The following is a 57,671-nucleotide window of genomic DNA, read 5'->3' as shown; positions in this document are numbered from 1 at the left end:
CAGCGTTTAAGCGGATTTTTTCTATTTTGTCGATTTGACAAAAGTAACAACTCTTTGTTAGGGTTAAGTTGTTACTTGTTTATATTTGGGTATCATTATCCTCAAATAGTATTTAACTTCATTCAGTGTGTGTCCAAACACCTACTGAAATAGAGGGACTCAGCCTAAAGAACGCCACGTCCAGTGGCAATTATCTGTGCGTAAGTAAGCAACACCCCTTACGCCAAGGCGAAATTGATCTACGAAAGGAGTGGTTCTATTGGAAAAAATAAAAGTGGAACATGTTTCTAAAGTTTTCGGGAAACATATTCCCCAAGCATTAGAACTCGTCAAGCAACAAAAAAGCAAGACTGATATCTTAAAAGAAACAGGTGCAACAGTTGGTGTATACGATGCAAGTTTTACCGTAAATGAAGGTGAAATTTTCGTTATTATGGGATTATCAGGAAGTGGGAAGTCGACACTTATCCGACTTTTAAACCGTCTCATAGAGCCTACAAGTGGGAATATTTACATCGATGGAGAAAATATTTCTAAAATGGGCAAAGAGAGTTTACGTAATGTAAGAAGAAACAAAATGAGCATGGTCTTTCAAAACTTCGGTTTATTCCCCCATCGTACACTTCTTCAAAATACTGAATATGGTCTTGAAATCAGAGGCGTCTCAAAGGAAGAACGACAAGCAAAAGCAGAGCAGGCTCTCGAAAATGCAGGCTTACTTGCTTATAAGGACCAATATCCAAGTCAATTATCAGGTGGTATGCAACAGCGTGTTGGATTAGCAAGGGCACTTGCAAACGACCCTGAAATATTACTAATGGATGAGGCTTTTTCTGCACTCGATCCATTAATTCGAAAAGAAATGCAAGATGAGTTACTTGACTTACAAAGCACAATGAAAAAAACAATTTTATTTATCACCCACGATTTGAATGAAGCATTACGTATCGGTGATCGTATCGCTATTATGAAAGATGGCTCAATCATTCAAATTGGTACAGGAGAAGAAATTTTAACAAATCCTGCAAATGATTATGTTAAAACCTTCGTAGAAGACGTCGATCGCTCTAAAGTATTAACTGCTGAAAATGCCATGGTTCGACCTATATATGTCAATGTAGATGTAGATGGACCGACCGTAGCACTTAAAAGAATGCGTGAAGAAACAGTTAGTTTACTAATGGCTGTTGACAAAAACCGACATTTAAAAGGCTATATTACTGCTGACGACGCTCGGGCTGCAGCTAAAAGACAAGAACAAACGGTACATTCGATTGTTCAATCAGATATGTTAACCGTTCCACCAGATATGCTTTTACAGGATATTTTAGGCATGATTTATAATTCTCCTACTCCTATTGCAGTTGTAAAAGATGAGCGCTTACTTGGTGTTCTCATCCGGGGCGTTGTCATCGAAGCACTTTCAACTAGCGATGAGGAGGCTGTTTCACATGAATAAATTTTTAGACAATATCCCAGCTATACCATTGGGACCATGGGTAGAATCAGTTATGGACTGGTTGACGAGTAATTTTTCAGTGTTTTTTAACTTAATTCAAAAAAATGGAAAACTACTCATGAATCAGGTCACTGATTTGTTAGTGAGCATTCCTCCGATTATTCTTATTTTACTTGTTGTCATTTTTGCCTTTTTCGTTACCGGCAAAAAATTCGGGCTCGCAACGTTTTCATTAATTGGTTTGTTATTTATTTATAATCAAGGCCTATGGACACATCTTATGGAAACAACTACGCTCGTGCTCTTCTCAAGTATCATTTCAATCATTTTAGGTATTCCTCTTGGCATTCTAATGTCCAAGTCAACTGTAGCAGAAAATGTGATTAAGCCGATACTCGATTTCATGCAAACAATGCCTGGCTTCGTGTACTTGATTCCTGCCGTTGCCTTCTTTGGTATTGGGATCGTACCTGGCGTATTTGCATCCGTTATTTTTGCCTTACCACCAACTGTACGTATGACGAACCTTGGAATTCGCCAAGTACCAAAAGAATTAGTAGAAGCTGCGGATTCATATGGTAGTACTTCAAATCAAAAACTATTTAAAGTAGAAATCCCACTTGCAAAATCAACTATAATGGCGGGGATTAACCAGACTGTTATGCTATCACTGTCAATGGTTGTAACTGCCTCAATGATCGGTGCACCTGGTTTAGGACGCGAAGTATTAACTGCACTACAACGTACACAGGTTGGAAATGGCTTTGTTGCTGGTTTAGGTCTAGTAATTTTCGCCATTATAATAGACCGCTTAACTCAAAGCTTTAATAAGAAGAAAGCCGTATAAAAAAAGACATTTGAATAACGCAAATCTTAGTTCTTCGCTTTCACAACTGAGATTTACATTTTATAGTTTGATACAAAACTATTAATATATGATATGAAAGGAAGATTCGATGAAACTAAAAACATTAACTAAATTAGGAATGGCTTTAGGGCTTGGCTTTTTGCTAGCCGCATGTAATGGTGAGGATTCAAGTAAGAGCGATGGTAACTCAAAGGACGTCAATCTAGCCTACGTTGAATGGGATACAGAAATTGCTTCAACTAATGTAGTTGGTCAGGTGCTAGAGGATTTAGGCTACAATGTAACATTAACACCACTTGATAATGCAATTATGTGGGAGGCTGTTTCAAAAGGTGAAGCAGATGGTATGGTAGCTGCATGGTTACCAAATACTCATGCCCCACAGTACGAAAAATATAAGGACGACCTTGATGAGCTCGGTGAAAACCTTTCTGGTGCCAAAATAGGTCTAGTTGTACCAAGCTATATGGACGTTAATTCGATTGAGGATTTAAAAAATCAAGCAGATCACACAATTACAGGTATTGAACCTGGTGCAGGGATTACAGCTGCTACTGAAAAAGCTTTAGATGAATATGATAATTTAGCAGATTGGAATCTATTAACTTCTTCATCTGGTGCTATGACAACGTCTCTTGCTAAAGCAATTAAAAATAAAGAAGACATAGTCGTGACAGGCTGGTCTCCTCACTGGAAATTCGCTAAATATGATCTTAAATACTTGGAAGATCCAAAAGGCGTTTATGGTGGCGAAGAAACGATTAACACATTCGCTCGTAAAGGTTTAAAAGAAGATCAACCAGATGTATATTCTGTACTAGATAACTTCCACTGGACATCAGAAGACTTAGAGAGTGTTATCCTAGAAATTATGGATGGTAAAGACCCAAAAGAAGCTGCTAAAGATTGGGTAGAAGCCAATGCAGACAAAGTTGCTGAATGGACGAAGGATGTAAAGAAATAATTTTCAACAAACGACGGACAACTGACAATGGTTGTCTGTCTTTTTTTACGGTCAATAAAAAAGTCACCCCGCAACGATTAGACCGATGCCAGATGACTATTAACTAAGATAATAATTTCAAAAATATCGCTGCCCCTAAAACAAGAACAATGCAAACAATACGTCTCCAATCCTTAGATTCATTGAACAACAACATACCAAGTAATGCACCACCTGCCGCTCCAATTCCTGTCCAAATTGCATAGGCTGTACCCATCGGTAATGTTTCCATGGCATATGCAAGGCCAGCAAAGCTCAATGTAAACGCAAAAATCAATAACACTAAATTTTTTATACTTTTAGCATTATTATATTTACTAATCATATAAACACCCATCATCTCACATAGCCCCGCGACTACTAATGCAAACCATGCCATTATTCATTCACCTCTTTTTCTTTAGGCTCCCCTGTCACTAGCTTTAAACCGACGACGCCTGCAAGTAAAACGACGATACATAAAATTTTGCCTAATTTCCATGGCTCTCCGAACAATAAGCTATCAGCAAACACAGTACCCGCTGTTCCCAAGCCAACGAATACTGCATAAACAGTGCCTACCGGTAAGCTTTCTCCAGCCTTAATTAGTAAATAAAAGCTAACAAAAATTGCAATAACTGTACCAGTCCATTCGAGTGCATTCTCTGCATGCTTTAAGCCAATAACCCAGCCGACTTCAAAAAAAGCGGCAATTATGACACTTAACCATTGTTTGTTCATTGCGATTTCCTCCATTTTATTGTTAGACACGGATGAATGACTTTTATGAGCAGTTCTCTTTGAGCAAAGCGAGTCGTTCTCCGACATACCTGATCACTTCTTCGGCTTACCCGAGCAGTTTAATGACATACCTGATCACTTCTTAGGCTTACCCGAGCAGTTTAGTGACATACCTGATCACTTCTTAGGCTTACCCGAGCAGTTTAGTGACATACCTGATCACTTCTTAGGCTTACCCGAGCAGTTTAGTACATACCTGATCACTTCTTAGGCTTACCCGAGCAGTTTAGTACATACCTGATCACTTCTTAGGCTTACCCGAGCAGTTTTTGTGACCTACCCCTGATTAGTGTTCGGTAACCTAAACCTTGAATTGACCTTTTTCTTTAACTTCCTTCCCTCAGTTGCCCAAAAAAAAAGCCTACGGAGCACTGCTGTAAACAGTACCTCCCAGGCTTTTATCCTTCCGTGTCACAAAATCAATTTGTGGTTTTCTCTCGGACCAGACTAGCATTTGCTACGGAACCCTAGAAAACTATCATATTTGATTGTGATACTAGTATAGCAAACTATTCAGTCATTTTCTACCCGTACATAACCAACTTTTTCAACTAGTGCTTGCCCCTCATCTGATACAATCCAGTCGATAAACTTCTTTACATTAGGATTATCTGTTCCTGCTGTAACAGCATAAAATTCAGATACGAGTGGGTATGTACCATTACGAATATTTTCCTTTGTGGGCGCGATCCCATCAATGGACAATAATTTAATTTCTTTATTATTCACCATTTCTGTTGAGTAAAATCTAAACGTGTAGCCAATGGCATTTTTATAATTACGATATTGTGATACCTCATGAATAATACCACCCATACCAGTTGCAACATTTTCAGCAGGTGCTTCCATGATGGGTGTATCTCCCATAATACTTTCAAGTGCTGTTTGGCTTCCACTATCTGCCGGACGTTGAAAGGCACGAATCGCAGCATTTTCACCACCGACCTCATGCCAATTCGTAATTTTCCCAGCGTATATTTGTTTGAACTGCTCCAGTGATAAATTTTCTACGCTGTTCTTATGATTGACGAAAAAGACAAATGCCTCTCGTCCAATAGGGGTCATGTCAAATGTAAGACCTTTCATCTCTGCTTGCCTCTTTTGTGATTCAGATGGTGCTGCTACAAAAATCAGGTCAACTTCTCCTGAAATCAAATTTTGATAAGCTTCGAGTGTACGACTCACCATCACTCTACTTCTATCATATGGATAGTTACCCTTTGGATATGTCGCTTCTACAAAGGCAGCATACAGTGGATACATCGCCGTCGCCCCATCTAAGCGTGGTAGTGACTCAACTAATTGCAATGAAGCCTTTGAATCTGACTTTACTACTTTATTTTGCTCTGTAAATGGTTGATAGACTAACACATTAACTTCTGCATCAACAGTTGGAATACTCATTTTATAGTAATGTTGAATAGGCTTAATCGAGGCTATCAACAACGTAATGCCCATTACTCCAGCTAACCATATCTTCCGTTTTGTTGTTGTCAACCAATTAAAAATTAAACAAACAAATAGGACAAATAAACAGATCGGTACAGTTAAGAGTAATCCTCTAAAATGTAGCCCACCACTAATAATTACATACAGCGCAACTACTCCAGTGAAAAATAATAATCCTATTAGTACAAAAAGTGACTGTAGCACTTTCATAATCAGTGGCTCCACCTCCAAAAGTGTAATTTTATACCAACTTATTTTATAATAGGTTATTTTGGGGAGATAACACAACTGTATATTCTGAAAATTATGTTAAAATAAAACTTAGTATTGTAAGGAGGTATTACATATGGCAATTGAAAAAGTGCGTAAACATTTAGCGCAATGGAATGTGGAACACAAAATACAGGAGCTAAACGAAAGCTCAGCGACCGTTGAACTAGCGGCACAGGCACTCGGGTGCGAGCCTGAACGCATTGCGAAATCCTTATCGTTTCTCGTGAACGATGGAGCGATATTAATTGTTGCTGCAGGCGATGCCAAAGTCGACAATGCAAAATATAAAGCCGTCTTTGGTACAAAGGCAAAGATGCTTGGAAAAGATGCAGTGCTTGAAAAGATTGGACACGAGGTAGGAGGTGTTTGTCCTTTTGGTGTGAATGGGGGCGTGGCTATTTATTTAGATGAATCACTTAAACGCTTCACAACAGTATTTCCCGCATGCGGTAGTAGCAACTCCGCTATTGAGCTTACTATTTCTGAACTAGAAACCTATACTCCATATCAAGAATGGGTTGACGTCTGTAAAGGCTGGAACGAGTAAAATAATTATCGGCGAAACCTTTATAAAGTCTCGCCGATTTTTTTAGGTTTCTTCCCTATATCCAACGGCTAACCAGTGAGAATCCCATTCTGTAATTTGATTGCCTACTCTACAAGATAAGCCACATGCACGATTATCAGCGATAAATGAGCCGATTAACCATTTCTTTGTCTGTAATCCATCCTTTAGCTTTATTGTTATAGATGGCATTTCCACATACTGCTGATAAATAAACAAATTATCATCATAATGGGTATATGCAGAGGCATTCGTTTTCGTACCATCCCCTGCATAAATTTCTACAGTATTCCCTTCCCGCGAATAGACAGGTTTCTTGACAAACGGCAAGTTTCCCTGAACAAATGGCTCTGCCGAAAGATACGTTGGCAACATATATTTTTGAATAGCGGCTCGCTCTTCTGCATTAAAAAGAAGAGGATCATCTTTTCGCTCCCAAATCAGCCATAATAAAATTTTCGATTGCAGTACATATGCAGCGGGTGCGTTAATAATAGCAAGCTGCCCATCTTTTACAAGTTCCAGTAATTGTAGACCTATACGATCACCGTCGGAAGACACATCATCTATTAAAAACTCTACTGGGTGCGCGGGACGATACAAAATATCAATTTTCTCCATTGTAGGCGTATAAAGGCCTCGAGCTATATTAGCAGTGTTGCTAGAAAAAATGATTAACTCTTGTATAGGAACATATTCTACATCAAAAGGTATACATTTCTTTAAAAACTGTACCTGACAGTATTCCTCATAATCTTCTGCAGCCGTTTTCCCTGTAATGACGATTTTAGGTTTTTTCAAATCATTTAAAAAATGCATAGCGGCAAAAAGTGCACCGGACAAGGTTTTATGTAATGCTGAAACATCATTCGGACTATCAAATCCTAAATGCTGACAAAGCGCTTCATTCATTTCAAAGGTTTCTTGAACAAGAAATGGCGTTTCACCATTTAGTTCAAGACATTTTATTTGCCCGTCCTCTGTACAAATAAAATCGAAGCGAGCTAGTATCGATTGTTGCTGTAAATAATCTAATTGAATATATGGGAGCATTTCAGAACGAATGCCTAATGCTAAAAGTTGTTCATCCGATAAATGCTTAAATTGTTTCCCAACCTTCAAAAATATTTTCCAAAGTATAGTAGATGCATAGTTTATTTCATCAATCTTCTCTTTAGGTAAATCTAGAACATCGTATAAAGCATACTCTAGATCCTCAAAGTCAGGAAAGAAATTAGGAAATTGAGAATAAAATGCTTGGCGTTGTTGAAAATAATTATCCATATTGTTTTCTCCTTTTACGAAGATGAAGAGCCACCTCGTGAGGCACCACCTGAGCCAAAGCCTGATTTCCCTGTGCTGGATGATGAGTGATTTGAATAAGAACTAGAACTATTCGTCGATGAACCTGAACTATTTGAGTAAGAACGCTTGCCACTCGAATAAGACTTGGTACCGTCTGTATTTGAATTTGAGTTATTTGTATTTGAACTATTTGTTGTTGAGTTATTTGAGCTACTAGATGTTGTACCAGATGGATTTTGGGTGTCGTTCGTCGTGATTCCATTTGAATTTGTAGTATTGCTATGCGTCGTACGTGGCACTGCTGAACCACCGTTTTTATCGTCTCTATCTGTACCATTTCTTAGATTGCGGCTTTTATAAATAGCACTTCCTAGCATTGCTCCGGTAGTTGCATACATAAGTCCATTAAAGAAATGATGTGCATAATGAGGCGAATGCTCATCTAGACACTCGAAAGAACCATCATCATTTTCTTTCCATTCATCACATGCATTTGCCATGTCGCTATCGTAGACACTTTGTAAATCATCCCCTGCTGATGTAGTATTATTTTCTTGCGTTACATTATTTGTAGTAGCAGGAGACTCTTCAACAGTCCGCGTCTCTGTATTCCCACATGCAGCTAATTGCATAGCCATAAATGACGCTGTTGTAACTGCAATATAATTTTTCATTTGTTTTGCCATATCATATTACTCCTTTATGTCGATATCTATTTTACGGATGTCTCCTTCTTCAGGTTTCATTTTTTACAAATTCATACATATTATTATTGCACTAAAAACTCCCTAATGGAATTGAATCATTCACCATCAGGGAGTTTTGCACAAAATTGTTTATTTATTCGGCACTGCTTTTCTTCCATATGTCATGAAGCGCCATAACTTTTCAAATGGCCCCATTTTAAAGAATTTAAACCAGATGACACTAAAGATAATTTGAATGACAAAAGTTAGGATTGCAATGATTACTACGTCAGAAGGAGAAACAACTTCTAGCCCCATTAATGACATAATAGTTAGGCCTATAAAGCTTTGAGCTAAATAGTTTGTAAATGCCATCTGACCAACTCGTCCAATTGGTTTAAGAAGCTTCGCAATTTTCTTATTCTCTAATATAACAAATAGACAAGTTAAATAAAAATACGTTGTTGGAATTACCCCTAAACCAATAATGAATTGTAGATTTTGATCTTCCCCTTGAGCAGCAAACCAAATCCAAAGAGAGATACCTACAAAAAGTGGGAATGTCACAAATTGAATCCATTTTATTTGTTTTGAGTATTCACTTACATGACTAATCCAATCAGCTTTTGCTACTAAAAAACCAGTTAAAAACATGATAAAAATAGTAACTGCATCATTTCCTAAAAAACCAAAAACAGTTGAAAAGGCTCCTTGGTTTGGCATAAACATTTGCCCGAGAATGCTTAGGATATGAACAGTAATGATAGCAAATAGCCATTTACTAATTGTTGAAACCTTTGCATTATAGAATGGAATTGGTAAAAAGCCTATTACTGCATAGATAGCAAGGATTGAACCCCAAAAAATAAACAAATGAACAATACCAATTAATAATAAAGCTAGTAAACGTCTTGCAAAACGCCATCTTGGTTTATCGCCACGCGCTTCTGCACGTGAAGCAAAAATATAAAAACCTACACCAAAGAGGAATGAAAAAATCGAAAAGAATTTCTTCTCAATAAAAATATCAATAAGCTTATCAATAATACCATTAATTCCACTAAAGTCAGGCATCGGTCCTCCCTCTACTATTACCTGGTAGGCCGCTACATTTATAAACAAAATGCCAAATAACGCTAGCCCTCGAATAATATCTAATGAAACGATTCTTTCTTTTTGAGTAACAGACGGATTCATTCTTAAAAACTCCTTATCTTTCATACTTTACTACGCTATAGCTATCATAACCTCCCATCCTTACAGCAGTTTTTTTAAAAGCTTACAGAAACCTTACATTTATAGAAATGTCTCATCCGTTATTGCTTTTTTCACTTACATTAGTTTTTAATCCCCTTCTAAAAACAAAAATTTCATATTTTATAGTAACAATTATTTCTTTTAGAAAAGGAGAATAGATGATGTACAGACACCGCAAATTTGGTTTTTGTTACCCTGGTTATAAATACTGTGGACCAGGATGTTCAGGACCAGGTAGACCTATCAATGCCGTAGATTCATGCTGCAAATTACACGACGAATGTTATGCTCGATATGGTAGATGTAGATATTGCGATGAAATGTTCCAAAACTGCTTACGACCACAAATGAACGCTAATACTAAAATGGCTAGAGATGCTAGATTGTTTTACAAAATCTTCGACATGCGCAATGGGTTCTTTTAAACAATAAAGAAAGCTCACGATGTTGTTTTTACACCGTGAGCATTTTTTATGAGTCAAGATTTTGTATACATTGCATATTTTTGCGGATTAGCAAAGCCTAGCTTAGTGCCTAAATGATAAGATGCTTGGTTATGAATATCGCAATCCCAACAAGGCTGTATATCATTTAAAAGGCAATAATCTATGAATTTCTCTGCAATGAAACTTGCTAATCCTTGTCCTCTATAATTCGGATCAGTTACTATATCAATCTCTGCGAATTGATCAGATTTAAAAATAGAGACAGCTTCGCTAATAATCTTGTCTCCATCCTCCAGACAAAAACCAAAGCCATTTTCAAGGAAATTATTTGTAGAACCCCAATAGTCCTCATAATATTGATTGTTAAATTCTAAACAATGTTCAATTTGATGTTGCTTGATTTTAATGAATTCATAGTCAAGTGACTCTCGCCTTGCTCTTTCGTTATAAGCATTAATAGCAAAGCTAAAAGTGTATCTTTCTAGTTTTTTCACAAGACCATCTAATCTTTGTTCAATTTTTGTGTTCCAATCATCTGAGTAAGAAAACAATGTAAAACGTTTACTTTGTTCAATAGATTCTTGTAGTAAAGATCTAAGTTTATTTACTATTTGCTCGCTGGACGAATCGCCGTAAACATAGTATATTCCTGACTTGGTTTGAAATAGTAGTGAATGAAGGCTTTCATCGTCGGCGTAGACAGTGCCTTCTATCACCTGATCCAGTATGCTATAGACAAATGCTGGCGCCCTTTCTATTGTTTCTTTGATAATCGAATAATTCTCGGCAGTTACCATGATCATTATCATTTCCCCTATTCTATTAATACATCTTCATACATTATAACGTTGATAGTAATTATTGGGGTTATTGTTTAATATTTAAATATTGTATAATGAGTACATAAAATTTGAAGGGACTGAATTATGCGCAGATAACAATATTTTTCATCCAAACTTATTTAAAAACTTGGAGGTAAAGGTATTGATAGAACAAATTTACACAAAAAGATTATATTTAAGAAAAATGAAGATGGCTGATGCACATAGTTTATTTAATATTTGGTCAGACCCGGAAGTTACAAAATTTATGAACATCACAAATTTTACTCATGAAGAACAAGTAAAGGAAATGATTGAGCTTTTTGATGATTTAAACGTTGAGCGCAAAGCTATTCGTTTTACCATTATTGAGAAGGAATCAAATGAGATAATCGGCTCTTGTGGATTTAATTCATTTGACGTAGATAATGCCTCAGCAGAAATCGGCTATGATCTTGCTAAAGCTTATTGGGGAAAAGGCTATGCGCCAGAAAGTATTTCGGCTTTGATTGATTTTGCTTTCACCACTTTAAACATAAATCGAATTGAAGCAAAAATTGAGCCTGGTAATATAAATTCTATAAAGGTAGTAGAGAAATTGAATTTTACTTTTGAAGGAACATTTAAAGAATATGAAGAATCAAAAGAATCTTCTTATGATATTAATGTTTATTCTTTATTTAATAGTTAAAATTATAATAGCCAAGAATGTTATCGTTAACATTCTTGGCTGCTTTAGTTACTTAATCGGAATCCAAATTTCAGAATTAAGATCAAGACTAAATAGAGCTTCGTCTGAGTACGTATGTACAAATAAGTAGGATGTTAATATCCCTATGCTTTTTAATAAAAATAAGAGTATAGAGAACGTCAAACACTATAACCTATTTAAAATATATTCAATAAATCAATTGGCTTTTCGATGATATAGTCATACCCCTCTGGCTTACCAAAACCATATGAAGCAAAAACAAAGGGAATTCCTACAAACTTAGTGGCCAGCATATCTCCCTGTGTATCTCCCACATATACAGCATTTTTTATATGGTTTCTTTCCATAATTAATTGAATGTTTTCACCCTTTGACAAGCCTGTACGCCCCGGATTTTCAAAGTCGAGAAAATATCTCTCTAGTTTATGATAAGCATAAAATGTTTCAATGTAGCCCTTCTGACAATTGCTCACAATGAACAAACGGAATTTTTTTGAAAGAGCTAGTAAAGTTTCCTCTAACTGCGGATATAAAATACCGCCATTGCGTAATAAATCATCTTGCTCTTGCTGGCAGCATGCTAAAATAAGCTCCATTTGCTTTTCTTCATCAAGATAATCAAATAATACAGCACCTATTTCTTTAATTTGTAACCCCATCGTTCCAGATAAATCTTCTTCGGTTATCTTTCCTTTACCAAAAGGAGAGGCCTGAACTACGTGCGTCCATGATTGCGCTACTGTTTTTCTTGAATCCCAAAGTGTCCCATCCAAATCGAAAATAATGCTATCTATGTCCATATGCAACCTCCTTCACCTCATTATACAAAATATGGATGTTGAGAAACACAAAAATTTCTCTAAAGTAGAGTTTTAGTTTTAAGATACGATGTTTACTATGTTGGGTTACGCTAAATATCACTACAAAAATGGATTTGGCAAACTAATCGTTTACCAAATCCATTGTATCTTTATTTAATAGGAATCCAAATTTCAGAATAAAGGTCAGGACTAAATGGATCTTCGTCCGAGTACACTTCCAGCTCAGCTGTCCCCGTAGGCTCGTACGGATTGGATGGGAACCATTCAGAGTAAATTTGTTTCCAAGTATTTTGCATTGCTTCCGGCATAGGGCCATGTACTTCAAACACAACCCATTTTGATGCTGGAACTTCCATTGCTTTCAGTTCTTCTGGAACATCCCCAATATGATCCGTTGCAATCCAATAATCAATAAAACCATTTTTTTGTTCGCTGGCATTTGGTGCACAGACGCCAAGCACCCCTTTAATTTCTCCATTATTTAATGAAAATAATTGATGATCCATCCCCTTGCTGTTAATCTCATCCCAAAACTTAGGGATTTCTCTCGTATTCTCACCATTTTGAGAATTATATGTTCTTTTTACCCCTACCACTTGAAACTTTTCTTTTTCTACGATTTTATACTTCATTGGTTCTGCTCCCTTCAGGCTTACCTGGATGACCAGGCGATTGTATGATTGTAGTTGTCCTTGCTTCTTTCTTGCTTCACTAGGCGTTAGTTGATGCTGCTTCCGAAACGCTTTTGTGAAAGCTTCAGGAGAGTCGTAGCCATATTTGTAGGCGAGATCGATTACTTTCTGCTCTGTATTTATTAACTCCTGTGCAGCTAATGTTAGCCTTCTACGTCTTATATAATCTGCAATAGACATATCCGTTAAAATCGAGAAAGTCCGTTGAAAATGAAAGACCGAAGAATTAACCTCTCGTGCAATTTGCTCCATTGTGATGTCATCTAATAAATGCTCTTCGATATAATTAATTGCTTTTTGAATCGACTCGATCCAACTCAATTGCTCTCACTCCTTGTCTATAGTTTAAAACATCAAAATTAGTTATTCCTGTCTTTTTATGCTAACGTTGGACTGTTTAAAAAGAAAGCTTTATTTTCACCATAGCGTGGTGTTGATATCCGTTCCGACTGATCCGCTTTGTAGCTGTCGCTTTGCTTTCGCTACAGAAAACATTTGTTGCTGTCGCTTCGCTTTCGCTACAGAAAACATTTGTTGCTGTCGCTTCGCTTTCGCACAGAGCAAAGCTTCCTGGGGGCGTCCGATGAGCCGCTTCGCTTCTGAGGGATAACTTGTTGATATGAATGAATATAGTGATAATGGAGAGGTTATGTAGATAGCATTCAAAAAAAGATTTACTCTATTTTTTGTATATTGAAAGCTACAAGATAAAATGTAAGATAAAACATTCGCCTGAATTGGAGGATTTTTCAATTCAGGCGTTTTTTTCTTTGAATCGTTCCCGTATCCCTACATTTTTTTAAACTTTGTTGTTCTTCGTTTTGCCCAATTGATACATTTCTTTTCAATTAAATGATACGATAATATAGAACAAAGTATTGTCGTTGTAATACATAAGATAAGAAGAAAAAGGGTAGGTATCTTTGCATACAAAAGTTTAAATAGTACCATGGTGATTGGAAAATGACATAAATAGATACTATATGAAATTTCCCCTAAGTATACAAATACACCCTTATTTAAAATAGCTTTTACCTTTAGGTTATTCATTGCCATAATGATTATTATACTAACACCAATTACGACACCCCAATCTTTTAGTAAGAAAGTAGTATCATTTTGAGAAAACCCATAAATCAAAATGGAATATAAATATAGAAAGACCCCTAATGCGATAAGAAGTTTTCTATTTGAATTTTTCATATTTTTATATAATTGAGTGAGTTCTTCCTGATGTTTAAAAAGTAGCATTCCAACCATAAACATAGATGTGAAATGCAGCGTATCGGCGTAACCATTATAAAATCCCTCAGCTTTCCCAATGTGCAACATATTAAGGAAAATACTAATTAAAGAAAAGCTCATGGCAATCAGTATCGTTTTCTTCCAACTCTGTTTATAAAAAAGTAGGAATATCAAAGGAAACACGATAGATATACGCATTTCTTGAGCCAATGACCAGATCACTGGATTGTAATTGTCTGTAAAAAAATTATTTAGAAGTACAATATGATTTATAATATCTAATTTTGTTATAGGACCCTGCCACTTATCATAGAACCAATCACGTAATCCCGTCACCTCATACGGTGAAAATAAAACGAATACGGCGAAGGTAATGAAAATCCAGACATAATAAGGGATATAGATTCGTACAAATCGCTTAATTAAATATCCCCAATAATTTGTTTTTGAATGATAAAGTGCCATAGATAGTACATAACCACTAAGTACATAAAAAATGATTACAGCTTCCCCACCAGCCCATAAAAACCTAAGGGGGGAAAATTTAATAGAGCCGGGCAATGATGGTAGAATTAAACAAAAGTGCCCAAATACCACTGTAATAGCGGCTAAACCTCGTATAGAATCTAATTCTTTAATTCTTTTACTCATAAATTGTTCTCCTAATAAACCATAGATTTTGCTGTTAATAATGATGACTCTATTAAATGAAAATATCGTGTTTATTTTTCTTTAAACTCCCGATATAAACGCTACAGAAAACTGTATCTTTTAAAGATTTTTTTCATAATTATGCAATAAATTATAGAATAAATAGGGAAAGAAAAAAGAAATTTTACCTTAAGTTTTTCTTAAGATTCTATTCATATTCATGCGTTGGGTGCAGAATATGAATATCTAATTTATCAAAAATGAAAGGCTTTTATGTGCGTACAAAACATTGACCGTCAAGCATCTCAATAACCTGATTGAAACGATTCAGGGCATCCATAAACAGAGGCGAAGTCTTGAATCAGAATCCGTCTGTTCAGTGTACAAAGAATTTTAGTAATTTGTAGCGATTGCTAGAAACCTACCTAAATCTATAGACCTCTCTATTTTTTCAAACTTTGCAACAAAATCAAAACTCCCCTATCAGTAGGGGAGTTTGTTAATTAGGTATTATTAATATCGTTTACTACTAACTTCTTTTTGCTTAAGTAAACTGCTCGATCCGATTGTTTTGCAACTTCTTGTGAATGCGTAACAACAATTACACATTTATTCTCTTGATGGGCGAGCGCCCGAAACAATTCAATAATCTCTTTTGCTGTTTCTCCATCAAGGTTTCCGGTTGGTTCGTCAGCAATAAGTAAATCTACATTGCAAGATAGTGCTCGAGCAATTGCTACACGTTGTTGTTGCCCACCACTTAGTTGCAAGACGTTGCGTTTTGCTTCTACTTCTGTGAGTCCTACCTTCTCTAATAATTCTAATGCTCTTGCTTTTTTATTTTGTACCTTCACACCTGTAATTTCCATTGCTGTTAGTACATTCTGAAGAGCAGTCATATAGGTAATTAAATTATAAGCTTGGAAAATCACGGATACATACTGATTACGGTATCGAACCAAACCAATTTTTCGAATATCCTTGCCATTATAAAGTACATAACCCTGCTTAGGTAAATCCAGCCCACAACCTAAGCTAAGAGTTGTAGTTTTACCAGATCCAGATGGCCCTAAAATCGTGTAGAAAAGCCCTTTTTGAAAAGAAAAATTAACATTATCTAGTATCGTTACTTTTTTTCCATTACTTTCATAATAATAATCTAAGTTTTTAAATTGTAAAATCGTCTCCATATCGAGCCTCCTTATTCATCTTTTAAAAGGATTTGTTTTGGATTTAACCGTAGAATAGATAATGCCGGAAGAAGAGCAGCTAATATAGCAATGGCTAGTCCAATTCCCCCCATTTTTCCTAAATCCTCACCTGTTACACTTACATCAATATTATCAATTGGATCCTCTGTTTCGTTTTGTAGCGTACCACCAGGTCCAGATACCATTACTACACTACTATTTTGTGAATTTTCTTCTTCTTCGCCTGCTGTAGCAATTTCATTAGAAAGTAAACTATCCCCTATAAATTGAGAAACTTTAGCTCCAGTTGTTAGGGATACTCCAAATGCTAAAATAGCAATACATACTACTTCTACTACGAACTGCGCCATCAATTTCCATTTTTTCTCTCCGATAGACAATAATATCCCCATTTCCTTACGGCGTGCTTTTATCGATAGCATAATGATTAATCCTAAGATAATAGCACCTGCAATAGATACAATATAGATAATCATTTGAGAAGTAGACGAGATATTTTCGATAGGACCAATCATTTGTTTGTACAATGAATCATGTGCATCTAACTTAAAATACTTAAAATCAATATCCGATTGTTTTGCTTCTTTTTTAAATGCATCAATGTCTAGCGGATCGTTCAAGAAGTACACGACTTGAATGCTACTCATATTACCTTCATCTGCTTCTAATTTTTTTAGAGTAGAATAAGGCATATATAGCTTATTAGCTGGATCCATTATAGGTGGGGGATTTTGACCCAGTCCTTGCTCATCCGTTTCGTAAATACCAATAATTTCAACTTCAAGAGTTTTCTTCTTATCCCCTGATTGAATTTTAACCTTATCTCCTACTTTCAATTTATTTTGTTCCGCTAATCGTTTTTCCATTAAAGTTACATTCTGGTCTTCCATCTTTTCTGTAATTGGTTTCCCATCAATGATTTTACTCTTTCCATTTTTAAAACTTTCTTGTAATAAAGTCTTCCGAACTCCTTCTATCATAAAAGTAGAATTCATATCTATTTCCGTACCTGAACCTGATCCTCCTCGTACACCCGCCATTCCCGCTCTACCTGCTCCTGCTCCTTCTCCTTCTGAAGCTCCTACTAATTTAAGCCCATCCGAAATTCCGAAAGTACCGGTTATATAATTATAGTCTTTTACATACTGGGACTTCGCTAACTGCTCTGCTTCTTTTATGTTGAGATCTGGCACAATAGGCATTTCGCCAGTTTCCCTTGCTGCTTTCCTAATTTATCAAAATCAAGACCTAAAGTAACATCTGCACCCAGTTTTTTTCTTGCTGAATCAGCAGCTTTTTGTGATGCATTTTGGATTGCGAATCCTCCTAGCAACAAATTTGTAACAATCAGGAAGACGGCCATCAATATTAATGATGTTCCTATTCTTTTTTTCATGCTGAGAATTGCGCGTTTTATAAAATTCATTTTTCCTAACCTCCTTGATAGTTGTTATTCTATATACGCTATCTGGAGTTCGTATGGAGTTCGTATAGAGTTTTTCTGAAGTTTTTTATCTAGAGATATACTGGCCCACGGTAACGATTTTTTCTTTTTCGGGCCATTCAGATAAAATTGTGATTTAAAAAGATCTAAAATTGAGATTTTTACAGGAAACCTACTGAAATGTATTCAAAAAAACATTTGCTCCAAAAGGTGATAATCGTTGATATACCAAAAAATAATAAAAATCTCCATCTCATTTCTATAAGATGAAATGAGATGGAGACTCTTTTGTTGATTATTTGATGGAGGCAAGGAGCTGCAGGAATTTGCTTAAATGAAGACAATCAATTATTAATGGTTTTGCAAGGTACTAAAGAGGAAGTAAAAACATGGGCAGTACCATCAGGTGGAAGAGAAGCTACTGAGAATTTTGAGGCATGTTGTATCCGCGAAGTATATGAAGAAACAGGATTTGTAGTAGACATCGTCAGAGAAGTATTACATAAAAATAATGATGTAGTAGAAGTGCGTTATTTCGAAACAATCATTAAAGGTGGTCAAATGATGATACACGATCCCGATGAATTGATTTATGAAATTGCGTGGAAATCCAAAGATGGTTTACTAGATTTAACATTAACTTTCCCTGAAGATAGACAATTTCTATTATCATTATTTCAATAAACCTACCACAATAAATGATGAGAAGCTTAGTGCTTGGCATTACCTCAATCGCTGATATTTATGTTTCTTCCGCGGGTATTTCCCTTTCACCCGCGGTTAACCACTTATATTATGATTATTTCATTTTTACTTTTTCAACGGCCGCTTCGTATATCAATTCATTATCGATTTTAATATATTGATTTTTCGCTGCCTTACAATAGCCTTCTTGTTCTAAAAAATCCTTCAACTCAGATTTCTTCGCAAAAATTTTTTCAATGACATTCTGCTCCACTGCAGTTTCATCTGATTTTTTAGCAATTGATACCCAATATATTTTTGACAATATATTTCCCCCTTTGAATCAATTATTTATAAATAATTAAAGCTGAATGTATAACTGTATGTTCCCCTATATATAACGTATTGTATTTAATATCCACTATTAAACAATCGCTTAAATCTAATAGAGCGTTATTAATATCATGTTCAAATTGTACAATGTCATTATTTTGGATCGTTACTACTTGAGTCGCTTGCGTCATACATTTCCCCCCTCTTCTTCCAATCATAGTTTAAAAGGAATTATTTGTCACAAAAAATGTTATCTCAATAGGAGAAGCCAAAGAGTTAAAGTACCGTAGCCCAATTAAAATAGTACTTCATATCGTCCCCTAATAAATATGAAATCAAACAATCCAAAAGAAGCTGTTTTAATTTTAAATTCTCTACCTTATATCAATTGATAAAAATAGGTAAATAACCATTTATATGGTAATCTATTAAAAATACAAGATTTAATAGATAGACATTCCCTTTAAATCGAGTTTTTATAAATAAACCTTAGTCTAAATGGAGAGATTCATATTGAAAATAATAGAGAGAACGATAATACTATCTTGTGCTGCCATATTCCTATTCGTTGTTTTTAAAGCCGTATACAATGGTGTACAGTCAAATAGATCTTTGATTAAACCCCAAAGTTCAAATTATTATCAAATAATCGATAAGGATTTGAATAAAACAGTAGACGTACCTTTTACTAGTATTAACTCATATAGAGGGAATGCTGACTATATTTATATGAGCGTAGATCAAAAGAGCCCTTCTCTTGACAATAAGATTGTTCAATACAATCGCAAGACTCAAAAATGCACAACCATTTTTAACAGTAAATTCAAATTACCATCAGTTCAAGGGATAGAATTAAATGAAGATTGGTTATTGTGGGTAGATACCGATGAAAATGGAGGGTATCTGAATCCATATTTTATGAATTTAAAGACGCAAGAAATTCAACCATTAACAAAAGAAAATGAAGAAAATGTTATTAATGCTTTCCCCATACTAATTGGAGACTACGCAGCTTGGATTAAAAAGGACAGAAAAAGTGAAAATGCGGAAGTAATGCTTAAGAATCTCAAAACAGACGAAACTATAAGCATAATTAAATCAAATAGCTTTACATTCAGAAATATGTCTTTGTCTGCAAAGGATGGAAAAATATTATTTACTGATGAAAAAAATCATTTTGGATATATCTATTTGTATGATGTAAAAAGTAAAGAAATAAAAGAATTTAAGAGTTCATATGAATTTATTGGTTGGGCAAGGCTTCTAAATGATCAACAATGGGTTTATCTAACATTTGACGAACCATCTGAACCATCAACTGGTGATCGTAAGCTAATTTTTTATGACGCTTCAACCAATCATACGCAAGAAGTTGTTTCGGATATTGATAGTGTAAGTGAACTTAACATCGATTTTAATAATCAAGTATTTTTATATTTCAATGATAATGGATACTATAAAAAATTTAAGATAAAGGATCATCTATTAGTTGAGGATGGTTTGTTAGAATTACATTATAGATTTTCAGCTGAAAATGGTGTTTATATCTATGACCAAGAACTCCCAAATGAAAAATACAAATTAATTATCCAAAGTGAACTCCTTAACTAAAAAAGGCTATCCCTATCAATGAAAAATAGGGATAGCCTTCTTTTTGACACTCAATTCCTCGCATTTTGGTTAAAAAAGTGTCGGAGCACTACTGCCCCAACACTCCCATTCTAATACATTTTCAAATATTCTTCCCGCTCCCAGTTATGGACACGTGTGCGGTATTTATTCCATTCTATTTCTTTTGCAGCCGTGAATTTTTCAAAGATATGATCTCCAAGCGCTTCACGTACGATATGATCCAGTTCTAGTTCAAGGAGTGCGTATTCCAATGACGATGGGAGGCTGTCAATACTGTTCAATTCACGTTCAGCTCGTGACATTTTATAAATATTGCGATTTACAGCATCCGGTGGTGTGAGATCTTTGCGAATGCCATCGAGCCCAGATGCTAAAATAACAGCCATCGCTAAATAAGGGTTCGCTGCTGGATCGACTGAACGCAGCTCGATACGTGTTGATAGTCCTCGTGAAGCTGGAATTCGAATAAGTGGTGAACGGTTTTGTGCAGACCATGCCACATAGCAAGGAGCCTCATAGCCCGGCACTAATCGTTTATAGGAATTAACTAGCGGGTTTGTGACAGCTGTAAAACCGTGCACATGTTTTAGTATTCCCGCCATAAAGCTACGTGCTGTTTGGCTTAATTGCAATTCTGCACGTTCATCATAAAACGCATTTTTATCCCCTTCAAATAATGATAAATTAAAATGCATTCCAGAACCGTTAACACCAAACAGTGGCTTTGGCATAAAGGTTGCGTGAAGTCCATGCTGCGCAGCTATCGTTTTTACAACAAGCTTAAACGTTTGAATATTATCACATGCTTCGATTGCACTTGCATACTTAAAGTCGATTTCATGTTGACCAGGTGCAACCTCATGATGTGATGCCTCAATTTCGAAGCCCATTTCTTCTAACTCTAATACGATATCACGTCGACAGTTCTCCCCTAAGTCAGTTGGAGCTAAGTCGAAATACCCTCCACTATCATTTAACTCAAGTGTTGGATGCCCCTTTTCATCTAGCTTAAATAAGAAAAATTCTGGCTCTGGTCCTAAATTAAATGAGCTAAAACCTAATTCCTCCATCTCCTTTAAAACCCTCTTCAGATTGGAGCGTGGGTCGCCTTCAAATGGTGTACCATCTGGTCTAACAATATCACAGATCAAACGAGCCACTTTGCCTTTTTCAGCAGTCCAAGGGAAAATTACGAAAGTATCACGATCAGGACTCAAGTACATGTCTGATTCCTCAATACGTACAAAACCTTCAATTGATGAACCATCGAACATGATTTTATTGTCCAATGCTTTTTCTAATTGGCTAACTGGTACTTCAACGTTCTTTATTGTTCCCAAAATATCAGTAAATTGCAGGCGAATAAATTTCACATTTTCTTCCTTAACACGGCGTTTAATATCTTCTATCGTATAATGTTTCATTTTTCACCACTCCAATGTAAATTTAATTAACACGTTTTTTATAACTGTTTTTAAAATACATTAAAAGGATGAAAAACACAATATCTATGTAAGGTTTTATTACATGCATTTTTTCGAATATATTTATCTTTTTTTTAGATGGATAGAGTCACCCTCCATTCCATATCATTTAAGGTCTTTAGACTCATCATAATGTTTTAGATCAATTATACCTCGGCATAATTGCGCCCAGAATCGGCTTTGTGTATAGGTCTGCAGATGTTTTTCGCGCGAAAGCGTAGTGGCAGCAACGTGTTTTTGTCTGTTCAAAAGACATTCTCTAAAAAAATTTAAAGTAGGTTGCATTCCATTAAACGGAACACAACCTACTCTCTTTAATATTGTAAAAGCATATTTACAAACACAACGATAATCACAAAAGGTACTACTATTAACATTAAAAATCGATATGTTAAATAGAACCCCTGCCCCATTTGACTTCCTATTAATAATTCCTTCTTCACGAACTCTTTATCAACCACATAAGCAATAAAGATAGCAATCAATAAGTTGCCCAACGGAAGCATTAAATTAGAAACTAAAAAGTCAGTTGCATCAAAAATTGTTTTTCCAAAGATTGATACGTCCGCTAATGTACTTGATGAAAGTGCTGCAGGAATCGCTGCAATAATGACCACTACACCTAGTAGCATCGTCAATACAGAACGAGACATACGCCCCTTTTCAATAAATGCCGCTACGATAATCTCATATAAACTGAAGGAAGAAGTTAGCGTTGCGAATAAAAATAATAATAAAAACATCGCTAAGAAGATTTCACCAAATGGCATTTGACTAAATGCTGTTGGCAGAACCATAAATAGTAAGCCAGGTCCAGATGCTGGTTCTAGATCAAAAGCAAATACAACAGGGAAAATTGCTAATCCAGCTAAAAACGATACAAGCACAGTTAGAAGAACAACGGAGCCTGCAGAATTAGGTAAGCTCACATCTTTCTTTAAATAGGAGCTGTACGTCACAAGACAAGAAAATCCTACCGCTAAACCAAAGAAGGACTGCCCTAACGCTTCTAATAAAGCCCTTCCAGTTATATTGGAAAAGTCAGGCCACAAGAAGAATTTAACCCCCTCCATTGCCCCATCTAATGTTAAAGCCCGTACAACAAGCACAATAAACATAAGGAATAATAAAGGCATCATCCACTTACTGGCCTTCTCTATGCCATTTTGCACACCAAGCGAAATGACTAGTACATTTACCAGTGTAAACAATCCTAAACCTAGTAATGTAATCCAAGGTGTTCCTATAATCTTTCCAAATAGTTCACTAGGATCATTAGCAGGGTCAATAACAGCCCCAGTCACACCCAGGCCACTATATATAAAAATCCAACCTCCTACAACACTGTAAAAAGTTAACAATAAAAAACAACCAAGCACACCTAAACGACCAACCCAGGCCCATCCTGTTTTCGTCGGTGCAATTTTTTTATAGGCAGTCACAGCCTCAGACTGTGTACCACGACCTAAAATATATTCTGATAATAACATCGGTAAACCAATCAACAATGTAAATAGAACAAAAATAAGGAAAAACGCTCCCCCACCACTTTGTCCAGTAACATAAGGAAGCTTCCAAATTGCCCCTAGTCCTATTGCAGCTCCTGCCGATGCTAAAATAAAGCCTAGTTTACTAGACCACTGACTCTTTTTCTCACTCATCTCTTCAAACTCCAACTCCTCTAACAACCTAAACTCTTCCTTATTCTACATGAAAATACTATAGTTTACTAGATGTTACTTTTGCGCAATAATATCCAACATTTCGATCATTCCATCTATCCTACAATCAATTATGCCTTGGTATAATTACGTCCGGTATCGGTTTTGCACTTAGGCCTGCAAATGTTTTTTGCGCGAAAGCGTAGTGCTAACGCAGCGGCAGCATCGTGTTTTTGTCTGCGCGAAAGCGAAGCGACAGCAAAAGGGTTTTAACTGCGCGAAAGCGTAGCGGCAGCGGCAACACAGCATGATGTTGGTCACTCAGTCGTTGCCACAGGACGTGGCGTTCTTAAACTGAGTTCCTCTATTTCAGCGGATGTTTGGACACCCGCTGAAAAGCGACTTAAAACCTTATTAACCTCACCTCAAGAGGTGAGAGACTTCTGTAACTGCCGTTTCACTTTCGTTACACAAAACACTTGTAACTGCCGTTTCACTTTCGTTACACAAAACACTTGCTGATAGAAGTTAAAAAAACCTCGAGCGTTTAATAGCTCGAGGTTTCATGCTAATTATTTTGTTAAATACACAGAACGCTGATTAATAATCCATTTACGCATTGTTGTAAATAGTAATGCCATGATGATAGTAATTAAAATACCTTTCACAATGTTAAATGGCAAAATACCAGCTACGATCATTTTATATAGTGAATCACCTACAACAGGCTCCATACCTAAAAAGTAAGTGTACATAGGTAAAAATACCACATAGTTAAGAATGCTCATTCCAACTGCCATTATGATTGTTCCAACAGCTAAACCTCCGATAAGGCCTTTAACTGTTTTGGAGCGATTAAACACAAAGCTCACTGGTAGAATAAATAAAATACCTGTTACAAAGTTCGCGATATGTCCTACCGGTACTCCCGTTGGCGTGCCTGAGAAAACCCAGTCCAACACATTTTTAAAGAATTCTACTAAAATACCAGCTACAGGTCCCATTGTGATCGCCGCTAGTAATGCTGGCATATCACTAAAGTCTACTTCCAAAAACGCTGGAAATGGTGGAATTGGGAAATTAAAAAGCATTAATAAAAACGAAATACTGCTCAGCATGCCAATCGTAATATACGATTGAAGTTTAACATTTTTCTTCATAGAAAACTCTCTCCTCTTTGCTGATTCAATCTCGCAAGAAGAAAGGTTACGACCTAATCAATAATCATCATGAAAAAACCCTTATGCAAAAGAGCATAAGGGAGAATAGGCATGATTAAAAAACGCCATTAATTAACTATTTTAGAGCAGACGTTGTGTGAAGCCACATCGAAAAAACGCTCGTTCATAGCTAAATTCATAACAATGAATGACGATCGTACCTCCATCTTCTCCCATCCAGACTATAACTGTCGGCCTTGGAATTGCACCAAGTCAGCCATGCAAAAAAATATTTGCACAGGTCGCGGGCTGAAGAGTCTTTAGTAAATCATTCGAGCTAATGTGCCTTAAAGGAAACATTAGCGATTTACAACTCTATTACCGCCGGTCGGGATTTACACCCTGCCCCGAAGATGAATCAATATTTTTTTATTTCATAGCCTTACTATAATGAATTATTAGAGAAAAGTAAATAGCTTTGCTTAAAAAATCCCGATTAATCTTGTATGCTTTATAAATAACCGACTAATTACCTTGTAAAATTTAGAGATTTTCTGGATCCCCCAGATTATTAGTCCACCTAGCTTCTTTGCTATTGGAGTCATAAAATGACAAAAGCATTCACGCACATATAGCGCGAGAATGCTCCAAAAATTTATTTACGTTCTGTTCATCTATTTGTTGTTATGCTATTTATGGCATATATCGTTTATTGGCTCCTACAGGCTTTGGTAAGAAATTTTTCAAATCAAATCCCTCCCAGCTCTCCTGTACAACATTGTCTAGACGGATTTGTTGATCAAAGCTTGCAGCAGTTAACATCATAGCTTCAATTAATTGAGTTGCACGGACCGCGTCCATTGTCGTTAAATCAAGTGGCTCATCAAATGTTATAATAACGCCTTCTGCTACCTCTTTCACTGTGTATGTTACATTTTCCGGTACAACCGGAATGTATACATCATCATTTTTATTCCGCATATCAGTAAGAGCTTCAGTTACTGTGGAAAAAGTTTTGCGAGAATCAGGTGATAAATATTCAGTTCCATTTTCATCTTTATATAAATAGTAATTAAAATGATTTGAGCTTGTTAATGCCATAGGTTTACTTGGCTCTTCATCTTTGGAAAATTTATAGGCTGTACCATCAGGATTTTTGAACTCAACCTTTTTATACAGTGAATCTGAGAATGTATCCTGTAATGTCCCTAAGTATTCATTAATATCCGCTGAAGCAACATCATAATCATTTTCCTTCGGTAATACATGAACTAGTTTATCGTCCTTCTCCTTCAATTCCCCTTTATATGGATGATAGTTAGTAAAACCGTTTGCTTTCTCATCAATCTGTGGCGCATACTTTTCATACATTTGTAACGTTGTAGGCTTTTTCTTCGGAAAATCAGTAGCAACTCGTTCATTTGAAACGATATACGTCATCGGTACACTTTTCTTATCACGATTTGCCAAACCAATATGGAACACTACTGCATCTGTTAAATCTTCCTCATAAACAGATGATCGTAGAGACATGAACCGTGATTGTTCAGCTACTATGTTGGATTCCATAATCTTATCACGGTTGACAGAGCTTTTCGCTGCGCTACTATCCTGCAATGTTGAATATTGAGAGGTTTCAGGAGCATTAGCCTGATCCATTTTTGTATCATCATTATTATTTATTAACATGGAGCCCGTAAGTACTGTTAAGGCGAAAATAGCTGCAACACTCATAAAGATCGGCCATTTACGAACTTTCTTCTTTGTTGTCGCTGTCTCGATACTTTCTTGTTGCGTAGGAATACTGTGTTGTTGCTCTTGCAATGTTATTTCATCATCTATTGGTTGTTGTATAGCTTCATGAAGATGGACATTATCCTGTAAGCGAGCATCTGCCAACAATCGATTTAATATTTCTTCTTTCGAACGGCGGTCAGAAAGCTTAGGGGCATTATTCAATACATGTTCCAGTTGGTCATCATCGAATTGGTTATGTTTCATTGCCGTTTCGCCTCCTGTTCTCTAACCTGTTGTAACTGTTGCCTTAAAAATTTAATGGCTCGATGCTGAGTGGTTTTTACCTTCGCTTCTGTCCAATCTAGTATTTGCGCTGTTTCTGCAATCGATAAATCTTGAAAGTAGCGCATAATAATGACCATTTTTTGGTCACCTGTACAGTGTTCAAGTGCTGATTGTACCTGCATAAATTCATCACTGGCCAGCAGCACGTCTTCCGGTGATGGTGTGGCTGAATGCAGCTGTTCCGTTTCCCAATCAAAAAAATCAAGTGAATGCTTTTGGCGTACAGCTTGCTTTCTAAAATGATCAATAGCGACATTTTTAGCAATAGCAAATAGCCAAGTCTTCTCGGTACTATTTCCTGCGAACTGATCATATGAGCGCAATACGCGTACATAAACCTCATGCGCTAAATCCTCAGCAAGTGTACGGTTTTTTACTAAATAAATAAGAAACTGGAACACGTCTTGATGATATGCATCGTATAATCGATGGAACACGGAGTCATTCAAAGCACTCCACCCCCGTTCTATTTATATTTGTCGTCTAAATGTTTACAGAAGTTACATCCAATTAATACCACTCTATCAATTATGCCTTGGCATAATTGCGTCCGGAATCGGCTTTGTGCTTAGGCCTGCTGGATGCAGGTCAGTTAGCCGTTATCGCAAGGATACGATGGTTTTAGGCTAACATCCTTTAAGCATTCCTTTCCGATTTCCGTGACATCCGCCGGAGGCTTTAGGCCAACAGATGTTTTTTGCGCGAAAGCGTAGTGCTAACGTAGCGTCAGCAGCACGAAGTTGGTCACTCAGTCGTTACCACAGGACGTGGCGCTCTTAGACTGAGTTCCTCTATTTCAGTAGATGTTTGGACACCCGTCGAATAGTAACTGAAACCCGCATTCATCTCACCATCTACAGAGGTGGGAGACTTCCGTAACTGTCGTTTCACTTACGTTACAAAAGACACATTGCCGAAAGAAGTTAATAGTATTAATCAAAAGGTAAATAAAATGTGAAGGTAGTCCCCTCTTTCAGCACACTATCTACCATAATATTGCCTGAATGTGCCTTGACAATATTTCTAGCAATAGCTAAACCTAGGCCAGTTCCGCCTTTAGAACGCGTACGTGCTTTATCTGCTTTATAGAAACGTTCAAAGACAAATGGTAAGTCCTCTTGTGGGATACCATGCCCTGTATCCTGGACAGATATCTTGGCAAAGGTTGGCTCCTGCTCAACCTTCACTGTTACTGACCCTTCATCAGTATGACGGAGAGCATTATCAACTAAATTCGTTAATACTTGTTCAATTCGATCCTCATCTATACTAATCGTAGCTTCATCATTAAATTCACTGTCAAATATTAGACGAACATGTTTCTCTTTTGCAACCTGTGCAAATTTTTGAGTAATACGTTCAAATGTTGAATTAATTGGGAGCTCATCCTTGTAAAGCGTCATATGCCCCGACTCCATACGCGCAAGGTCTAATAAATCTGTTACGAGGCGTCCCATACGTTTCGATTCATCATAAATAATTTTTGTAATCTCATTACGTTCTTCTTGATCCTGAATAAAATCATCATCCATTAGAGCCTCTGAATAACCTTGGAGCATCGAAATCGGCGTCCGTAGCTCATGAGAAACATTGGCAATAAAGTCTGAACGCAGTTTTTCTAAACGATGCTGCTCAGTCATATCACGAATAACCGCAACCGCTCCACGTATCGACTCTTCACTATAAAGAGGGCTAATCGTAAACGTATAGTAACTTCCATCCATCTCAATTTCTTCTTCAAGCTTATCCTCAAACATCAGTACATGATCGAGCATATGATAAAGCTCTGGCGGAATTGGCTTCGCACTTTGTGATCCCTTGTTGACAAACCACTTTTGCATTAAACGGTCCGCTGGCGGATTACTTAATAATATTGTACGATCACGATTAAATGTAATAACTGCATCTGTCATCGAAGTTAATATATTTGAAAGCTGTTCATTTTCTTGATTGATCACTTCTAGATTGTGTTTCAATTGACGGCCCATTTGATTGAAGGCAACTGCAAGCTGGCCAATCTCATCATTTTGTGTAGTCGGCATCTTCGCTTCAAAATTCCCTTTAGAAATTTCAAACGCCAGCTCACGCATTTTACGTAATGGTGACGTAATTCGTGATGAAAGGAAAAACGCAAAAAATGTCGTCAGCACAAAGGCAATGAACGCAGATAAAAAGACAACTTTCGTCGTCTCTTTCGATGTTTTATGCAGCGCATCCGGGCTTTGATAAATAAAGACAGCCCCGTGTACAGCATTTTCCACATTTAGTGGGAAACCAAGCACAACATACGATTCCAACTTTTCTTTGTCTGTGGAAGACGGCATCATCATTTCCTTAATAATCGGTTTATCTGATTGAAAAACTTCTTGGAACGATTTATTGGCTAAAATCATATCCTGGATTTCTTTTTTATTTACACCTTCCTGCATAGCGAAAGAAACTCTGTCATGGTTAATAGCAATAAGTGCATTAGTACTTTCAGGTAAAATATCTTTTAATAATTCCGAAGTCGACTCTGCAGTTTCATTATCATCTACTATACTTGCAACTGTTGCTGCAGTTTGACGCAAGGAGCTTTCTGCTTGTTGCATATGGTAATTTTGAAGAAACTCAAGCATTAGAACCGTGAAAACAAACAATACAAATGAAACGAGAAGCAATATGGTTACCCATAGCTTCCCGACAACACTATTCCATATTCTATTCATTAACAACCTCAAATTTGTAACCAACGCCCCATACAGTAACAATCATTTTTGCAGCGTTTTCTGATACACGGTTGAGCTTTTCACGTAAACGTTTTACATGTGTGTCAACTGTACGTAAGTCGCCAAAGAAATCATAATGCCAAACTTCTTTTAGTAATTGTTCACGGTCAAATACTTTGTCTGGTGATTTAGCTAGGAAATAAAGTAATTCATACTCTTTAGGCGTTAAATTTACTTCAATACCCTCTGCTGTTACACGGTGCGCATCATGATCAATCATTAAATGTTGGAACACAACTAAATCTTTTGAAGAAGAAGCATTTGTCGAAGGTGAGAATGCTTGTGAACGACGTAATATAGCCTTCACACGTAACACAACCTCACGAGGACTAAACGGTTTTACAATATAATCATCTGCTCCTAGCTCAAAGCCTTGTACACGATTCGCTTCCTCGCCTTTTGCAGTTAATAAAATAATTGGTGTTGCTGCTCGTTCACGGATTTCCGCACAAACTTCAAGCCCGTCTTTTTCAGGCATCATAATATCTAATAAAATACAGTGATACTCTTTTTCTAAAGATTTTTCGATCGCTTGTTCACCATTTTCTGCCTCGTCAACAAGGTACCCTTCTCGCTCTAAATACATTTTTAATAAGCGTCGAATACGATCCTCGTCATCTACTACTAATACTGAAATATTTTCTGACACTTTCACGATCCCTCTCTTCTAATCTTTCTCTACCTTCTATTGTACATGGTACTGCACATATTGAAAAGAAAAGAAAGCCCCCTTGCCACAGCAAGAAGGCTCTTCTTTCTAATACTAGCGACGTAAAAATCTCATATATGCTCAAATTAATCTGTTTTTATTTTATCAAATTAGTTTAAGCTGAAGCGTATGAATGTAAACCTGCAAGAATCAAGTTAACAGCAATTAGGTTGAATAAGATAATCCCAAAACCAATTAATGCTAACCATGCAGATTTTTCACCTTCCCAGCCTTTTGATAAACGTAAGTGTAGGAATGCTGCATAGAATAACCACGTAATAAGTGCCCACACTTCCTTCGGATCCCATCCCCAGAAACGACTCCACGCAAGTTGTGCCCAAATCATTGCAAAGATTAAAGCCCCTAACGTAAATACTGGGAATCCAATTAACACTGAGCGATAACCGATTTCATCGACTAATTGTAAATTCACTCGTTTGACAAAAGGTTGGAAAATCGCACTAATTCGACGTCGTGCAATTAATCGAATTAATAAGTATAAAATTGATCCTACTAATAATGACCAAACAACTGTTGTTAATTTCTTCGCATTAATAAGCCCAGGCATTTCTACTAACGGAGACATGCCATGTTCTTCCACTGCCTTATATTCATTCATACCAAATAGTGGCGGCATTTTGTATTCAATTTGACGTTCATTACCCTCTTTATCAACATAAGTATATGTTGAATCGTAACCCATCATATTAAAGATTGATGTAGCAACTACGAAACCAACGACTACCACAAGGAAGAACATTACCGCTTCTAACCAGAAACGTTGTTTAGAAGGCTTCTTTAAATCAACTACTTTTAATAAATAAATTAGTCCTGCTACCGCACTAATTGCTAAAATTGATTGGCCTAAAGCAGCTGTAATAACATGAATCGTTAACCAGTAACTTTGTAAAGACGGCACTAAAGGACTTACCTCTTTCGGGAACATCGACGCATAGGCAATTATTAATATCGCCACAGGCAATGCTACTAAGCCTAGAGCTGGCACGCGATAAATAAAATAAATCAATATGAATGCTCCAACAATGAACATTCCGAACGCAGTCGTAAATTCAAACATATTACTAACAGGTGCATGCCCTGAATAAATCCAACGAGTGACAAAATAACCAAGCTGTGAAAGTAAACCTATAATTGTTACACCAATTGCCACCTTACCCCATTTTTCGGTATTTTTGCCTGTTGCATTCGATTGTTTTATCGAACCACCAAATAATAATGTTGCAACTAGGTAGGCTATGAATGCTACAAATAATAGGTTTCCACTTATGTCAATCAAACTCATAAGGTGTTGTCACCTTCCTTTTTCTTTGTGGATTTCTTGACATCCTCTGACTTATCTAACTGATCTTCATATGGTGGTAGACCAGCAAATGTTGTGACTGTATCTAAATCTTTTTTCATACTGAACATATTTTTATTCACATGGGCAGCCATCAACACTCGACCATCCGGTTCCGCCTGTAACCATAAACGTCGGTGGTTCCAATATGAGCCAATTACTACACCAATCATGAAAATAATACCGCCGACAAATAAAATCGGTATCGTACTATCCTTACGAATTGTAAAGTTTGATGAATTACGCATCTCTGCTCCTGCGAATTTCATTCTATATTTGTTTTCACCAAGTGGTTCAAGTGGTGGCTTCCTGATTTCTACAAAGCTTACTTCACCTTTTGGAGTTTCTGGTGTTATCATTCTAAATAAAAATGCTGGATTATTCGGTATTGATGTTTTTGTCTGTGGTTCACCATTTTCAAAACCAGAAAAATCCGGTGTATAAACAAGAATCTGTACTGAAGAACCATTTCCTAAATCATATTCTTTTTTAGGATTCGTTAAATCAATTTCAATTTGACCAAGTGAATCATCTTCTGTTGCTTTATTTACTAAGTCAAAATTCATCTGTCTCAATTCATTAAGACGATAATTCATTTGATAAAGCGCAAAACCGCTTTCTTTTAACGGGTGATTGACACGAATAGAGTAATCTCTCAATTTTTCAAGATTGTCTATATCCCCAGGAATAGCTCCTTCAGGTTGTTTGTATAGTGTGACGTCTGTTTGATAGTTTTTCGCCTTAGCATTTACACCTTGGTTTGTTTGCTCGTCCTGAGGCTGATCGCCATGGGTTTCCAAAATGAATTTATTATTTTTAATAAAATAGCCATCCATCCCCGGTATAGCTCGTGTCTCACCTTCGCGGATCCAAATCGTCTCATCCACATAAAAACCAGGTACTAAGCGCAACATAACACCTGCTAAAAAGATAATGAGACCGACATGGTTTATGTATGGGCCGTACCGAGCAAAACGACCGCGCTCTGCTAACAGCGCACTTCCATCACGACGAACGTGATATTTTAATTCAGTCATTTTTTGCTCAACTTTATCTAACGTTTCATCAGGGTTTGACACTTGTCCTTCCCCAATGATACGTTGACGCTTCATGAAACTTTCATGACGTTTAACGCGTTGATTTTTTAGAGACTTATGCAATGGTAACCCACGGTCTAAACTCGCAACAATAATGGATATCGCAAGCATACCCACTAAAATTTGGAACCACCAAGTGCTATACAAATTAGAAAGTCCTAAACTGTTATAGAGTTTGCCAAAGAAGCCATACACTTTCTCATAATACTCCGCTTTACTAGGTTCCGGGGCATTAACATACATCTCTTGCGGTAATATTGTTCCGATTGACGCTGAGACCAACGTGATAATAATTAGGGCAATACCCACTTTTACATTCGAGAAGAAATTCCAAATTTTATCGATGATTGTTTTATTATACGTTTTTGATCGAATCGCCGTACCATCGTAACGCATATCAACAACTTTTGTTTGTTTACCTTCCTCAGTTAAAGGACGACCACATTTCTCACAAAGCTTCGTGCCATATGGGTTACTATGACCACAAGCACAAATGATGTTTTCCATAGTCATTTACTCCTTATTTCGGTTTCACTAATTCCATGTACGAAGCAATTTTTTCCTCCGTCAATTCACCAGTAATAATTTTGGCTACTTTACCATCTGGGTCAATAAGGAGAGTTGCAGGTAAATTACCTACATTGTAAGCAGTCATTACGCTTTTCGTTTTGTCAATAACTACCGGGAACGTTAATTCGTGTCTATCGACAAAATTCTGTACTTCAAAATCTGTTTGTGCAATATTAACCGCCAACGTTTGTACTCCCTGATCTTTGTAAACTTTATACTGACGGTCCATTGCAGGCATTTCCTTTTCACACGGCTTACACCAAGTTCCCCAGAAGTTCAAAAACACTCCCTGCCCTTTATAATCAGATAACTTATGTTTCTCGCCGTTTAAATCTACTAACGTGAAGTCTGGTGCTTGAGAGCCTACTGCTAATAACTCTACCTTATCCTTTGTCGCTGTTCCGTATACCGTGTAACCAATTGCTAATACTAAGACTGCTAAAATAATGGTACGAATGACGAGACGTTTTTTCTTTTTCTCCAAGTTAATAAACCCCCTATCAATTACGGCTTAGAGTAACTCCCACTGACGCTAAGCTTTTCATACAAACATTCATATGTATAGATTTTACTGTTTCTTTTTTTACGACATTTACATGTTTGTCAAATTTTACATTTGTCATTCACTTGTGCGTCAAACACAACCTTACAAATCGTGGAAACGATTTCATCAGGATGCAACAAATTTAGGTAAGCTATTCTCACCTATTATAGCAAAATGAAACACAAACACTTAGCTAATAATTATGAATGATTTATGAACGATTTCACTAATAAGAAAGTGAAAACATTACTATTGCACATAGTAGTATTTCACTTTCTCTTAGTAATTACTCATTTATCCGATTTTTCCTGTCTCCGCTAACACTCGCAATTGCTTCACTTCATGTTTTGTTAATTCACGGTATTCCCCTGGAGCTAGTCCGAATAAATCTAAAAAGGCAAAGCGTTCACGTTTTAGTTTAACAACTGGAGTACCGATCGCCTCGAACATGCGACGCACTTGACGATTTCGACCTTCGTGGATCGTAATTTCACAGATTGCTTTACCTGCCTTCTCATCAAATGAAGTCATACTAACCATTGCAGGAGCTGTTTTGCCATCTTCTAACTTAATTCCTCGTTGAAGCTTTTTTAAACCTTCAATCGTTGGAATACCTTTAACACGAGCAATATATGTTTTGTCGATTTTAAACTTCGGATGCGTCAGCATATAAGAAAATTCGCCATCATTTGTCAATAGCAATAAGCCAGATGTATCATAGTCGAGACGGCCAACTGGGAAAATTCGTTGTGGAATATGCTTAAATAAATCTGTGACAGTTTTGCGTCCTTTGTCGTCTGTTACAGCCGAAATCGTTCCACGTGGTTTATATAGTAAATAATAAACCTTATCCTCTTTCTCAAGCTTCACGCCTTCTACTTCTATCGTATCTGAGTTGGAAACCTTTGTACCTAACTCACGAACTACGACTCCGTTCACTTTAACTTTACCTTCTAAAATCATTTGTTCTGCCTTACGCCTAGACGCCACTCCGGCATACGCAATGACCTTTTGTAATCTTTCCATTCTTTCACCTCTAGTTTTCATTCACGTTGGTTTTGACACCAAACTTTAAACCTCATTCACACATTAGGAATAAGGTTATTTTTCCCGCTAATCTGTGAAAATTATGTCATACTTTTATACATTATTAAAGAAAAACTAATTATGCATAAGTAATTAAATTATTTGAAATAATTTTCATCGACTAGTTTCTGGATAATTTACACTTGATTTTTAGAGGCTTTCACCGTAACGCGGGGTTGGTTTCCGCTCGGGCTGGGGGCTTTCCTGAGGGCGTCGGGTGAGTCGCTTGTGGCGGCAGATGTTTTTTGCACGAAAGCGAAGCGGCAGCAACGTGTTTTGAATGTGCGAAAGCATAGTGCAACGTAGCGGCAGCAACAACAGGATGTCTTCCAACTTTTGAATTTTATCGGATCACTTTTACGTTTTATCGACCAACTTTTGAGTTTTATCGACCAGCTTTCATATTTTATCGACCAACTTCTAAATTTTATCGACATCCACCTTTCATCGAGCAAAAAAAGATTCACACACAAAAACTGTGTGTGAATCTTTTTACTTTATTTTGTCGCCCAGCCTTCACTCTAAAATTAAATTGCATACTTTTTAACAAATGTCATCCCTAACTTTTGATGATGATCCAATTTTATTAAAATCCTCTCACTTAAGTGATAAACAAAAAAAATCAGAGAATCGCTTTTAACGATCCACTGATTCAACTTTTACTGGCACTGCATAAATACGCTCTTCACCGAGAAAGATGGACAGTACACCTTCCTTACGTTTTCTAGAAACATGCAACACTTGCCTTACACTTTCTTTTTCTTCTTTATTTAATTGCAAAAGAATTGGTTCCTCTAAACGAATGGAAAGGTTTTTATTGACTTTATATTTACCTTTTTTCACCACTGTTTCAAGGCTGTATTCTTGCCAAACCTTGTTGGCTAAACCCCGATGTACATTCCAGTCATCGGATTCATTCAAAGTGACGACAATACAGGTTTGCCCGTCCTTTTGGAAGGCGGTTGCAAGGGTCCGACCAGCTACCTTTGTAAAGCCTGTTTTTCCGGCAAATGCTGAACCTTTTGCCGATTTTAATGCATTAACAGGTTGTTGTGTCTCATCGCCTATTTCGATGGCAGTCCCTGACCCTTCTCGTAATAGACGGTGTTTATTTTCCCATAACATCCCGTTTTCAGTATTGGCACGATAAAGAACTGTGGATGCAATCTTCTTGAAAGTTTTATTTTGGAGAGCAATCCTTAACATTTCAGCAGTATCCCTTGCTGACGACAAGTGCTCATCATGGTGCAAGCCAGACGGGTTCATAAATACTGTATTTGTGAGACCAGCAACAACAGCCCGCTCATTCATTAACTTTACAAACCCTTCTACTGATCCGCCGGCGTGCTCTGCTAAAGCTGTTGCTGCGTCATTCCCTGAGCGAAGCATCAAACCATATAACAGTGTTTCTACCGTAACTTTTTCACCTGACTGCAAGTAAATTGACGAGCCCTCTGCCGTTGAAGCCCTCGGTGAAATAACTACTTCATCTTGAAGATTGCTATTTTCAATAGCAACGAGTGCTGTCCAAATTTTTGTTAAGCTAGCAATTGGTAACCGTGCATCACTATTTGATGCAAATAATACACGGCCCGTATCACCATCTAAAACAGCATATCCACTGCCACCCCGTGCAAAACTGGTTTGAGGAAGCATTAACATTACCACGACTGTCATGAACAATATTAAACGTACTAACCGAAGCAACGAGCCACTCCTTATTAAAAGTAATAGGAAAATATAGATTATATTTATGTTTCAAGCTAAGTAATATACCTTTAAATCTTGTTTATTTACTTTACTCCACTAAAGGTTTCTTGGAATTTGGTCATAAATAAATCTGTTTCTTGCTCTGCTTCTACTAACTCTTCTTCAGGTAAAGGCGGCATTTCTTCTATACTATTCAAACCAAAGTAGTTTAAGAATTCCTTTGTAGTACCATATAAAATTGCACGTCCTGTCCCTTCCGAGCGACCAACTTCCTTAATTAACCCTCTAGAAACAAGCGTTTGAATTGGTCTTTCACATTTCACACCACGTAAATCTTCAATTGCTACACGTGTAATTGGCTGTTTGTATGCCACAATAGCCAATACCTCAAGCGAGGCTTGCGATAATGATTGAGCAGTTGGATTTTCTACTAATCTTTGAATGGTTTCTGCTAGATCAGATTTTGTTATAAGCTGATAAACCCCAGCTATTTCTTTTATAGCAAGGCCTCTTGCTGAATCTTCTTCATATGTTTTTTTCAACATTTCCATTGTTTGTACGACTAACTCTTCTGGTTCGCCTAAAAGTTGTGACAATTGCTTAATGGTTAAGCCGTCGTCTCCAACAACAAATAATAAGGCTTCTATTCTACTCTGTAGCATAAATGTTTTCGTCATCATCCCATTCCTCCTTCTGTAAAGTAACTGTTAATTCTTCAAAGTTACCGTCTTGCTCTACGATGACGACCTGACGTTTCATCAGTTCAAGAAGAGATAAAAACGTCAGAATAAGCGTTGGCTTATCTTCATAGGGGAAAAGCTCGGAAAATGATGCACGTCCACCTGTAGTTCGTAATGAATCGACAACCGAACGCATTTGGTCTTTCACCGAGCGTTCTTGTCTCGCTACAGTTGTCTTTAGCGGTTTCTTTAATTTTTTTCGACGCATCAGTTTTTGAAAGGCTCCAAGCATGTCATAGATGTTGACGTTCAAATCAAATAACGCCATTTGCTCATCCGATGCTAACTCTGATAAATCTGCTGGAGGCCGTGTAAATACCTGTGCACGATCTGTTTCAAGTTCTTGCAGGCTACTCGCTGCTTCTTTATATTTCTTATACTCTATTAAACGTTGCACCAGTTCTTCACGAGGGTCTGGGCCGTCGACTTCTAATTCGGCATCTTCAAGCTCACCTTCATGAATCGGCAAGAGCATACGACTTTTAATAGCTAATAATGTTGCAGCCATCACTAAATATTCACTAGCCTCATTTAACTCCAGTACCTGCATTGCATGTATATGGTCGATATATTGTTGAGTAATTTCAGCCATTGGGATATCATAAATATCAATTTCCAATCTGTGAATTAAATGCAATAATAAATCAAGAGGCCCTGAAAAGGCTTCTAATTTTACTTCATAAGACATTGTTTTACCACCCTGAGATTCTATGTTCTTTTTAGTATAGTAGAAAGGAGTCCAAAATGCATCCACAGCATCACACTTTATTTATCGACTATTGTGCTTTTTTTAATGGTAATCAAGATTTTTTTGAATGCCATGAAGTTCTTGAGGAATACTGGAAGGAAATTGCTCCCGGTGATAAAGAGCACCCTCTCGTTGGTTACGTACAGCTCGCAACAGGTTTATATCATTGGCGACGTGACAATTTTACTGGCGCTGCGCGAATCTTAGAAAAAGCGCTCCATAATTTTCAACATAATATGGGCCACATCTTTTTTGACGAAATCGACTACGAAATACTACTAACACAACTAACAGATTCACTTTCTGCTATCCAAAAGGGCAAGTCCTTTCAAGCATTCCAACTTCCTCTTTCACCCATACTAGAGGAATTAACATTCGCTCGCATACAGATTTTACCACCAAGTGACTCTAACTATCTTCTTCATAAACATATGCTTCGAGATCGCTCACATATTCTTGCAGAGCGTCAAGAAAGCAAACAAAGAAAAAGCAGACGTCAATGATCGTCTGCTTCTTCATCGATACAATTTATACATTTTTGAACAATATTACGCGTTTCCTCTGTTGCACGCACACTTTCATACTGGCCCAGATCTGCTACTTCCTGTAGCATTTCCTTCGCAACACCCTCACCTCTATAAGAAGGGACAACGGATACATGTTGAATCGTAGCCATACTATTACTGTCTGTTACAAGTCCAACAATGCCTATATACTCATCGTTCTTTTTCCATAAATATAAAACCCAATTATCATCATTTTCATAGGAGTGGATTGTCTCTTTGAGCTTTTTTATGTCTTTTTCGTTAGGCATAAACGAGAGTAGCCCCATTGCTATTTTCTCGAAAGCTTTTTTATATCGAATTAACATATTTGTCTATTCCCTCTTTTTCTAGCTGTACATAATCTTTGATTATCCTACACGATTTGTACTTTTACCGCAAGTCAATTTCTGTCTTACGAACCAGGTCCGAGAATACCTTTAGACGCCAATACCCAATAGACAACGCCCCACAACAAAATAAAAGTTGAAATGGACGCTAGTAATACCCATTTGTTTTTTCTCATATTTACTCACCCTTTTTTAACGTTAGCGGGAGATCGTTTTGTACAATATCTTCATAACTTTCGCGTCGAATTGCTAATTGATGCTTGCCATTCTCTACAAATACAACTGCTGGTCGTGGCACACGATTATAGTTACTCGCCATCGAATATCCATACGCACCAGTACAGAAGATTGCTAGCACATCACCAGAAGCTGCTTCCTGAAGCTTAGCATCAATAATTAATTTATCGCCAGATTCACAAAGTTTACCAGCCACTGTATATGTTTCACTTTTTGATTCATTTACTTTACTTGCAATGACCGCCTCGTACTTCGCATCATATAATGCTGGACGGATATTATCACTCATACCACCATCCACAGCAATATATTTACGAACATTAGGTACTGTTTTTTGTGAACCAATTGTATAAAGAGATGTTCCTGCATCGCCTACAAGTGATCGCCCTGGTTCAATCCAAATTTCCGGCATAGTTAGACCTAGTACAGTCGCTTTGTTCTTGACAACTGTAATCATATCCTCTACATATACTTGTGGCTCAAGCGGTGCATCTTCCTCAGTATAACGAATTCCGAAGCCCCCTCCTAAGTTTAACACAGTACATGTAAAATCGTGAGTCTTCTTCCAATCAGAAATCTTATCAATTAGTTTTTCTCCCGCTAAGCCAAAGCCCGCTGTGTCAAAAATTTGTGAGCCAATATGGCAGTGTAATCCTAGAAGCTCTAAGTATTCATGGTTAAAAGTTTGTTGGAAAGCTTCATCTGCTTGACCATTATTTAAGTCGAAGCCAAATTTAGAATCCGCTTGACCTGTCGTAATGAAATCATGCGTATGTGCCTCAACGCCTGGTGTGACACGTAGTAGAATACGCATTTTTTGTTGACGGCGCTCTGAAATTTCTTGTAAAAGTTGAATTTCATAAAAATTATCCACGACAATACAACCGATTTTCGAGTCAAATGCTAATTCTAATTCTGAAATACTCTTATTATTACCATGGAAATGAATGCGCTCGGCAGGGAAACCAGCTTTTAAAGCTGTAAATAATTCTCCACCAGAGACCACATCTAAAGATAGACTTTCTTCTGCCGCTAATTGGTACACTGCTACACATGCAAATGCTTTTGAAGCATAAGCTACTTCTGCTTTTACACCTAGTTTTTTAAACGTATCAATAAAGCCACGTGCACGCTTACGAATAAGCGCTGTATCATACACAAATAAAGGTGTACCATACTCTTTTGCAAGCTCTAATGTATCTACCTGTCCAATCGTTAAATGACCATCTTCAGAAATCGCTTGTGTTCCATATAAATGCATGTGCATCTCTCCCTTTTCACATCGTTCCATCTTGTGATAAAAATTGCACCTAAATTTTAAAATGTAGTATTGCTACTATTCTTTTTAGAGGTAACGCTTCATTCAACAAGGGTTCGAACCGTACACGAGAGCAAATATCACATTTGTGCCAACACCTTCTCGTGGTAAACCCTTTTGATGAATAAAGACAATTTTCGCAAAAATCACAAAATACTATATGTGAACTTTATCACATGAAAAAAACGAGTGCAATGGCTCCTATGATCTTTTTCGATGTTCGGAATCGACTACATAAGGTCTTAATGCATCTGCTGTCATTGGGAAACGGACAAGTACGCGAAGCATCGCATTTGGAAAGAACGGAATAAGTGGCCATAAATAAGGCGCTTGCATCGGACGTAATGAACATAAATACGTAAATAATATAAAGAACCCAATAAATAACCCATTAACTCCCCAAATTCCAGTCACTATTAACAACAATATTCTAAAGAGTTTAACGGAGATACCCAGTTCATAAGACGGAATTATAAAGGTCAGAATAGCTGAAATGGCTGTATATAACACTACTTCTGGCGAGAATACCCCTACATCAATAGCAATCTGACCAATAGTTATACCCGCAACCAACCCCATCGCAGTGGATAATGGTGATGGGGTATGAATGGCGGCCATCCTCAAAAATTCTATCCCAATATCTCCAATAAGTACTTGTAGTAAAAGCGGGATATGTGATTTTTTCTTTGCCCCTAAAAAGGATAACTCATCGGGTAAATGTATCCCGTGCGTTGCAAATAAATACCACAAAGGCAATAATAATAAACCCGTAATTACTCCAAAATAGCGCATAAAACGGACGAAGGTTCCGATTGATGGTGCCTGCCTATACTCCTCAGCATGCTGCAGTAAATGAAAGGCCGTTGCTGGCACGATAATGACAGAAGGAGACGTATCGACAACAATGGCTATATGCCCCTCAAGTAAATGCGCCGCGGTAATATCTGGTCGTTCCGTATAACGTACAAAAGGAACTGGATGAAACTTCTGTTTAAACAGCCATTCCTCTAGTGATTTATCAGTCATAGTCAAACCATCATGATTAATTTGTCCCATACGCTGTCGCAATTTATCGAGCGTTTCATCACTCGCAATACCCTTTATAAACGCTAGCGCAACATCGGTTTGACCGATTTCGGATATTTTATGTAGCTCGAAACGTAAATTACTATTGCGAATTCGCCGACGAATCAAAGCAACATTTTGTGAAATACCTTCAACAAAACCGTCCCTAGATCCTCGAATTACCTTTTCATTGTCAGGCTCCTCTGGTGAACGTCCTGGATAACTTCGAATCTCTGCAACAAAGCCATAACCACTTTTAGTTACAAAGGCTACTTGTCCACTTAATATTGATAATAAAATGGCTTCACGTTTGGTTTCCTCAGAACGGCCTTGGTAATTGAAATAGGCTTCAAAATACTCCTTTTCATCCTCAATATCAATGTCCTCATCAGGCAACATGTTAGAGAGTAATTGTGTTAACACTATTCCATCCACAAGTCCGCTTATATATGCGCAAAGAACCGGCAAATCTTTGACAAATACATGCTTAATACTAACGTCAAATGATTCGCCGTCACCAAATTGTTCTTTAAGAAAATTTTCGGCTTCTTCTAAGTTGTTAAATAGTTTTTCTGTCATGCTGTCACCATTTTCTTAGATGTCTTTTTTTACTTCTTCCTCTTCAACTGTGGCACTTGTGGCCATCCAATTTTTTAATTGAGCAAGAATTTTTTTCTCTAATCGTGATACCTGAACTTGTGATATACCTAACCTGTTAGCAATTTCAGTTTGGGTACAATCTGAGAAATATCGTAAATAAATAATGGATTGCTCTCTGGGCTCAAGTCTTGTGAGCACCTCTTTTAGTGGTATATAGTCAAATGGCTGCTCAGATTTTTCGTCCTTCATCTGATCCATTAATGTAATAGAATCCCCTTCGCTCTCATACAATTGTTCATGCAAGGAAGCAGGATCTCTTAATGCATCAGAAGCTGTTACAATTTCCTCAGATGTGACACCAAGAATCTGTGCTAATTCATGAATGGTTGGTGGATGCTCATTTTTTTTAATGAATTCATCAGTTGCATGACGAATTTTAAAATTAAGCTCACGAATAGATCGACTAACCTTCACCATGCCATCATCCCGTAAAAAGCGCTGAATTTCTCCAATGATCATTGGTACAGCATATGTCGAAAATTTAACATCATACGTTAGATCGAATTTATCCACAGACTTCATGAGCCCTATGCAGCCAATTTGAAATAAATCCTCGAGCTCCACGCCCCTGCTTGTAAAGCGTTGGACGATAGACCACACAAGCCTCGTATTCCCTTCAATCATTCGTTTACGAGCCTCATGATCGCCCTGCTGTGCACGTGCAATTAAATCTCGCATTTCTCCCTGTGACAATAGCTTATCGGACGACTGTTCTAGCGGCTTCAAGTGGCAGCCTCACATTACCGGTGTGCGAACCGAGTAAAATTTCTTCGTAAACGTGACAGTTGTACCTTCTTGCCACTTGGACATTACGGTCAATTGATCTGAAAAACTATCCATAATGGTAAAGCCCATACCTGAACGTTCCATCGCACTTTTCGTCGTAAATAACGGCTCCATCGCTTGGCTTACATCCTCAATACCGATACCTTTATCCAAAACAGACACAGTTACAATATCATCCTCACGTTTTGCATGAACTGTAACAACGCCTTTACCATTCTCTTCATAACCGTGAATAATAGCATTAGAAACAGCCTCTGAGACAACCGTTTTAAATTCGGATAGCTCATCAATCGTTGGATCTAATTGTGCGATAAAACCTGTCACCGCTACACGCGCTAAGGCTTCATTTTCACTAAGTGCTAAAAAAGTTAATGTCATTTCGTTATCCATTTACAATCCCCCTAACTCGATCAATCGCTTCTTCTTCAGTTCCATCCATCATCCACGGCCCTAAACCTGAAAATTGAAATACTTTTCGCATTGTCGGCGATGGATTCAATAATATTGTTCGTCCGGCGACTGCCTCTAACTCACGCATCCGACCAAGCACTAAACCTACACCTGAACTATCCATAAAAGAAAGCCCCTCTAAGTTCCAAATAATGGTCGTTACAGCGCCTTGAAAAATTGCTGTAGAAATTTTAGCTCGAATTTGCTCTACTGCATGATGATCGAGCTCCCCATATAAACGTATAACTACTGTCTCTTTTGTTACCATTTCTAATTGAAAATGCATGAACATCGCCTCCTCCTCGTGCAATTCCACATTCAATATGGTGATTCCTTGCGGCTGACAGAACTAGTGCAAAGTCTTCCGAAATAGTGTCAAATCGACATATTTATAGCTTTTTAGGTTAAATGCAGTATGGGATAAATCAACATTTTTTAAACGTGCCAGGCATTTTTTACAAGAATTATTATGATGATCAATTATGCCGAGGCATAATTGCGTTCAGAGGCTTCGTGCTTGCACAAAGAACTCCTTTCTTATTACAAAGTCTATCCGTCTATTTGGTGATTCAATCCGACGCTTCGGCTTTTCTTTTCGTCGCTTTGTGTTCTATCCACGATTTTGGCTGCTCTATCCGTCACTTTGTCGGTTCTATCCACGATTTTGGCCGCTCTATCCGTCGCTTTGTGTTCTATCCCCGATTTTGGCTACTCTATCCGTCACGTTGTCGGTTCTATCCACGATTTTGGCCGCTCTATCCGTCGCTTTGTGTTCTATCCACGATTTTGGCTACTCTATCCGTCACTTTGTCGGTTCTATCCACGATTTTGGCCGCTCTATCCGTCACTTTGTCGGTTCTATCCACGATTTTGGCTGCTCTATCCGTCGCTTTGTCGGTTCTATCCACGGTTTTGGCTGCTCTATCCGTCGCTTTGACTCTTCCTTCCGTCGCTTTGACTCTTCCTTCCGTCGCTTTAGCTTTTCCTTCCGTCACTTTGCCTTCTTTCCGTCGCGTCAGCTCTTCCTTCCGTCACTTCGACTCTTCCTTCCGTCGCTTTGGCTTTTCTTTCCGTCACTCTGGCTCTTCCTTCCGTCGCTTTGGCTTTTCCTTCCGTCACTCTGGCTCTTCTTTCCGTCACTCTGGCTCTTCCTTCCGTCACTCTGGCTCTTCCTTCCGTTGCTATGGCTCATCTTTCCGTCGCTCTAACTTCCTTCCGTCGCTATGGCTCTTCTTTCCGTCACTCTGGCTCTTCTTCCCGTCGCTCTAGCTTTCCTTTCCGTCGCTATGGCTCTTCTTTCCGTCACTTGAGCTTTTCCTTCCGTCACTTTGGCTCTTCTTCCCGTCGCTCTAGCTCTACTTTCCGTTACTTCGACTCTCCTCTCCGCCACAAAAACCTCCTTTCCATCACTTCAACTTCCGCTTTTTAGAACAAAAAAAAGCGAGAACCCCCTTTGTTAAAGAGAGTTCTCGCTTCGTATTAATTATGCAATTGTATAAGCCTTTAGTACTTTTTCGATTGTTTCCTGATCGATTTGGCGATTTGAATATAAATATGCAATCGTCTCGTCAGCACGAACATGATCGCCTTTTTTGGCAATCAATTGAATACCAGCATCATAATCAAGCTCAGATTCTTTAGTTAATCGACCTGCACCAAGACCAACGCTAGCTTCTCCGATTAATAATGCATTAATCGTCCCTACAGTGCCTTCAGTAGGTGCTTTGATAGCTACTTTATTTGCTGTGTCATTTTGCACGATATCCGCTAAATCGCCACCTTGTGCTACGATGAATTCCTCAAATTTTGCAGCAGCTGAACCATCTTCTAATACTCGTTTAACAGCAGCTGTTGCTTCAGTCTCATTTACTCCTGCTGCAACTTGGTACATAAGCGATGAAATAATAATACATTCCTCAAGCAGATCCTCATGTGTTTCATCCATACGTCCACTTAATAAAGCAAATGCTTCTACTACTTCAAGCTTGTTGCCAATCATTTTACCTAATGGATTATCCATATCACTAATATGTGCAACTACTTTACGCCCTAGCTTTTCACCGATTGCAGTCATCGTATCAGCTAAAACCTGCGCTTCTTCTTCTGTTTTCATAAATGCACCTGAGCCACACTTGACATCGAGTACAATGCCGTCTGCACCACTTGCGATTTTCTTACTCATGATAGACGCGGCAATAAGTGGAATGGAATCGACAGTACCCGTCACATCTCGCAACGCATATAATTTTTTGTCAGCTGGTACAAGATTACCCGTTTGACCAGCCACTGCAATTTTATGTTTATTGACATTGTCGATAAATTCTTGTGATGAAAGCTCTGTTTTAACGCCACGAATCGATTCTAATTTATCGATTGTACCGCCTGTAATGCCTAGACCCTTACCACTAAATTTCGCCACTGGAATATCTAGTGCAGCAATTATTGGAGTAACAATTAGTGTGACTTTATCGCCTACACCGCCTGTCGAGTGTTTATCAATTTTAAAACCTTCGATAGATGATAAATCAATAACATCTCCAGATTCTATCATTGCTTTTGTTAAATAAAATGTTTCATCATATGTCATACCCAATAAACGGATTGCCATTAGTAGGGAGCTTGCTTGATAATCAGGAATTGTACCAGTAGTGTAACCCTCTACAAAGTACTGAATTTCAGCCTGTGTTAGCTCCTTGCCTTGCTTTTTCTTTTCAAATAATTGCGCCATATTCATATCGATAATCCCCCTTACTTCAGATCTTTTAAGAAGCTTTTACCAAACTCTGGTGCTTCTACTTTGAAGTTTTCAGCAACTGTTGCTGCAATATCTGCAAAAGTTTCACGTAGTGCTAGCTCGCTACCACCATTAAAGCGTGGTGAATAGACAATCAACGGTACATATTCACGTGTATGGTCTGTCCCAGGGAATGTTGGATCATTACCATGGTCCGCCGTAATGATTAGTAGATCATCTTCTGTCATTGCCTCAGTAATTTCTGGTAAACGTGCATCAAATTCTTGTAGTGCGTTACCATAACCTAGAGGGTCACGACGATGTCCAAAATTCGCATCAAAGTCCACTAAGTTTAAGAAGCTTATACCATGGAAATCACGACGCACTACTTCTGCAAACTTATCCATACCATCCGTATTATTTTTCGTACGTACTGCATCAGTTACGCCTTCACCGTTGAAAATATCAGAGATCTTTCCGATTGCTATAACATCTAAACCTGCATCCTTTAAGACATTCATCGTTGTGCGACCAAATGGCTTTAACGCATAGTCATGACGATTAGATGTACGTGAGAAGTTTCCTGGTGTACCGACAAATGGACGAGCAATAACACGGCCAACTAAATATTCTGGTTGTAATGTTAGCTCACGAGCAATTTCACAAATTTTATATAATTCTTCTAATGGAATAATTTCTTCATGTGCAGCAATTTGCAAAACAGGGTCAGCAGATGTATAGACAATAATCGCTCCTGTCTCCATATGCTCCTTGCCGAAGTCCTCGATTACTTGTGTTCCACTTGCAGGATCATTGCAAAGTACTTTGCGACCTGTACGTTTTTCCAGCTCTGCGATTAGCTCAGCAGGGAAACCTTCTGGATACACTTTAAACGGTTTATCAATATTTAACCCCATGATTTCCCAGTGCCCTGTCATAGTATCTTTACCAACAGATGCTTCTTGCATTTTACCGTAGTATGCTTTTGGTTTATCAGTAGCTTGCATACCTTGTAACTGTTCAATATTTGCTAAGCCGAAAGACTCCATATGCGGCATTGTAAGCCCATTCATTTTTTCAGCGATATGTCCAAGAGTATGTGAACCTACATCTCCAAAATTCGCTGCGTCTGGAGCTTCACCAATTCCAACTGAGTCCAATACTACTACATGGATTTTTTCAAATGGTTTATTCATAATTTTGCCTCCTAATCTCTTGACTCTATTTTACCAAAAAACAGCGAAAAATAAAGGTCAGACCTCCGACTAATAAATTTCTCTCTTAAGCACGTGGATGAAATTGCTTATAAACCTCTGATAGTCGGGATTTACTAATATGTGTATAAATTTGAGTTGTGGAAATATCGGCATGTCCAAGCATCTCTTGTACTGCTCGTAAATCCGCACCGTTTTCCACTAAATGTGTTGCAAAGGAATGACGTAATGTATGTGGCGTTAATTCATGTTGGATGCCCGCTTTTAAAGCGTGCTCCTTCATTAATTTCCAACAACCTTGCCTTGTTAAACGTTTTCCCCTTTGATTAATAAAAAAAGCTTCTGTTTTTGGAGATTTCCCTTGTAATTGACTACGTGCGCCATCTAAATAAGTACTTAATGCCGAAAGAGCGCTTTTTCCAAGGGGAATGATACGCTCCTTGCCTCCCTTGCCAAAAACGCGTACAAAGCCCATCGTTAAGTGAATATCAGCTAGATCTAATGCAATCAGCTCACTAATACGCATCCCAGACCCATATAATAGCTCTAGCATCGCCACATCCCGAATACCTTGTGGTTTGCTGCGATTTGGTGCCACTAATAAAGCTTCTATTTCTTCTATAGAGAGGACATTTGGTAGCTTTTGCTCAATGGCCGGCATTTCTAAATGGACTGTCGGATCTGTTTCTGCTCGCTTTTCTCGAAGTAAAAATTGATGGAAACTGCGAATGGAGGAGATATGGCGGGCAACAGTACGACTTGTCTTTCCTTGCATACGCAACTGCTCTAAATGACGTAAAATGGTCGTCCTTTCCACTTTACGAAAATCAGACATTCCCTCTACTTCCCGCAAAAAATTCACGTAATTTTCTAAGTCTCGGCGATAGGATGCTAATGTATTATCGGATAATTGTCGTTCTACTTGTATAAAATGGATATAATCCTCTATTGCATATTGAAATTCATTCATCACAGCGCCCCCTTACTGTCAATTATTCTCTATTTTAGCACGGGTATTGGAATTGTGCTAAAACGTCCCCTTATAATTCTAATTTTAAATAAAACAAAAAACTGCCCGATTCAATCTATAACTTAAGATTAAACAGACAGTTTCTCGTTATTTTTCTTCATTCGACTCGTCGTTTTTATCATGACAGCGCCAGCAAATGCCGTGGAAAGTTAGTCGGTGATCCTTTATGATAAAGTTCCAACGTTTTTCAACAACGGCTTCCACATCTTCAAGTAAATCTTCTTGAATTTCATCAACCGCACCACATTCGATACAAACAAGATGATGGTGGAAATGCGCAGCGCCCTCTTGGCGTAAATCATAGCGCGAAACGCCATCGCCAAAGTTGATTTTGTCGACAACTTTGAGCTCAGTTAGTAACTCTAACGTTCTATAGACAGTAGCAAGACCAATTTCTGGTGCCTTTTCTTTTACTAAAAGGTAAACATCTTCTGCACTTAGGTGGTCTTCCTCGTGCTCAAGCAGTACAGCAACTGTTGCTTCTCGCTGCGGCGTCAGCTTATAACTAGCACTATGCAACTGTTTTTTTATACGATCAATTCGGCTCTCCATGTGACGCCCCCCTAAACTCTTTCCATTATACCAAAGGAGTAAATCCTATTACAAGATAGTGAGTAGATTTCAAATATGCTTTTGTATGTTTTTACCTAATGTTAGATTTTCGTGAATTGTATCTATCAATTTAATACATAAGAAATAACAATAAACTCAGCCACTATTATGATGAAAAATGCGATAAAATTCAACAAAATTGTCCGACCATTTATCATTTTCCCGATTTTTCTCTTTGACCAAGCTGGTACAAGTAAATTGCATAGGGCTAGCAACAATATACAATAGATAAGCTGAAATGGAAACCACCAAATCGTATAAACCCAGAAAGCTTCAAGCTTTTGTAATAAAAAAACCGAGCTAAAGCCAAAAAAGGTTGCACGTATCGCCACTGTTACACGTACTAGAACCTTTAGGACACTATGTGTTGCAAGCAATAGTACAAGAGCTATTGAAACAGCAACAGGTAACACTAAACGAAATAGAGAATGCCTGTCCCCATTTGTTAAACGAGGCTCTATAAATGAAATAAAAGGCTCTGCATTCGGCCCACCAATAATATGAAATAAGATAACGCCACAAACGAAACTCACAGCAATGATGGATGCGTGATAAAAAATAGACACCGTACGAGACATAAACATGCTCCTTTTCTATCAAGGTTTGTACAGCTTATGCTCGTCCGCTTCTATTATGCTAAAGATTATTATCTTATTGTGCAGCAAACCAAAGTACTGCAAACGCTGTCTTGGCGTCGTATATACGCTCATCTGCAACCATTTGTTGTGCCTCTTCCAACGAAACTTCTAATAATTCGACAAATTCATCCTCATCTAGATCTGCCTTATTTTCAATTTTATATAAATCCTTTGCCACAAATAGATGAATGACCTCATCTGCGAAGCCTGGGGATGTTGCAAACGCTTGTAAATAAGTTAAGCATTGTGCACCGTAACCTGTTTCTTCCTCTAATTCACGGCGCGCGGTCACAATTGGTTCCTCACCTGGTTCAAGCTTACCAGCTGGAATTTCAATAATTGAACGTTCTAAAGCTTTGCGATATTGCTCCACTAATACTAATTTGCCTTCATCGGTAACAGCTATAACCGCAACTGCGCCTGGATGCTTAATAATCTCCCTTTTTGCAACATTACCATTCGGTAAAGTGACATCATCAACTTGTAGTTTCACAATTTTCCCGTCATAAATGGGTGTAGTCTTTGTCGTTTTTTCTTCAAACTTTTTCATTGACTATAACCTCGCTTGTTCTTCAGATATGTTCATTGTACCATTACATGTAGAGAAATCGAAGGAGGGCATTGGCATGAAAAAAAGACAGCTTGGCTCAAGTGAATTGTTAATTTCAGAAATTAGTTTAGGGGGCATGTCTCTTTCGACAGATAAGAAAAAGGCTGCTGAAATCGTTGATATGGCACTAGATGCTGGCATTAATTACATCGATACAGCCGATTTATATGATTTTGGATCAAATGAAGAAATTATTGGGGCTATTTTAGGGAAGCGTCGACAGGATGTTATAGTCGCTACGAAAGTTGGTAATCGATGGACAAAAGGTGTAGAAGGTTGGCATTGGGATGCATCTCCGCCTTATATAAAGGAAGCTCTACATGCTAGCTTAAAACGACTAGGAACAGACTATATTGATGTTTATCAGTTACACGGTGGGACTATTGAGGACGACTGGGATGGAATTATCGACACTTTTGAAGATTTGAAAAAGGATGGATTGATTCGAGAATATGGCATTTCCTCTATTCGACCAAATGTAATAAAGCGTTATTTACCAGCAAGCTCTGCAAAAAGTGTCATGATGCAATATAGTGCATTAGACCGTCGACCAGAAGAATGGCTCGACTTTATCGCTTGTGAAGGGACTTCCGTTGTAACACGTGGGACTGTTGCAAAAGGTTTACTAACAAATAGCTGGAAAGAACGTTTACAGCGTGTCAATGGCTTTAACACATATACAGCGGACGAATTAACAGCAGTATTATCCGGCTTATCATCACATTATGACGATTTACATGCACTTGCAATCGCCTATAATCTAAAGGAACCTACTATAGCTTCAACAGTGATTGGTGCAAGCTCACAGGAACAGCTGGCGCAAACTCTTACTGCCTATGAAAAAATTAATTCGATAACAGATTTTAAAGCAGCGAATGAGCTAACAAAAATCGAACAATATATGGATCACCGATGAAAAAATGGCTTATTTTAATAGCATTTTTAGTAGTACTTGCGATTTCCTCTAGCATGACCTATGAACAGCAGTCTATTATTCCTGAATTGGAGCAAGTATTAGCAAATAAACCGTTTGAAAAGCAATTATCCGTTTTAAAAATTCCTTATTGGGACACAGTTGTTTCTGTTGAAGAACGCGGTTACTTTAAGTTTGTAGAATTTTTAATTCGGAAATTAACGCATTTTGTTGGATTCGGCTGCATTGCACTTGGTATTTACTTTGCATGGGGAAAACGTCGGTTCGCCGCAGGTGCCGCTATTGGCGGGACAGCTCTTATAGCCACACTTGATGAAATTCGTCAAAGCTTTACACCAGGACGCACGATGAGCGGACAGGATATTATTTTGGATACAGCTGGAGCGATTGTTTTTGTTGGGATTGTAGTGTTGGTGAAGAAAATTTTCAAAAGACAAAGGGCGCTTTAAAAAATTATTAAAAAGAGTTAAAGTAATGCACTTAATAGATTAGTATCCTATACCGCAACATTATAATACGTTATTTTTAAGCTGAACTAATTTTGGTATTAGTTCAGCTTTTATTTGTGTAATCCTGATCTCTACTCGTTATTTTTCTGGCTTAATATAAGGTACAATTTGTGCAGTGGCGCCTACTGAGGCTCCACGGTTGCTATTCAGGAAGCACGTGTAAATTGCGTCGAGCTGTTCGCTCTATGCCACTAGCGATTACTTTGTACAGTTGGTGCGGCAGGTCGTGTCCCATGCCGTCAACCAACATTAGCTCGGCGTCCGGGATGGCAGAAGCTGTGTCTTTGCCACACGCCGGGACGAACAAGGGATCGTCCACCCCATGAATGACAAGTACTGGTACTTTTATAGTCGCCAGCCGCGGTCGACGGTCACCAGAGACAGCCATAGCAGCAATTTGTCGTCCGACACTGCCCGGATCGTAGGCTCGCTGGACTTCCTCCAGAATGAGCGCACGATAAGCACCCTCTTCAAACGGATAGCCGCTGCCGGCGATGCGTTTGGCAAAAGAGAGACTGTGCGCCAAAAATCCTGCTTCATCCTCAAATGGGTTCGGCGCCGGTTTAGTCATCATCGCCATAAGATCTGGGGAAGTCTGCGGAAGGGCGGGATTACCAGAACTGGACATAATGGAGGTGAGTGATAAAACCCGTTCAGGGTACTCACTGGCCGCAATCTGAGCGATCATTCCGCCCATCGACCTGCCAACGAAATGTGCTCGGTCAATTGATAGAGCATCGAGCAGTCCGATAGCGTCGTTGGACATGTCATCGAGAGTGTAAGGTATGTCAGGTCGCTGTCCCGACATGAGAGCAGTCGCCAGTGCGTCAAAATCCAGCGTCGGATAATGGCTAAAATGCGTCGAGCAACCTACGTCGCGATTGTCAAAGCGGATTACGCGAAAGCCCCCCGCTGCTAATATCTTACAAAACGAATCCGTCCATCGGATCATCTGGGTTCCAAGCCCGGCAATTAGGATAATAGCCTCGTCATTTTCGTTACCGAAACTGTCATAGGCCAAATCGACGTCGTTGACTTTTAGGATGTTCATAATCATGTTCTCCTCCTTTTATTTTGGTATCGGAAGTTCTTTCATAAGCAGAAGGCGCGAATCCTCGACCGCCGCAGTCTGACATCTGATATTAATACAAACATTATATTGTTTTGTTTATTGAAAATCAAACGTTTTTAATTTACGTTTGCTTATTTATTCAAAAAATGCGTTGATACATAAAAAAATAAGCAATTGAAACAAATTCAATCGCTTAGAGAAACGAAAAAATAAAATTTATAAATCTAGCTAAAATGTAAATGAATACATTAATGAATGAAAATAGTAAAATGGCGATTAAAACAATGAATGCGTTTCTTTCCTAGCGAGTGTCCTACAATCTATAGGACAAGTTTTTGGTATGATGATCGTTGGTCAACTTGGGATAGATGCACTAGCATCAATCTCTACTTTCTTTTTCCTTCATCAACGAAATTAACCTTGTTGTACATCTACTTCTGGAAATTCTTTCTCTAGTCTTTTCAGGTTTGACATGGTAATCATTTTGACCCCTATTTGTAAAATAACGAAACTTCTATCTTTAAACACAAATAAAAGCTGAACTACTTTCAAAATTAGTTCAGCTTAAAAATAACGTTTTATAATGTTGCACATTTAAGTGTTTTATTAAAGCGCCCTTTGTCTTTTATTTGATGTTATACGAATCTCCAAAAATATAGTTCTTCAGATTCTGAATATAATGTTGCCCCTGCTTTTCGTAACACTTTATGCGAGGCAATATTTTTTTTATCAGTATCGGCAATCACGTACTTAACTTTAGATTGACGTAGTAACCAATCTTTCATCATCCTAACAGTTTCCGTCATGTATCCCTTTCCCTGATATTGTGGGAATGTATAGTATCCGATTACGACTTCACCCTGTTCATTCGGTAGACCTTTTAACATAATGCCCCCAACGATACAGTTTTCTTCTTTCGATACGATTAACCAATTCGTGTACCAAATATAATTTTGTTCATTTTCTAATACTTTCGATAGTCTAAACTTCAAAGCTTGTCTTAGTTCTTCATCAAGAAAAGCTTCTTTACTACTTACTGATAACTCTTTTGCCAATGACTGTTCATCATTGATTAGTATGTCTAAATACTTTGCATTTAATGGGATTAGTCTTAATCTTTTAGTGCTTAATTCAATCATTTTTTCTCTCCTATCATAGATAGTAACTAAACTATTATTAAGAGATATATGTATTGGCAGCGTCTCCTGTTTTTAAAGATGATTAATTTTATCACTCAAGGAATATAATGTAAATCATCATTTCTTCACAACTAAATGTTCCGATAAAAACAAAAATCTTTCCGATAAATCTTAGAATCTTTCCGATAAAACATAAAATTGTTCCGATAAATCTCGAAATCTTTCCGATAAAACATAAAAACAGTGAATCCACATTTGGATTCACTGTTTCTCTTTAGAATTTTGAGCCTTTATCGCCGTATTCGTTTAGTAGTTCTTCAAACGATTTGTTTTTTTCACGTTGCTTGCGCTCAAAGGCTAGCTTTGCTTGGCGCTCTTCTTCTGCGGCCTGCTCTTTCACTGTTAAATCTTGCTTTGCCGCTTTTAATTTAGCAAGCACGTCACCGCCTAATTGATCGGCTAATGTAACTGCCTCCTGCCTTGGTAGACTAGCTGTTACGCTACTATCCACGCGTTGCTGCTGTTTTCGTTTCTTTCCCATTGCACTTCACCTTCTTATTCACTTCAAGGGCGCTTGACTACAGTAGCCACACCTTGTCCACCACCGATACATAGTGTTGCGAGACCTGTTTTTGCATCACGCTTTTCCATCTCATGTAAAAGCGTTACTAAAACACGCGCTCCACTTGCACCAATTGGGTGGCCAAGAGCAATTGCTCCCCCGTTCACATTTAGTTTATCATGATTAAAGCCTAATTCGCGATCTACAGCAATAGATTGAGCTGCAAAAGCTTCATTCGCTTCAATTAAATCTATATTATCTAATGTTACATCAGCCTTTGCTAATGCTTTTTTTACTGCTGTTACAGGGCCAGTTCCCATAATAGCTGGGTCTACACCCGCACTCGCATTTGCTGTAATTTGTGCGGTTGGACGAATGCCTAACTCTTCCGCTTTTTCTTTCGACATAACAACGACAGCCGCTGCACCATCGTTAATTCCAGATGCATTTGCTGCTGTTACAGAGCCATCCTTTTTAAAGGCTGGACGTAGTTTAGATAGAGACTCAGCTGTAACGCCTTGACGAGGGAATTCATCTTTATCAAATATAATTGGATCGCCCTTGCGCTGCGGAATTTCCACCGCTACAATTTCATCGTTAAACTTCCCTGCTGCAATCGCCGCTTCTGCACGCTGCTGTGAACGTGCTGCAAAGGCATCTTGCTCCTCTCGAGAAATCTCATAGACATCACATAAATTTTCCGCAGTAATGCCCATATGATAGTCATTGAAAGCACACCATAATCCGTCATGAATCATCGTATCGACTACTTTTTGATCCCCCATGCGGAAGCCTTCTCGTGCATTTTTTAATACATATGGTGCCTGGCTCATATTTTCAAAGCCACCTGCAACGACAATATCTGCATCACCAGCTAAAATAGCTTGTGTCGCTAAGTGAACTGCTTTTAGACCTGAGCCACAAACTTTATTAATCGTTAATGCAGATACTTCATGTGGTAAGCCTGCTGCAATCGCTGCTTGACGAGCTGGATTTTGCCCAAGTCCAGCCGATAAGACATTCCCCATAATGACCTCGTCAACTTGTTCACCTACTACACCAGCACGTGCTAATGCTTCTTTAATAACAATACTCCCTAATTTTGTCGCTGGTACGTCCTTTAATGTTCCTTGGAATGAACCAAGTGCTGTACGTACAGCACTTACTATTACTACCTCTTTCGTCATAAACATTCTCCCCTTTTCCCCGTTCAAAAATGAACACTGCATGCATATGCTACTAGCAGATATATCTATTTTAACAAATATTTTGACGATTTTCGATAACAGAAATAATCGCAGTTTTGCTAAAGATAATGTAAAATGTTGACGTGTTTTAAACAATCTCAGTTGGGAACATTACAATTAAGAAATGTGCATACATACGAATGATCGATTGTATGCCAAGACAACAAAAGAAACAGGACGTGGAGGTGTTAATAATGAAAAAGAAAATGCTTTTATTTTCAGGTATAACGACGACGATTGCCGCAGCAGCAACTGGTCTGTTCGGCTTCGCGCTTTCCAATAAATTAATGTACATTAAGCAAAAGGATCCTGAATTCGTTCGTGAACGTGAAACCACTGCTAAACGCTTTGATGAAGCTTGGTACAATGAAAATTTTAAATGTGAATTAAACATTGATTCTCCAAATGGCTATACGATTCGCGGCATTATGTTTCAGCCATTGGAAACAAATAATACCATCATTATTTGCCATGGCGTAACAGAAAATAAAATCAACTCCGTCAAATATGCTCGGCTTTTTGAACGACTTGGCTACAATTCCGTTATTTTTGACCATCGTAGACATGGGGAGACAGGTGGAAAAACGACTAGCTATGGCTATTATGAAAAAAATGACCTTGACGCAGTAGTCAAAACTATAAAGGTAATGATTGGTGAAGACGCCATTCTTGGAATTCACGGTGAATCGATGGGTGCCGCAACAATGCTACTATATGCAGGAACTGTAGAGGATGGTGCAGATTTCTATATTTCTGATTGTGCGTTTTCTGATTTTTCAATGCTGCTGAAACAAATCGCGAAAACAGAATTTAAATACGGCTCCATTATTCCAATTCGTTTTGCAGATTTTTTTGTCCGCTTACGAGACGGTTATTCCTTTAAAAGTGTAACACCTTCTGAGGCTGTAACAAAAATTGAAAAGCCTGTGCTCTTTATCCATAGTATACCTGACACCTTTATCCCAGCTTCCATGTCTCTGGATTTATACAATAAAAAAACTGGTCCAAAAAAGCTGAAGCTATTTGATAAAGGTGCTCATGCACAGTCCTTTAATGAAAATATGGCTGAATATGAGGATTTAATCCATGACTTTTTAGAAAATTTCATTTATCAAAAAATTAATCGTGATTCTTCTTCATCTAATGTCATTCCATTTCATTTTTAGAGCAAATGAAAAACCCTAATGTGTAAATAAGTGTCATATTTAAATAAAATATAGTTCTTCTGCAAACGAGGGGTTGATTTCCGTTCCGACTGGGCGCTTTCCTGGGGGCGTCCGATGAGCCGCTGATCCCCAAGGAGTCGCCCAGTCTCCACTCCAATCAATCAATTCACATAGCATGTACCTTCTGACATGTCAGCGGCATCATAAGTAAAAGAAGGAAAGCGATTAGCCTAGGATGGAATTCTCCCTCATTTCAAGCTCCATAACTTCAAAAAATTCGCTACTAAACCATTTTATTTTTCAATGAAATAAAGGTGTCATATTAAATAAAGTATGGCTCTTCCTCAAAATGATCTGTGGAAAAGCAAAGTGGCAGTGACTCTCATTGACACTATGAAAAACCTTGCAATACTGAACTGCACTCCATTGTTAGAAGGTGTCTAACAATTGGAGTGCAGTTCATTCATTCACGCAAGGTTTTTATATTTTTTATTCAGCAAAAACAATATGCCACTCATCGCGTTTTGCTAAAAATTCTTTAGCTAACGCTTGTGCACCTTCTAGACTATGGCTAGCTGCCCAGCCGCATTGCACTTCATTGCAGGCTGGGACTGCAGTGGCCTTTGTTACATCCGTAAATGTTTTTTCTAAAATATTTAATAAACCTTCATAATCATTGTGATTTATTAGCGATACATAGAAGCCTGTTTGGCATCCCATTGGACTAAAATCAACAATAT

The 57,671-nt window shown here is 37.8% G+C and carries 60 protein-coding genes, 1 pseudogene and 2 riboswitches (1 of these 63 cut by a window edge); of the genes and pseudogenes, 12 read left to right on the top strand and 49 right to left on the bottom strand.

Annotated features, from left to right (window positions below; translation table 11 throughout):
• Positions 1-259: 259 nt before the first annotated feature.
• The 3 genes from ACZ11_RS22010 to ACZ11_RS22000 all read left to right on the top strand — a co-directional run bounded on the left by ACZ11_RS22010 (position 260) and on the right by ACZ11_RS22000 (position 3,291).
• Positions 260-1,459 carry a quaternary amine ABC transporter ATP-binding protein gene (locus ACZ11_RS22010; RefSeq protein ID WP_049668661.1) on the top strand — a complete coding sequence of 400 codons (1,200 nt, stop codon included), beginning with the start codon at positions 260-262 and terminating at the stop codon, positions 1,457-1,459.
• Positions 1,452-2,306, top strand: coding sequence for an ABC transporter permease (locus tag ACZ11_RS22005; RefSeq protein WP_049668660.1), 855 nt, complete (start codon positions 1,452-1,454; stop codon positions 2,304-2,306). Before ACZ11_RS22010 ends, ACZ11_RS22005 begins: the two co-directional genes overlap by 8 nt.
• A 109-nt stretch (positions 2,307-2,415) precedes the next feature.
• Positions 2,416-3,291, top strand: coding sequence for a glycine betaine ABC transporter substrate-binding protein (locus ACZ11_RS22000; protein ID WP_049668659.1), 876 nt, complete (start codon positions 2,416-2,418; stop codon positions 3,289-3,291).
• A 103-nt stretch (positions 3,292-3,394) separates the two neighbouring features.
• Here ACZ11_RS22000 and ACZ11_RS21995 read toward each other — a convergent pair whose 3' ends face one another.
• From ACZ11_RS21995 to ACZ11_RS21985, 3 genes are all read right to left on the bottom strand, one after another.
• Complete coding sequence (locus ACZ11_RS21995) at positions 3,395-3,709, bottom strand: DMT family transporter (RefSeq protein WP_049668658.1); 315 nt, start codon at positions 3,707-3,709, stop codon at positions 3,395-3,397.
• The gene (locus ACZ11_RS21990; RefSeq protein ID WP_049668657.1) at positions 3,709-4,050 is read right to left on the bottom strand and encodes a DMT family transporter; all 342 of its coding nucleotides are present in this window, start codon (positions 4,048-4,050) and stop codon (positions 3,709-3,711) included. The genes ACZ11_RS21995 and ACZ11_RS21990 overlap by 1 nt, the downstream gene beginning before the upstream one ends.
• A 445-nt stretch (positions 4,051-4,495) precedes the next feature.
• Positions 4,496-4,592: riboswitch (guanidine-I (ykkC/yxkD leader) on the bottom strand.
• Between the two features lie 31 nt (positions 4,593-4,623).
• Positions 4,624-5,769 carry a PstS family phosphate ABC transporter substrate-binding protein gene (locus ACZ11_RS21985; RefSeq protein ID WP_236690922.1) on the bottom strand — a complete coding sequence of 382 codons (1,146 nt, stop codon included), beginning with the start codon at positions 5,767-5,769 and terminating at the stop codon, positions 4,624-4,626.
• Positions 5,770-5,905: 136 nt separating this feature from the next.
• On the opposite strand from ACZ11_RS21985, the gene ACZ11_RS21980 reads away from it, so the two are divergent.
• Positions 5,906-6,379 carry a YbaK/EbsC family protein gene (locus tag ACZ11_RS21980; RefSeq protein WP_049668655.1) on the top strand — a complete coding sequence of 158 codons (474 nt, stop codon included), beginning with the start codon at positions 5,906-5,908 and terminating at the stop codon, positions 6,377-6,379.
• Positions 6,380-6,421: 42 nt separating this feature from the next.
• Here ACZ11_RS21980 and ACZ11_RS21975 read toward each other — a convergent pair whose 3' ends face one another.
• The 3 genes from ACZ11_RS21975 to ACZ11_RS21965 form a co-directional block, all read right to left on the bottom strand.
• Positions 6,422-7,681 (bottom strand): glutathionylspermidine synthase family protein, encoded by a 1,260-nt coding sequence (locus tag ACZ11_RS21975; protein ID WP_049668654.1) that lies wholly within the window; start codon positions 7,679-7,681, stop codon positions 6,422-6,424.
• Positions 7,682-7,695: 14 nt separating this feature from the next.
• A complete protein-coding gene (locus ACZ11_RS21970) occupies positions 7,696-8,388 on the bottom strand; it encodes a hypothetical protein (protein ID WP_049668653.1) in 693 nt (230 codons plus the stop codon).
• Between the two features lie 150 nt (positions 8,389-8,538).
• Positions 8,539-9,585: a DUF418 domain-containing protein gene (locus tag ACZ11_RS21965; RefSeq protein WP_049668652.1), complete on the bottom strand. Its 1,047-nt coding sequence runs from the start codon at positions 9,583-9,585 to the stop codon at positions 8,539-8,541.
• A 218-nt stretch (positions 9,586-9,803) separates the two neighbouring features.
• Between ACZ11_RS21965 and ACZ11_RS25380 the strand changes: the two genes are divergently transcribed.
• Positions 9,804-10,070: a Parvovirus coat protein VP1-like protein gene (locus ACZ11_RS25380; protein ID WP_338048347.1), complete on the top strand. Its 267-nt coding sequence runs from the start codon at positions 9,804-9,806 to the stop codon at positions 10,068-10,070.
• A gap of 53 nt (positions 10,071-10,123) precedes the next feature.
• On the opposite strand, the gene ACZ11_RS21960 is transcribed toward ACZ11_RS25380, so the two are convergent.
• A complete protein-coding gene (locus tag ACZ11_RS21960; RefSeq protein WP_049668651.1) occupies positions 10,124-10,894 on the bottom strand; it encodes a GNAT family N-acetyltransferase in 771 nt (256 codons plus the stop codon).
• A 181-nt stretch (positions 10,895-11,075) separates the two neighbouring features.
• Here ACZ11_RS21960 and ACZ11_RS21955 point away from each other — a divergent pair, with 181 nt between their 5' ends.
• On the top strand, positions 11,076-11,603 hold the full coding sequence (locus ACZ11_RS21955; RefSeq protein WP_049668650.1) for a GNAT family N-acetyltransferase: 528 nt from the start codon (positions 11,076-11,078) through the stop codon (positions 11,601-11,603).
• Between the two features lie 197 nt (positions 11,604-11,800).
• Here the strand turns inward: ACZ11_RS21955 and ACZ11_RS21950 are convergent, their stop codons facing one another.
• From ACZ11_RS21950 to ACZ11_RS21930, 6 genes and pseudogenes are all read right to left on the bottom strand, one after another.
• Positions 11,801-12,424 (bottom strand): HAD family hydrolase, encoded by a 624-nt coding sequence (locus ACZ11_RS21950; protein WP_049668649.1) that lies wholly within the window; start codon positions 12,422-12,424, stop codon positions 11,801-11,803.
• Positions 12,425-12,594: 170 nt separating this feature from the next.
• On the bottom strand, positions 12,595-13,458 hold the full coding sequence (locus ACZ11_RS21945) for an AraC family transcriptional regulator (protein WP_049668648.1): 864 nt from the start codon (positions 13,456-13,458) through the stop codon (positions 12,595-12,597).
• Between the two features lie 96 nt (positions 13,459-13,554).
• The gene (locus ACZ11_RS26050) at positions 13,555-13,803 is read right to left on the bottom strand and encodes a hypothetical protein (protein ID WP_134008171.1); all 249 of its coding nucleotides are present in this window, start codon (positions 13,801-13,803) and stop codon (positions 13,555-13,557) included.
• Between the two features lie 123 nt (positions 13,804-13,926).
• Positions 13,927-15,033, bottom strand: a complete 1,107-nt coding sequence (locus ACZ11_RS21940) for an acyltransferase family protein (RefSeq protein WP_049668647.1) — start codon at positions 15,031-15,033, stop codon at positions 13,927-13,929.
• Between the two features lie 503 nt (positions 15,034-15,536).
• On the bottom strand, positions 15,537-16,223 hold the full coding sequence (locus ACZ11_RS21935; protein WP_049668646.1) for an ABC transporter ATP-binding protein: 687 nt from the start codon (positions 16,221-16,223) through the stop codon (positions 15,537-15,539).
• A gap of 11 nt (positions 16,224-16,234) precedes the next feature.
• A pseudogene (locus tag ACZ11_RS21930) lies at positions 16,235-17,670 on the bottom strand (ABC transporter permease).
• Between the two features lie 342 nt (positions 17,671-18,012).
• On the opposite strand from ACZ11_RS21930, the gene ACZ11_RS21925 reads away from it, so the two are divergent.
• Positions 18,013-18,372, top strand: coding sequence for an NUDIX hydrolase (locus ACZ11_RS21925; protein WP_269079338.1), 360 nt, complete (start codon positions 18,013-18,015; stop codon positions 18,370-18,372).
• A gap of 115 nt (positions 18,373-18,487) precedes the next feature.
• Here the strand turns inward: ACZ11_RS21925 and ACZ11_RS21920 are convergent, their stop codons facing one another.
• Positions 18,488-18,697: a hypothetical protein gene (locus ACZ11_RS21920; RefSeq protein ID WP_049668644.1), complete on the bottom strand. Its 210-nt coding sequence runs from the start codon at positions 18,695-18,697 to the stop codon at positions 18,488-18,490.
• A 22-nt stretch (positions 18,698-18,719) separates the two neighbouring features.
• Positions 18,720-18,896 (bottom strand): sporulation protein Cse60, encoded by a 177-nt coding sequence (locus tag ACZ11_RS26040; RefSeq protein ID WP_134008178.1) that lies wholly within the window; start codon positions 18,894-18,896, stop codon positions 18,720-18,722.
• 322 nt (positions 18,897-19,218) lie between these two features.
• On the opposite strand from ACZ11_RS26040, the gene ACZ11_RS21915 reads away from it, so the two are divergent.
• Complete coding sequence (locus ACZ11_RS21915) at positions 19,219-20,316, top strand: hypothetical protein (protein WP_049668643.1); 1,098 nt, start codon at positions 19,219-19,221, stop codon at positions 20,314-20,316.
• A gap of 110 nt (positions 20,317-20,426) precedes the next feature.
• Here the strand turns inward: ACZ11_RS21915 and glnA are convergent, their stop codons facing one another.
• The 14 genes from glnA to ACZ11_RS21845 form a co-directional block, all read right to left on the bottom strand.
• Positions 20,427-21,761 carry a type I glutamate--ammonia ligase gene (gene glnA, locus ACZ11_RS21910; RefSeq protein WP_049668642.1) on the bottom strand — a complete coding sequence of 445 codons (1,335 nt, stop codon included), beginning with the start codon at positions 21,759-21,761 and terminating at the stop codon, positions 20,427-20,429.
• A gap of 374 nt (positions 21,762-22,135) precedes the next feature.
• A complete protein-coding gene (locus tag ACZ11_RS21905) occupies positions 22,136-23,482 on the bottom strand; it encodes a sodium-dependent transporter (RefSeq protein WP_049668761.1) in 1,347 nt (448 codons plus the stop codon).
• A gap of 572 nt (positions 23,483-24,054) precedes the next feature.
• On the bottom strand, positions 24,055-24,642 hold the full coding sequence (locus ACZ11_RS21900; RefSeq protein WP_049668641.1) for an ECF transporter S component: 588 nt from the start codon (positions 24,640-24,642) through the stop codon (positions 24,055-24,057).
• 221 nt (positions 24,643-24,863) lie between these two features.
• Positions 24,864-25,061, bottom strand: a riboswitch (FMN riboswitch).
• A 274-nt stretch (positions 25,062-25,335) separates the two neighbouring features.
• The gene (locus ACZ11_RS21895) at positions 25,336-26,643 is read right to left on the bottom strand and encodes a hypothetical protein (protein WP_049668640.1); all 1,308 of its coding nucleotides are present in this window, start codon (positions 26,641-26,643) and stop codon (positions 25,336-25,338) included.
• On the bottom strand, positions 26,640-27,173 hold the full coding sequence (sigX, locus tag ACZ11_RS21890; protein ID WP_049668639.1) for an RNA polymerase sigma factor SigX: 534 nt from the start codon (positions 27,171-27,173) through the stop codon (positions 26,640-26,642). Before sigX ends, ACZ11_RS21895 begins: the two co-directional genes overlap by 4 nt.
• A 483-nt stretch (positions 27,174-27,656) precedes the next feature.
• Positions 27,657-29,432: an ATP-binding protein gene (locus ACZ11_RS21885; RefSeq protein ID WP_049668638.1), complete on the bottom strand. Its 1,776-nt coding sequence runs from the start codon at positions 29,430-29,432 to the stop codon at positions 27,657-27,659.
• On the bottom strand, positions 29,425-30,141 hold the full coding sequence (locus ACZ11_RS21880) for a response regulator transcription factor (protein ID WP_049668637.1): 717 nt from the start codon (positions 30,139-30,141) through the stop codon (positions 29,425-29,427). The genes ACZ11_RS21885 and ACZ11_RS21880 overlap by 8 nt, the downstream gene beginning before the upstream one ends.
• Before the next feature lie 175 nt (positions 30,142-30,316).
• Positions 30,317-31,504 carry a c-type cytochrome biogenesis protein CcsB gene (gene ccsB / locus ACZ11_RS21875; protein ID WP_049668636.1) on the bottom strand — a complete coding sequence of 396 codons (1,188 nt, stop codon included), beginning with the start codon at positions 31,502-31,504 and terminating at the stop codon, positions 30,317-30,319.
• The gene (gene resB, locus ACZ11_RS21870) at positions 31,501-33,165 is read right to left on the bottom strand and encodes a cytochrome c biogenesis protein ResB (protein ID WP_049668635.1); all 1,665 of its coding nucleotides are present in this window, start codon (positions 33,163-33,165) and stop codon (positions 31,501-31,503) included. The genes ccsB and resB overlap by 4 nt, the downstream gene beginning before the upstream one ends.
• Positions 33,166-33,178: 13 nt before the next feature.
• Complete coding sequence (gene resA, locus ACZ11_RS21865) at positions 33,179-33,712, bottom strand: thiol-disulfide oxidoreductase ResA (protein WP_049668634.1); 534 nt, start codon at positions 33,710-33,712, stop codon at positions 33,179-33,181.
• Between the two features lie 354 nt (positions 33,713-34,066).
• Complete coding sequence (locus ACZ11_RS21860) at positions 34,067-34,798, bottom strand: pseudouridine synthase (RefSeq protein ID WP_049668633.1); 732 nt, start codon at positions 34,796-34,798, stop codon at positions 34,067-34,069.
• Between the two features lie 696 nt (positions 34,799-35,494).
• Positions 35,495-36,565 (bottom strand): D-alanyl-D-alanine carboxypeptidase family protein, encoded by a 1,071-nt coding sequence (locus ACZ11_RS21855; protein WP_053093240.1) that lies wholly within the window; start codon positions 36,563-36,565, stop codon positions 35,495-35,497.
• 86 nt (positions 36,566-36,651) lie between these two features.
• Entirely contained in the window at positions 36,652-37,245 is a 594-nt protein-coding gene (scpB, locus tag ACZ11_RS21850; RefSeq protein WP_049668632.1) for an SMC-Scp complex subunit ScpB, read from the bottom strand.
• Entirely contained in the window at positions 37,217-37,996 is a 780-nt protein-coding gene (locus ACZ11_RS21845; RefSeq protein ID WP_049668631.1) for a segregation/condensation protein A, read from the bottom strand. The genes scpB and ACZ11_RS21845 overlap by 29 nt, the downstream gene beginning before the upstream one ends.
• Before the next feature lie 56 nt (positions 37,997-38,052).
• Here ACZ11_RS21845 and ACZ11_RS21840 point away from each other — a divergent pair, with 56 nt between their 5' ends.
• Complete coding sequence (locus ACZ11_RS21840) at positions 38,053-38,559, top strand: DUF309 domain-containing protein (protein WP_049668630.1); 507 nt, start codon at positions 38,053-38,055, stop codon at positions 38,557-38,559.
• On the opposite strand, the gene ACZ11_RS21835 is transcribed toward ACZ11_RS21840, so the two are convergent.
• The 15 genes from ACZ11_RS21835 to ACZ11_RS21765 all read right to left on the bottom strand — a co-directional run bounded on the left by ACZ11_RS21835 (position 38,553) and on the right by ACZ11_RS21765 (position 50,242).
• Entirely contained in the window at positions 38,553-38,927 is a 375-nt protein-coding gene (locus ACZ11_RS21835) for a GNAT family N-acetyltransferase (protein ID WP_049668629.1), read from the bottom strand. The genes ACZ11_RS21840 and ACZ11_RS21835 overlap by 7 nt on opposite strands.
• Before the next feature lie 199 nt (positions 38,928-39,126).
• On the bottom strand, positions 39,127-40,446 hold the full coding sequence (gene lysA / locus ACZ11_RS21830) for a diaminopimelate decarboxylase (protein ID WP_049668628.1): 1,320 nt from the start codon (positions 40,444-40,446) through the stop codon (positions 39,127-39,129).
• Between the two features lie 258 nt (positions 40,447-40,704).
• Positions 40,705-42,147, bottom strand: coding sequence for a spore germination protein (locus tag ACZ11_RS21825; protein ID WP_049668627.1), 1,443 nt, complete (start codon positions 42,145-42,147; stop codon positions 40,705-40,707).
• A 15-nt stretch (positions 42,148-42,162) separates the two neighbouring features.
• Positions 42,163-42,954, bottom strand: coding sequence for an RNA polymerase sporulation sigma factor SigF (gene sigF / locus ACZ11_RS21820; RefSeq protein WP_049668626.1), 792 nt, complete (start codon positions 42,952-42,954; stop codon positions 42,163-42,165).
• A 9-nt stretch (positions 42,955-42,963) separates the two neighbouring features.
• Entirely contained in the window at positions 42,964-43,404 is a 441-nt protein-coding gene (spoIIAB, locus tag ACZ11_RS21815) for an anti-sigma F factor (RefSeq protein ID WP_049668625.1), read from the bottom strand.
• On the bottom strand, positions 43,397-43,750 hold the full coding sequence (gene spoIIAA, locus ACZ11_RS21810) for an anti-sigma F factor antagonist (RefSeq protein WP_049668624.1): 354 nt from the start codon (positions 43,748-43,750) through the stop codon (positions 43,397-43,399). The genes spoIIAB and spoIIAA overlap by 8 nt, the downstream gene beginning before the upstream one ends.
• A 469-nt stretch (positions 43,751-44,219) precedes the next feature.
• Positions 44,220-44,459 carry a hypothetical protein gene (locus ACZ11_RS26730; RefSeq protein ID WP_049668623.1) on the bottom strand — a complete coding sequence of 80 codons (240 nt, stop codon included), beginning with the start codon at positions 44,457-44,459 and terminating at the stop codon, positions 44,220-44,222.
• Positions 44,440-44,625 carry a hypothetical protein gene (locus tag ACZ11_RS21800; protein ID WP_049668622.1) on the bottom strand — a complete coding sequence of 62 codons (186 nt, stop codon included), beginning with the start codon at positions 44,623-44,625 and terminating at the stop codon, positions 44,440-44,442. The genes ACZ11_RS26730 and ACZ11_RS21800 overlap by 20 nt, the downstream gene beginning before the upstream one ends.
• A 43-nt stretch (positions 44,626-44,668) precedes the next feature.
• A complete protein-coding gene (locus ACZ11_RS21795) occupies positions 44,669-44,854 on the bottom strand; it encodes a hypothetical protein (RefSeq protein WP_049668621.1) in 186 nt (61 codons plus the stop codon).
• 93 nt (positions 44,855-44,947) lie between these two features.
• Positions 44,948-46,198 (bottom strand): thymidine phosphorylase, encoded by a 1,251-nt coding sequence (locus ACZ11_RS21790; RefSeq protein ID WP_049668620.1) that lies wholly within the window; start codon positions 46,196-46,198, stop codon positions 44,948-44,950.
• 14 nt (positions 46,199-46,212) lie between these two features.
• On the bottom strand, positions 46,213-47,394 hold the full coding sequence (deoB, locus tag ACZ11_RS21785) for a phosphopentomutase (RefSeq protein ID WP_049668619.1): 1,182 nt from the start codon (positions 47,392-47,394) through the stop codon (positions 46,213-46,215).
• Between the two features lie 85 nt (positions 47,395-47,479).
• On the bottom strand, positions 47,480-48,382 hold the full coding sequence (xerD, locus tag ACZ11_RS21780) for a site-specific tyrosine recombinase XerD (RefSeq protein WP_049668618.1): 903 nt from the start codon (positions 48,380-48,382) through the stop codon (positions 47,480-47,482).
• 147 nt (positions 48,383-48,529) lie between these two features.
• Complete coding sequence (gene fur, locus ACZ11_RS21775) at positions 48,530-48,994, bottom strand: ferric iron uptake transcriptional regulator (RefSeq protein WP_049668617.1); 465 nt, start codon at positions 48,992-48,994, stop codon at positions 48,530-48,532.
• Between the two features lie 125 nt (positions 48,995-49,119).
• Positions 49,120-49,632 (bottom strand): hypothetical protein, encoded by a 513-nt coding sequence (locus ACZ11_RS21770; protein ID WP_049668616.1) that lies wholly within the window; start codon positions 49,630-49,632, stop codon positions 49,120-49,122.
• Positions 49,633-49,705: 73 nt separating this feature from the next.
• The gene (locus ACZ11_RS21765; protein WP_049668615.1) at positions 49,706-50,242 is read right to left on the bottom strand and encodes an NUDIX domain-containing protein; all 537 of its coding nucleotides are present in this window, start codon (positions 50,240-50,242) and stop codon (positions 49,706-49,708) included.
• A gap of 76 nt (positions 50,243-50,318) precedes the next feature.
• Between ACZ11_RS21765 and ACZ11_RS21760 the strand changes: the two genes are divergently transcribed.
• Together ACZ11_RS21760 and ACZ11_RS21755 are read left to right on the top strand one after the other, a co-directional pair.
• Complete coding sequence (locus ACZ11_RS21760) at positions 50,319-51,218, top strand: aldo/keto reductase (RefSeq protein ID WP_049668614.1); 900 nt, start codon at positions 50,319-50,321, stop codon at positions 51,216-51,218.
• Complete coding sequence (locus ACZ11_RS21755; protein WP_049668613.1) at positions 51,215-51,685, top strand: VanZ family protein; 471 nt, start codon at positions 51,215-51,217, stop codon at positions 51,683-51,685. The genes ACZ11_RS21760 and ACZ11_RS21755 overlap by 4 nt, the downstream gene beginning before the upstream one ends.
• 202 nt (positions 51,686-51,887) lie before the next feature.
• On the opposite strand, the gene ACZ11_RS21750 is transcribed toward ACZ11_RS21755, so the two are convergent.
• The 4 genes from ACZ11_RS21750 to ACZ11_RS21735 all read right to left on the bottom strand — a co-directional run bounded on the left by ACZ11_RS21750 (position 51,888) and on the right by ACZ11_RS21735 (position 55,705).
• The gene (locus tag ACZ11_RS21750; protein ID WP_049668759.1) at positions 51,888-52,796 is read right to left on the bottom strand and encodes an alpha/beta fold hydrolase; all 909 of its coding nucleotides are present in this window, start codon (positions 52,794-52,796) and stop codon (positions 51,888-51,890) included.
• 656 nt (positions 52,797-53,452) lie between these two features.
• Positions 53,453-53,956: a GNAT family N-acetyltransferase gene (locus ACZ11_RS21745; protein ID WP_049668612.1), complete on the bottom strand. Its 504-nt coding sequence runs from the start codon at positions 53,954-53,956 to the stop codon at positions 53,453-53,455.
• 274 nt (positions 53,957-54,230) lie between these two features.
• On the bottom strand, positions 54,231-54,497 hold the full coding sequence (locus ACZ11_RS21740) for a YqkE family protein (RefSeq protein ID WP_049668611.1): 267 nt from the start codon (positions 54,495-54,497) through the stop codon (positions 54,231-54,233).
• 23 nt (positions 54,498-54,520) lie between these two features.
• Positions 54,521-55,705, bottom strand: coding sequence for an acetyl-CoA C-acetyltransferase (locus tag ACZ11_RS21735; protein ID WP_049668610.1), 1,185 nt, complete (start codon positions 55,703-55,705; stop codon positions 54,521-54,523).
• 254 nt (positions 55,706-55,959) lie between these two features.
• Between ACZ11_RS21735 and ACZ11_RS21730 the strand changes: the two genes are divergently transcribed.
• A complete protein-coding gene (locus tag ACZ11_RS21730) occupies positions 55,960-56,931 on the top strand; it encodes an alpha/beta hydrolase (protein ID WP_049668609.1) in 972 nt (323 codons plus the stop codon).
• 489 nt (positions 56,932-57,420) lie between these two features.
• Here the strand turns inward: ACZ11_RS21730 and ACZ11_RS21725 are convergent, their stop codons facing one another.
• Positions 57,421-57,671: the 3' portion of an S-ribosylhomocysteine lyase gene (locus tag ACZ11_RS21725; RefSeq protein ID WP_049668608.1), read on the bottom strand. The gene runs 220 nt beyond the window's last position; 251 of the gene's 471 nt are visible here — the last part of the coding sequence; its start codon lies off the right edge, out of view; its stop codon occupies positions 57,421-57,423.

Source organism: Lysinibacillus xylanilyticus (assembly GCF_001183605.1).
GTDB classification, from domain to species: Bacteria; Bacillota; Bacilli; order Bacillales_A; family Planococcaceae; genus Lysinibacillus; species Lysinibacillus xylanilyticus.
This window is presented reverse-complemented; position numbering and strand designations above follow the sequence as displayed.

Excerpts from the sequence above, each read along its gene's own strand:
- ACZ11_RS22005 (WP_049668660.1), top strand. The coding sequence starts at position 1,452 with ATGAATAAATTTTTAGACAATATCCCAGCTATACCATTGGGACCATGG.
- ACZ11_RS22000 (WP_049668659.1), top strand. The coding sequence starts at position 2,416 with ATGAAACTAAAAACATTAACTAAATTAGGAATGGCTTTAGGGCTTGGC.
- ACZ11_RS21995 (WP_049668658.1), bottom strand. The coding sequence starts at position 3,709 with ATGGCATGGTTTGCATTAGTAGTCGCGGGGCTATGTGAGATGATGGGT.
- ACZ11_RS21990 (WP_049668657.1), bottom strand. The coding sequence starts at position 4,050 with ATGAACAAACAATGGTTAAGTGTCATAATTGCCGCTTTTTTTGAAGTC.
- ACZ11_RS21985 (WP_236690922.1), bottom strand. The coding sequence starts at position 5,769 with ATGAAAGTGCTACAGTCACTTTTTGTACTAATAGGATTATTATTTTTC.
- ACZ11_RS21980 (WP_049668655.1), top strand. The coding sequence starts at position 5,906 with ATGGCAATTGAAAAAGTGCGTAAACATTTAGCGCAATGGAATGTGGAA.
- ACZ11_RS21975 (WP_049668654.1), bottom strand. The coding sequence starts at position 7,681 with ATGGATAATTATTTTCAACAACGCCAAGCATTTTATTCTCAATTTCCT.
- ACZ11_RS21970 (WP_049668653.1), bottom strand. The coding sequence starts at position 8,388 with ATGGCAAAACAAATGAAAAATTATATTGCAGTTACAACAGCGTCATTT.
- ACZ11_RS21965 (WP_049668652.1), bottom strand. The coding sequence starts at position 9,585 with ATGAATCCGTCTGTTACTCAAAAAGAAAGAATCGTTTCATTAGATATT.
- ACZ11_RS25380 (WP_338048347.1), top strand. The coding sequence starts at position 9,804 with ATGATGTACAGACACCGCAAATTTGGTTTTTGTTACCCTGGTTATAAA.
- ACZ11_RS21960 (WP_049668651.1), bottom strand. The coding sequence starts at position 10,894 with ATGATCATGGTAACTGCCGAGAATTATTCGATTATCAAAGAAACAATA.
- ACZ11_RS21950 (WP_049668649.1), bottom strand. The coding sequence starts at position 12,424 with ATGGACATAGATAGCATTATTTTCGATTTGGATGGGACACTTTGGGAT.
- ACZ11_RS21940 (WP_049668647.1), bottom strand. The coding sequence starts at position 15,033 with ATGAGTAAAAGAATTAAAGAATTAGATTCTATACGAGGTTTAGCCGCT.
- ACZ11_RS21935 (WP_049668646.1), bottom strand. The coding sequence starts at position 16,223 with ATGGAGACGATTTTACAATTTAAAAACTTAGATTATTATTATGAAAGT.
- ACZ11_RS26040 (WP_134008178.1), bottom strand. The coding sequence starts at position 18,896 with ATGACGCAAGCGACTCAAGTAGTAACGATCCAAAATAATGACATTGTA.
- glnA (WP_049668642.1), bottom strand. The coding sequence starts at position 21,761 with ATGAAACATTATACGATAGAAGATATTAAACGCCGTGTTAAGGAAGAA.
- ACZ11_RS21905 (WP_049668761.1), bottom strand. The coding sequence starts at position 23,482 with ATGAGTGAGAAAAAGAGTCAGTGGTCTAGTAAACTAGGCTTTATTTTA.
- ACZ11_RS21900 (WP_049668641.1), bottom strand. The coding sequence starts at position 24,642 with ATGAAGAAAAATGTTAAACTTCAATCGTATATTACGATTGGCATGCTG.
- ACZ11_RS21895 (WP_049668640.1), bottom strand. The coding sequence starts at position 26,643 with ATGAAACATAACCAATTCGATGATGACCAACTGGAACATGTATTGAAT.
- ACZ11_RS21885 (WP_049668638.1), bottom strand. The coding sequence starts at position 29,432 with ATGAATAGAATATGGAATAGTGTTGTCGGGAAGCTATGGGTAACCATA.
- ccsB (WP_049668636.1), bottom strand. The coding sequence starts at position 31,504 with ATGAGTTTGATTGACATAAGTGGAAACCTATTATTTGTAGCATTCATA.
- resB (WP_049668635.1), bottom strand. The coding sequence starts at position 33,165 with ATGGAAAACATCATTTGTGCTTGTGGTCATAGTAACCCATATGGCACG.
- ACZ11_RS21860 (WP_049668633.1), bottom strand. The coding sequence starts at position 34,798 with ATGGAAAGATTACAAAAGGTCATTGCGTATGCCGGAGTGGCGTCTAGG.
- scpB (WP_049668632.1), bottom strand. The coding sequence starts at position 37,245 with ATGACGAAAACATTTATGCTACAGAGTAGAATAGAAGCCTTATTATTT.
- ACZ11_RS21845 (WP_049668631.1), bottom strand. The coding sequence starts at position 37,996 with ATGTCTTATGAAGTAAAATTAGAAGCCTTTTCAGGGCCTCTTGATTTA.
- ACZ11_RS21840 (WP_049668630.1), top strand. The coding sequence starts at position 38,053 with ATGCATCCACAGCATCACACTTTATTTATCGACTATTGTGCTTTTTTT.
- ACZ11_RS21835 (WP_049668629.1), bottom strand. The coding sequence starts at position 38,927 with ATGTTAATTCGATATAAAAAAGCTTTCGAGAAAATAGCAATGGGGCTA.
- lysA (WP_049668628.1), bottom strand. The coding sequence starts at position 40,446 with ATGCATTTATATGGAACACAAGCGATTTCTGAAGATGGTCATTTAACG.
- ACZ11_RS21825 (WP_049668627.1), bottom strand. The coding sequence starts at position 42,147 with ATGACAGAAAAACTATTTAACAACTTAGAAGAAGCCGAAAATTTTCTT.
- spoIIAB (WP_049668625.1), bottom strand. The coding sequence starts at position 43,404 with ATGGATAACGAAATGACATTAACTTTTTTAGCACTTAGTGAAAATGAA.
- spoIIAA (WP_049668624.1), bottom strand. The coding sequence starts at position 43,750 with ATGCATTTTCAATTAGAAATGGTAACAAAAGAGACAGTAGTTATACGT.
- ACZ11_RS21790 (WP_049668620.1), bottom strand. The coding sequence starts at position 46,198 with ATGAATATGGCGCAATTATTTGAAAAGAAAAAGCAAGGCAAGGAGCTA.
- deoB (WP_049668619.1), bottom strand. The coding sequence starts at position 47,394 with ATGAATAAACCATTTGAAAAAATCCATGTAGTAGTATTGGACTCAGTT.
- xerD (WP_049668618.1), bottom strand. The coding sequence starts at position 48,382 with ATGAATGAATTTCAATATGCAATAGAGGATTATATCCATTTTATACAA.
- fur (WP_049668617.1), bottom strand. The coding sequence starts at position 48,994 with ATGGAGAGCCGAATTGATCGTATAAAAAAACAGTTGCATAGTGCTAGT.
- ACZ11_RS21770 (WP_049668616.1), bottom strand. The coding sequence starts at position 49,632 with ATGTCTCGTACGGTGTCTATTTTTTATCACGCATCCATCATTGCTGTG.
- ACZ11_RS21765 (WP_049668615.1), bottom strand. The coding sequence starts at position 50,242 with ATGAAAAAGTTTGAAGAAAAAACGACAAAGACTACACCCATTTATGAC.
- ACZ11_RS21760 (WP_049668614.1), top strand. The coding sequence starts at position 50,319 with ATGAAAAAAAGACAGCTTGGCTCAAGTGAATTGTTAATTTCAGAAATT.
- ACZ11_RS21755 (WP_049668613.1), top strand. The coding sequence starts at position 51,215 with ATGAAAAAATGGCTTATTTTAATAGCATTTTTAGTAGTACTTGCGATT.
- ACZ11_RS21750 (WP_049668759.1), bottom strand. The coding sequence starts at position 52,796 with ATGAACATCCTAAAAGTCAACGACGTCGATTTGGCCTATGACAGTTTC.
- ACZ11_RS21745 (WP_049668612.1), bottom strand. The coding sequence starts at position 53,956 with ATGATTGAATTAAGCACTAAAAGATTAAGACTAATCCCATTAAATGCA.
- ACZ11_RS21740 (WP_049668611.1), bottom strand. The coding sequence starts at position 54,497 with ATGGGAAAGAAACGAAAACAGCAGCAACGCGTGGATAGTAGCGTAACA.
- ACZ11_RS21735 (WP_049668610.1), bottom strand. The coding sequence starts at position 55,705 with ATGACGAAAGAGGTAGTAATAGTAAGTGCTGTACGTACAGCACTTGGT.
- ACZ11_RS21730 (WP_049668609.1), top strand. The coding sequence starts at position 55,960 with ATGAAAAAGAAAATGCTTTTATTTTCAGGTATAACGACGACGATTGCC.